We start from the raw sequence: 53243 nt of genomic DNA on the forward strand, positions 1-53243 counted from the left end.
GCCTCGCCGAATATGCCCAGCCGAACACACTCCCGCCCAGTGGCTCAGCGTCGCAAGCTCTGGATATCCTCGCAAGCTTGGTCGATCTTCTGAACACAACTGCTGGTGGACGCCCCGTCGCATCGGGCGCGTCGACCGCGAATACCCCGCTATCCGCCGAGGCCCTTCTCGCCACGGCGAAGGCGACGATTGCTGCCGCGCCGGATTTCGACACTGGTATCGCGCAAACCTTCGCAACAGGCGGGCCATTCGAGCAGACCTTTGCAGAGGCTGCTCCTCTGACAAATACTGATCTTGCTGGCGAGCCCTTTGCAGCAGGCCTTCAAACCGACGCAATTCGGGACAGTCTCAAAACCGCAATAAGCCTTGCCCTGGCTTTTGATGATACGATTTCGCCTCAACAACGCACCGCGGCGGCGATCAGCGCGGGAACGAGTGCGCCTGACGCTGCAACACAGATGCGAGAGCTGCAAGCCGACATCGGCCGTGCTCAACAGCGCTTGGAAACGGATCAGACCCGGTTAACATCCGAACGGCTTGGATTGGATCTGGAGCGGGAAGCGTTGATCGGCGTTGATCCTGCGGAGGCTGCAACGAAAGTTCAGGCATACGAGGCGCAGCTGGAAACGCTCTATATCCTGATCCGGCGCACCAACGATCTCAGCCTGGCGCGTATGCTATGATCTTGCGTCTTGTTCTGACCCTCATCCTGCTCGCTTCGCCTGCCGTCGCCGATACCGCCCGGATCAAGGATCTTGTCGAGTTTGAAGGGGTTCGCGGAAATGATCTGGTTGGATACGGCCTGGTCGTGGGGCTTGACGGCACGGGCGATACCCTGCGCAACACGCCCTTCACGGAAGAGGCTATGGCCAATCTGCTGGAACGGCTCGGCATCAATGTGGCTGGCGAGCAGTTCCGCCCCAGGAACGTTGCGGCAGTGCTCGTGACCGGCCAGCTGCCACCTTTTGCCCGTAGTGGAGGGTTAATGGATGTGACCGTGTCGACCATCGGCGATGCGCGAAGTCTGATGGGGGGCACTCTGATCATGACACCGCTGAATGCAGCCGATGGTGAAATTTACGCCGTCGCCCAGGGCTCGGTCATTGCGGGCGGTGTCCGGGCCGAAGGGGACGCGGCGAGCATCACTCAGGGTGTACCAACGGCGGGGCTGATCCCGGCTGGCGCGCGGATCGAGCGGGAATTGCCGTTCTCATTCGATTTGATGCAGACCCTCAATCTTGCGTTACGCGATCCGGATTTCACGACTGCGGCCCGGATTGAGGCTGCGATCAATCGACAGGTCGGTGGTGGCACCGCGCGCATGCTTGATGCCGGCACAGTTGAGATAAGCGTGCTGTCTTCCGGGTTGACGCCAGCCCGTCTGATCAGCGCGCTTGAAAATATCGAGATTGCCCCCGATCAGCGCGCACGGGTCGTGATTGATCAGCGCTCTGGTACGATCGTTCTCGGGTCTGATGTACGCATTTCCAGCGTCGCGATCAGTCAGGGAAATCTGACATTGCGCGTGCAGGAGGCCCCGGTCGTCTCACAGCCCAACCCCTTCGCGCCGGGTGAAACTGTCGTCGTGCCCCGCAGCACTGTCGGTATCGAGGAGGAGCCCGGGATTGGGCTCGCAGTGCTGCCGGACGCTGTCACCCTGCCGGATGTGGTGGCCGGCCTTAATGCACTGGGGGTGTCGCCGCAGGACATGATCGACATATTGAGCGCAATCAAAGCTGCCGGTGCCCTGCATGCAGAGTTCATCGTACAATGACCGTTGGTTGTCCCGCGTGGGCCAAACGCTTGCCCTTCGACCAGCTCCGCTCAGCGACTCGCGCCGGTCAGTTCCTCAGGATGATGCGGTCGCTGCGGATGGCTGCCTCATCCAGCTGCTCGATGAAGGACATGCCCAAAAGGGAGGTATGCAACTGCCCCTCCTGCGCCACAGCGCCCTGCACGTCGCGCACAATGATTCCACCGATCCTGATCTCTTCAAAATAGAACGGAGCAACGAAAGAGCGTCCATTCGCTGTCGTCACTGCCATGGTATAATCGAGCTGATGTTCACGGATGCCAATGCGCATGGCGTCATCATGGCGGAGCAGAACCAGCGAGGCCCCTGTGTCGATAAGCAGACCGACCGGGGTCGAGTTCACATCGGCAACGGCACGGAAATGGCCATCCCATGCGCGCATCAACATCACTTCCGTGGCAAGCGTCGCGGGGCGGGTCGATTCGGTCAACGGTTGTTCCAGCATGGACAACGCAAACAACCTGCCATGTTCGCGATAGGCATATCCTGTGGACAGCGCCAGCGCTGTGACCGACCAGATCACAGGGCCAATCTGAAACCGACCGGAGCGAGCATATCCGCGCGCGACAGAGATTGAGGCCGCCAACACACATATGCAGAAAGCAAGGGTGAATTGTGCTTCTGGCGACACGCGATCAGCTGCGCCGGATACAACCAGCGCACTCAAAACGATCGCCAACACAAGTGTCACCGGCCAGAACATCAAACCACAGTCCCCCTTAAGCATCAGTTTAGGGTCATAACCCTAGCGCTTGTCCAGATCATTCGAACGCGCTGCGCGTCCGCCCTTTCGCTTTGGCTTGAAGGCCTTGGCCCGTGCAGGAAGCTCTTCAAGGATGCGTGCACGCTCTTCAGCGGGGCGCGATCCCCATCCAGCAATCTCGGAGATATGGCGAAAGCAACCGATGCAAAGCCGGCTGTCACGGTCCACGACGCAGATGTTCACGCACGGGCTCTGCGGCTCTTCACGGGACCACACATCATTCGTCATCTGATTGCTTTCCAATGAAATTTATACGATCCAAAGCGCCTTGAAGGATATAGGACGCGGCAATGTTGTCGATCACCTGAGATCGTTTCGCCCGGCTGGTATCGGCTTCCAGCAAGGCCCGCTCAGCCGCGACACTCGACAAGCGTTCGTCCTGAAACAAGATCGGCAATGGGGCGCGCTGGGCCAGGTTGCGGGCAAAGGCGCGCACGGACTGCGCGCGCGGCCCTTCTGAACCGTCCATATTGAGTGGTAGCCCGATCACCACGCCGCAAATCGACCGATTCGCGATGATTTCGTCCAAGCGCAAGGCATCCTGACTGAACTTCTTGCGCCGTATCGTTTCAAGCGGGCTGGCAACCTGACGCAGTGGGTCGCTGATGGCGACCCCGATCGTCTTCGTACCTGGGTCGAGCCCCATGAGAGCCCCGACGCCCGGCAGCTCTGTCAGAAAGGCCTCAGCCGTTTCATGCGGCGTCACAGCCCCACCTCGGCGGCAAACTGTTCCACTGCGTCAAGGGCTGCGGGTGCGTCGACCAAAGCCGCGCGCGCACGCGCCAACGCGGCTTGCGCTTGCGTGGCCTCGCCCAATTGCAATCGCGCGCGGATCAATCTGATCCACCCTTCTGCATCTCCGCCCTCTTCGGCAAGGCGGGCATCCAGCCCATCGACCATGCTTGCAATCATTGCGGCACGATCCTCCGCGCTCATCGCTTCGGCTGCCGCGATATCATCGGCGGTGGGGCCAAAACCGGGGCGAAGCGTGGCGAGATCTTCGCGCACCGCAGCTGCGAGCGCGGGCGGCGTTGAGGCATCTGCCGCAAGACCGTTCAGCAGTTCGACGGCGACATCGGTCTGACCGTTCTGCACAAACGCACGCGATTTGTAGTAGCGGGCAAACCAATCGGCTGGATCGCGCTGGAGCACACGGTCAAGCACATCTTCCGCATCAGGCGACACATATCCACCCGCCGCGACGACCATATATTCGGCCAGGGCAGACAAGTCTGCGGCCGTCACCTCTGGGCCAAGTTGACCCACCAGCCGCTGCTGGATCTGACGCCCCTCGATATGGCGACCCACCTGCATATAGCTGCGCGCGAGCAAACGTTGCCCCTGAACATCGTCCGGGCGGCTGGCCAGAACCGACTCGAGCTGGCCGAGCAATGCCGCGTCCTGCGGATCAATTTCCGGCGCGGGCATGCGGGTGGCGGTCATCGCTTCTGCGAAATCCTGCGTTGGCCGATTGGCTTCGGCCATGGCGCGCGCCTCTTCGAGCCGCGGCGCCAACGGCGCATCCTCAAGATCGGGGGAGCCGAGGTAGAAATAGAGGCCCAATGACGCGAGGATTGCACCAAAAGCACCGGCCAGCGCGAAACTCGTCGCCGCCCGGGGCGCCATCCCCGATTGCTCGCTGCTCGCAAGGGCAGCATCTGCGGCCAGAACGCGGCGCGACAATTCGATGCGGGTTTGGTCGGCTTCCTCAGCGGTGATCACGCCGCGTTCCAGATCGCTGTCGAGTGCCGCAAGCTGATCTTTATAGACATCAAGGTCATAGGCAGCGCGTGCGCGCAAATCCTGACTGCGTCGCAGCATCGGCACCAACATAGCCGCCAACGTTACGATAGAGATTGCAAGAGCGAGCGCCCAGAACGCCATTGACGAGCCCCTTCTCCAGCAGTCAACTCACGCCAACCTCCATATCCCGCTGCCCCAGAGGGGGCAATGCGCGATTATGGACGCGCCGGTCACGGATGCGTTGGCGGCGTGTCGGGATTGAGACACGAGGCGGCGCTAATCGAAAGCCGTACTGGGGGGCTTCTTGGCATCAGGGAAGCAACCGGAATAAGGGGCATGGCCATGGGCATGAGACGCTATTCAGCATTTGCAATCGCGCGAGAAGCGGCCCGCTATCATACCGGGTGGGAGCGGGCGTGGCGTTCGCCTCAGCCAAAGGCGGAATATGACGCAATCATCGTCGGCGCGGGCGGTCATGGTTTGGCGACGGCCTACTATCTGGCGAAAAACCACGGCATCACCAATGTCGCTGTGGTCGAGAAGGGCTGGCTGGGTGGCGGCAATACCGGGCGCAACACCACAATCATTCGCTCTAACTACCTCCAGCCTTCGTCCATGGCCGTGTTCGAGAAATCGCGCAGCCTCTACGAGGACCTGTCGCAGCAACTCAACTACAACATCATGTTCAGCCCACGCGGCGTGCTGATGCTCGCCCAGACAGAGCATGAGAAGCGCGCGTGGGAGCGGACCTGGCACGCCAACCGCATCGCGGGGATCGAAAGCGAACTCGTCACGCCCGAGCGCATCAAAGAGATCGTGCCGATCATCGAAACCGGTGGCCCGCGTTACCCCGTGCTCGGCGGGCTGTGGCAGCCGCGCGGCGGTACGGCGCGACACGATGCGGTTGCCTGGGGCTATGCCCGCGCGGCAAGTGCGATGGGCGTCGATATCATCCAGCAATGTGAGGTCACAGGCGTGGACCGGGATGCGGATGGTGTTACCGGAATTCAAACCACGAAGGGTGCGATCCGCACGAAAAAGCTCTGCATCGTTGTGGCGGGCAATTCTGGTGTCTTGGCTGACATGGCGGGCTTCCGCCTTCCGGTAGAGTCGGTTGCCCTGCAGGCGCTCGTCTCTGAACCGATCAAGCCCTGCATGGATTGCGTGGTGATGGCCAATACCGTTCACGGGTATATGAGCCAGTCCGACAAGGGCGAGATGGTGATCGGCGGCGGCGCGGATGGGTTCAACAATTATACCCAGCGCGGCTCGTTCCAGCATATCGAAGAAACGGTGCGCGCTCTGATCGAGACTTTCCCGATGATTTCACGGCTGAAGATGCTGCGGCAGTGGGGCGGGATCGTGGATATGACCGGCGATCGCTCTCCGATCATCGGCACGACCCCGGTTCCGGGTGTGTTCATCAACTGCGGTTGGGGTACGGGCGGGTTCAAGGCCATTCCCGGGTCCGGCTGGGCGACAGCGGAAATGGTGGCGGATGGTGCCCCGCGTGCGCTGGCAGCACCGTTTTCGCTCGACCGGTTTACCGAAGGACGCATGATCGACGAGAGCGTCGCCGCAGCGGTGGCGCACTGATGATCCGAGGTCTCAATCATGTAACGCTTGCTGTCCGCGACCTTGATCGCGCGCTGGCCTTCTATCGGGATGCGATGGGTCTTGAGGTTGCGCGCGTCTTCGAGGGCGGGGCGTATCTGAGCGCGGGCGACCTGTGGCTCTGCCTGTCCAAGGACACGGCGACCACGCCGACCGCCGACTACACCCATGTCGCGTTCGACGTGGCCGAGGCTGACTTGCCAGCCTTGACCGCACGCCTGATGGCGCATGGTGCACGCCAGTGGAAAGAGAACCGGTCAGAGGGCGGAAGTTTCTATTTTCTCGACCCGGACGGGCACCGGTTGGAGCTTCACGCGGGATCACTGGCGTCCCGTCTGGCTCACATGGATCGCGTGCGCAGGCAGGAGTGTGGGGCATGATCTTGCTGGATCAGAGAATTCGAACAGCTGAGCGTTTCGTCGCAGAGGGTGTGCTGAAACTGAACGGTTTCTTCAAACGATGCGTTGTTCAGGCAACGACACTGTTTGAAGGAGATTTGTCATGTCCGCATTCGAAGACTACGGCACGAAGGAAGCAGGCCGGAATGCAAAAGCTGATGCAACGCCCGACAAATCGGGCCGGATGCTCGCTATTTTTGCCGCGGGCGTCGCATGCCTCATTGGCATTGCAGTCATTATCGGCGTCTCGACCGGTGTTGAACCAGATCCGAACGACGTCGGCGTCGTCACCACAGATTGATCCAGCGGGGCCCCTCGCCCCACGCGCGGGAGGGGCCCATGCTTAAACTCACCTGTCCAAATTGCGGCGTGACCGGGGAAGAGACAGAGTTTCACCCCGGCGGTGAAGCGCATCTGAAGCGGTTCGGCCCTGGCTCCTCCGATGACGAGTTTCGCGACTACCTTTTCCAACGAGTGAACCCGCGCGGTGTGCATTTTGAGCGCTGGCGCCACCAGTACGGTTGTGGAAAGTGGTTCCACGCCGCGCGCTGTACCCAAACTCTGGAAGTCTTCGGCACCTACACGGCGCAGACGTCCGAAATTCCTCAAAATATCATCGACGCGATCAAATCCCGTCGCCCCGACTGGGAGCCAGAGGCATGAGCACCCGTTTGAAATCCGGCGGTCGCCTGATCGACCGTTCGCGCAAGATCGGCTTCACGTTCAACGGAAAGCGCCTGCAGGGTTATGAGGGCGACAGCCTCGCCGCCGCTTTGCTCGCCAATGACCAGGTCTTGATGGGGCGGTCGTTCAAGTACCACCGGCCGCGCGGCGTTGTCGCCAGCGGTGTGGAAGAGCCCAACGCGTTGATGGGCATCGGCAAAGATCACCGGTTCGAGCCGAACCAGCGCGCCACATTGCAGGAACTCTATGACGGCTTGGTCAGCGAGTCCCAAAACCACTGGCCGACGCTTGATGCGGATATCGGCGCGGTGAACATGTTGATGAGCCGTTTTTTCCCGGCCGGCTTCTACTACAAGACCTTCATGGCTCCGCGAGCGGCCTGGAAGCATCTGTTTGAGCCTGTGATCCGGAAGGCCGCTGGCCTCGGCAAGGCACCAGAAGTCGCGGATGCCGACCGCTACGAATATTTCTACGCCTACACGGATGTGCTCGTGATTGGCGCAGGCATGGCGGGGCTCAAGGCCGCGCGCGAAGCGGCAGAGGCCGGAGCACGCGTATTGCTGATCGAACAGACCGCCCATATTGGTGGTCGCCTGCTGACCGATCCGGTCGAGATCGATGGTCAATCTTCTGATGCATGGCTTGAGGCGGAGCGTGCAGCCCTCGCTGCGATGGACAACGTCACCATCCGCACGCGGATGATGGGGGCAGGGGTCTATGACCACGGATACATCACCGCTTATGAGCGTGTGGCCGACCACGTGGCTGCGCCTGATGCACCGCGTCATCGCCTTTGGCGCATCCGCGCGGACCGGGTCATCACCGCGACCGGAGCAATTGAGCGCCCTCTCTCCTTCGCGGGCAATGACGTGCCGGGCGTGATGCTGGCCGCCGCCGTGCGCGACTATGTGGCGTTGTGGGGCGTCAGCCCCGGCGACCGCACGGTCATCGTGACCAACAATGACGACGCTTACCGCACGGCCATCGCGCTCAAACAGGCGGGTCTTGAGGTGCCCGTCATCTTGGACGCACGCCCGGCAGCGATAGGCGCGCTTCCGCGCCAGGCTCGTGAGCTTGGCATCCGGGTCGAGGTCGGCAAAGGGATCGCGTCCGTCAAAGGCGGAAAACGTGTGAAGGCGGTTGAGATCTGCGCACAGGCAGGCGAGGGCTCTACCCTCGAAACCGTGGAGTGTGACGCGGTCGCCATGTCCGGTGGCTGGTCTCCGGTCGTGCACCTCTGGTCTCATTGCGGCGGCAAGCTGCGTTGGGACGACGCCATGGCCCATTTCGCCCCAGACGCGGACCGCCCGCCGACCGGGCACGACGGGCAGGGCTTCGTCATCGCAGCAGGCTCTGCCATGGGCCATTTGAACGCAGCAGCCGCGATGGAGGATGCGCAGGCCGCAGGTCGGCGCGCTGCGGCCGAGGCCGGGTTCACCCCGTCCGAGGGCGCGGCCCCTTCGGTGAACGTTGAGGATGAAGAGCCGCTCGAAGCGGTCTGGATGATGCCCGCAGGCGCTGGGCCGAAACTGCGCGCCAAGGCGTTCCTCGACTACCAGAACGACGTGAAAGTCGCGGATGTGCACCTCGCCGCGCAGGAAGGCTTTGAAAGCGTTGAGCATACCAAGCGTTACACCACGCTGGGCATGGCGACGGATCAGGGCAAGCTGTCCAACATCAACGGCCTCGCCGTGCTCGCCGACAGCCTCGGCGCGCCAATCCCCGCCGTGGGCACAACCACTTTCCGCCCGCCATATGTCCCGATTTCCATGGGGTCCATAGCGGGGGAGGCGCGCGGCGCGATCTTCAAGCCATTGCGCAAAACGCCGATGGACGCCTGGCATGACGCCAACGGCGCGCATTGGGAGCCGGTCAGCGACTGGCGTCGCCCCTACACTTTCCTGCGCAGTGGCGAGAGTGTGGAGCAGGCGGTCACGCGAGAAATCAAGAACACCCGCACCAATGTCGGCCTGCTCGACGCCTCAACCCTCGGCAAGATCCTCGTCAAAGGACCGGATGCGGGCAAATTCCTCGACCTCATTTACACCAACATGATGAGCACGCTGAAGGTCGGGCGCTGTCGCTATGGACTGATGTGTACCGAGAACGGCTTCCTCTTTGACGATGGCGTGGTGGTGCGCACGGGGGAGGATGAGTTCCTCTGCCACACCACCTCCGGCGGCTCGGACGGGGTTCATGCGTGGATGGAGGAATGGCTCCAGACCGAGTGGTGGGACATGCAGGTCTACACCGCCAACGTGACCGAGCAATTCGCGCAGGTCGCCGTGGTCGGCCCCAAGGCGCGCCACGTGCTCGAAGCGCTAGGCGGCACCGATGTCAGCAAAGAGGCGCTCAGCTTCATGGGCTTCATAGATGGGGAGCTTGGCGGCATCCCGGCCCGCATCCACCGCATCTCCTTCTCAGGCGAGTTGAGCTACGAGATCGCGGTGCCCGCCTCCTACGGTCAGGCATTCTGGGATGCGCTGATGAAAGCGGGCGAGCCGCACGGCATCATGCCCTACGGCACCGAGGCGTTGCACGTCATGCGCGCCGAAAAAGGCTTCATCATGATCGGGGATGAAACCGACGGCACCGTAACACCGCACGACCTCGCGCTCAGCTGGGCGGTGTCGAAGAAAAAAGAGGACTTCATCGGCAAGCGCGCGATGGAGCGGGCGGACCTGACCCGCGACAACCGCAAACAGCTGGTCGGCCTTGCGACCGAAGACCCCGCGACCGTGCTGCCCGATGGCGCGCATGCAGTGGAGGGCAAGAACGTCTACGGCGATCCGCACACGATCGGCCATGTCACCTCCACCTATTTCAGCCCGACGCTGGAGCGCTCCATCGCGATGGCGCTGATCGAGGGTGGATCGCAGCGGATGGGACAGACCCTGTCCTTCCCGGTGAGTGCCGACAAAACCATCAAGGCCACGGTCGTCGACCCGGTCTTCTTCGACAAGGACGGGGAGCGTCAGAATGTCTGATCCAGTCACGGGCCTGAAGGGCGCGCATTTCACCGGCGACATCTCCGTCACCGATGCGGGCCTGATCGGCATGATCTCGATCCGGGGTGATTTCAACGCCCCCGCCTTCCGCAACGCGGTAGCTGCGGTAACGGGCCACGCCGTGCCCGAGACGCGTGCGATTTCCGGCGATGCTACAGGTGGTCTGGCATGGATGAGCCCGGACGAGCTTCTCTATTTTTGCAGTTATGCCGAAGCACCGTCCAAAGCGGACGCGCTCAGCGATCAGCTCACCGGCACCCACCACATGGTCGCCGTCATCTCTGACGCCCGCGCGGTGTTCCGCCTGTCCGGTGCAGGTGTGCGGGACGTGCTGGCCAAGGGCGCGCCCGTTGACCTCGACCCCGCCCGGATGGGTGCAGGCGAGATCCGCCGCACAAGGCTAGGTCAGGTCGCCGTTGCCTTCTGGTTCGCCGAACGCGACGTAGTGGAACTGGTCTGCTTCCGGTCAGTTGCCGGGTTCGTGATGGACTGGTTTGAGGTCACAGCGCATGCGGGCAGTGAGGTCGGGTTTCACGGGTAGCAGCGTCGCCAATCAAACCCAGTCCCAATCGTGAAGACCGCTTCAACAGTGCACCCCAACGCAACAGGGGGCAGCGCCCGACCCTGGGTGGGTGCGAAGCGCCCTCTCGTTGGGAGGGGCAGGCGCTGCCCGGCCATGCCGGGCGAAGGTCTGGTTTGAGCCCAATCTACTAAATGCTGCGACCGTGATGGATGACCGCTCTATCGTTGGGCTCTTTCCAACAGAGAGACGTTGACCATAGTGTTGAGTTCTAAATTGGTGGAACGGTTCGTGCGTCTTTTTCTTTCGCTTATGCTGATTGTAATTGGTGGGCTTCTGTTTGCCCCAACGGGCGTTCCGCTGCGTGTCTTTTCGGATGCCGATACAGCCAAAGTACCTCCTGACTTGCTTGTGGCAGCGAGGTTTGAACGGCTGGAGAACTATGCGGTACGATTGGCAATCTCAGATCACGTGGAAGCCAGAGGCCCCGGCATGCCGGAGCCGGAGGCGCTTCTGACTCATCTTCGTGGGAGGCTGCTGTCTGGAAGAGACAAAATGGCGACGTTCGCTCTTGAGCACGGTTATGTTGGGCGCGGGATTTTCGGTTGGGTAGACGCAGCATCTCTTTGCTTTGCAAAATTACCTGAGGAATTGACGCTCTCGGACGCAGCAACTTTGCTAATTCATATGCGGTCACCTTCAAGGGCGTGGAACAATCAAGCAGGCGATCTTTTAGAGCGACGAAACGCGCTTCTGTTGGAAATGGCTGAGAACGGCGATGTGAGCACCGAGGCAGCAGCGGCGGCGGCGACGCATCCGCTTGTTCACTGCGGCAACTGATGACACATTTTCTTGTTTCCTGACTCGCCCAATCGGATGTTGGATGGAAGTTAACAACGGCAGCTCCGTCCCGCAGCTGCTATTGACGCTCTACGAAATAGAATGCACCCGGCTACAGAGGATGTTGCAACCATCCTGAAATGTCACAGTCCTACCAAAGCAGAAACGTCACTCGCAGGCCTTGCGGGGGGGGAGGGTACGGAGGTCTGGTTAGAGCCCAAACGTGCGCTGACCATCCTATCAGCGAAGGTCAATTGTGAGCGGGATCGACAGGCTGAAAAGGGTTGGGAGGAGGGGCACGCCTTGCTTATGATGGTGTATCGTTAATATAAGTCAAAAATACATTGTTTACAAACCATCAAACTCCCGCTCAGGAGTAAGACAATCTTCATAATAATTTTTCATTGCGATCCAATTTACTGCCCTAAAAGTTGACATGTATCTTAGTTTTTCATTGTGTTCATCAATTCGAAATTCATTTTCGCCGTCAAAATAGTACCAATTCCGACTTCCAGTCGATGCGTTGATAGGCCCCATCATTCTAAGTTTTTGATGATAAGGCGAAAAAAAGGGAATTTTGCCGATCTCGCTAGCAAAACCTTCCGATATATCGATCCTAATATTATAATATGTAAGCATAAATTCAGGCGTTAGCAGTGCACTATCTAAGCAAATATCTTTATTTTTCTCAAACCATTTTACCAGAAGGCCACCTCTTTGTGAGCGGCATATGCAAGCTGCGTAGGCAAAGAAATCTTCGAAAGAAACTCTATAAAGCCAACCGACTGGCTTTCTCCATCCACTATTCATTTAAATTAACCGTTTCCCTCAAAATGGTGAGCGCCGCGCCGTACACCTAGCACAGCACAGCCTAGCAACGAAAACACCAACCGGCTTCTACGCCAGTACTTCCCGCGGGGCCTCGATATGTCGACCTACAGCCAGGCCAAACTCAGCGCAGTTGCACGTCAGCTCAACGAACGACCTCGAAAAACCTTGCAATACGAAACCCCGGCAGAGAGGTTCGCCAAGTGTGTTGCAGCGATCAATTGAATCCACACCCGCATAGCTGACTCTCATCGTCTGGCATTCTGGCTTACCCTGCGTCACCCGAGCCCCAAACCGGTTCGGCTTGACGACTCTCTGCCCCTGTTGGACTGTGTGGTCAGTTTTTGAACCAACAGGGACCCACATAACATGAAAAAGCTGATGCTTGCCGCCGTTGCCTCGCTGACTGCGACGGCTGCCGTTGCCCAGGACCTCGAGATCTGTGTGGAAGGGGCGTATCCTCCGTTCTCCGAAACCACTGCTGCGGGAGAAGTCGTCGGCTTCGACATCGACATCGCAAATGCGCTCTGCAACGAGATGGGCATGTCCTGCGAGATGGTGAAGACAGATTGGGACGGGATCATCCCAGCGCTGCTGGAAGACAAGTGCGATGCGATCATCGCGTCCATGTCCATCACCGAAGAGCGTCGTCAGGTCATCGACTTCTCCGAGAAGTACTACCAGACCCCGGCCGTGTTCGTGGCAGCGGATGGCGCATATGCAGACTCCGCAGCTGAGACGCTCTCCGGTGCTGTCGTCGGCGTGCAGCGTGGCACCATCCACCAAGACTTCATGGAAGGTGAGTACCCGGACGTCGAACTGCGCCTCTACGGCACGCAGGACGAGGCCTATCTCGACCTGACCGCTGGCCGTGTGGACGTGCTGATGGCAGATAGCGAGGCGATGGCCTCCGGCTTCCTCGCCACCGAGGCGGGTGAGGGCTATTCCATGTTCGGCGAAGCCTTCGCGATCCCCGAGTATCATGGTGACGGTGCGGGTATTGGCGTGCGTCAGGAAGACACGGAACTGCGCGACGACTTCTCTGCCGCGATCACTGCGATCCGTGCGTCGGGCGAGTATGACGCGATTGCCGCGAACTACTTCGACTACAACATCTACGGCTCCGACTGATCGGCGCATGATGTAAGCTTTGGCCGGCGGGGAACCCTGCCGGCCTTCGCATATGGAAAATGTCATTGAATATCTGCCCCTTCTTATGAAGGGGACGGGCGTGACCATCGCGATGGCGGTGCTCGCACTCGCGTTGGCGACCGCTATGGGTACACTCGGTGCATGGGGGCGGCTGACCGGTGGCCCAGTCGTGCGCACCGTCGTATTGGGCTACACGTCGCTGGTACGCGGGGTGCCCGACCTTGTGATGCTGCTCCTGTTCTTTTTCGGTGGGCAACGGCTGATCAACCTGTTTACCAATTCCATGGGGCTTGAGCGCATTGATGTCTCGCCCTTTGTGTCTGGTGTGATCACCATCGGGTTCATCTATGGCGCCTACCTGACGGAGACGTTTCGCGGTGCCTATCTGACGGTCGACACCGGCCAGCGTGAGGCTGCTTATGCGCTTGGTATGAAACGGTTTCAAACCCTGCGCCTTGTCAGCCTGCCGCAAATCATCCGCTTCGCGCTACCGGGCTACACGAACGTGTGGATGGTGCTTGCGAAATCGACCGCTGTGGTCAGTGTGATCGGCCTCAGCGACCTTGTCGGGATCGCCTCCGATGCTGGACGCTCGACGAGAGAGCCGTTCTGGTTCTACCTCGCGGCCTTCTTCATCTACCTCGCCATCACTTTCGTGAGCGAGCGCATTCTTGATTTGGTTGAGCGTCGATACGAGCGGGGCTTTGCCAATGCGCGTTGATCTCGTCTGGGAAAATATCGACCTGTTCGTCGAGGGCGTCTGGCTGACAGTCCAATTGACGGGCCTTGCCCTGATCATTGGCTTCTGCATTGCCTTGCCGTTCGGTATCGCACGGGCCCGCAATGTTCGCTATCTGTCACCGGCGATCCGCACCTATGTCTATGCCTTTCGTGGCACGCCGCTGCTGATCCAGCTCTTCCTGATCTACTATGGTCTGGGGCAATTCGAGGCGGTGCGGGACTCGATCTTCTGGGCTTATCTGCGCAGCCCGTGGTGGTGTGCCTTGCTCGCCTTCAGCCTGAACTCCGGCGCCTATGCCACCGAAATCATTCGCGGGGCGGTTGCCACGACCCCAAAGGGACAGATCGAGGCGGCCATGGCACTGGGTCTGCGGAAATGGCAGGTCTATGCGTTGGTGGTAATCCCCAGCGCGTTGCGGCGGGCCTTGCCGCAATACGGCAATGAGGTGGTGTTCATGCTGCATGGCTCCTCCATCGCGTCCATCATTACGATCCAGGATATCCTTGGCGCGGGCCGGACGTTGAATGCCCGTTACTACCTTGCCTATGAAGGGTTTTTGACGGCGGCGATCCTGTATATGGCAATCACACTTGCCTGCGTGTTGGCCTTCCGCGGGTTGGAGCGTCACTATTTGCGCCATCTCGCGCCCCGCTAGGGCCGCATAAGTTCCATTTCAGGCTATGCGTTTTCTGCATATCGGGATGCTTCATTTGTGCGATGCAGCATGCCGCCCCCACTCCTATCTTTGTGTCACCCAAGCAAGGCAGGGGCCTTGCAGACACGACTGAACGAGGAGTGAGCCATGCTTGACCTGAACCACGGCCAGACCGACCAGACCCGCGAAATCATCGAGCGTGCGCACATGCTGCGCGCCGAGGCGACCCGCGACTTCTTCCGCGCGATGCGCGACGGTGTACGTAACCTTTTCGCAGGTTCCGCGCGTCACGCCTGATCGGCAATCTGACCTCCCCCGATGAGCCGCCCTTTGAGGCGGCTCTTTCGTTTTGGGGCCATCACCTGTAAGCCCGCGCCATGAGCACAGAACGCCCCATCATCCGCCTTCGCCCGGGCCGCGCCCGCCTTGTCCGCTATGGGTTTCCGTGGGTTTATGCGGATGAGCTTGTGCTCGACCGCCGCACGAAGAACATCCCAAAGGGCGCGATCGCAACGCTTCAGGACGACAAGCGCGAACCGATTGGCACGGTCACCGTGAACACGGACAGCAAGATCGCGGTGCGCCTTCTGGATCGTGACCCGGCCGCGGTGATTGATCAACCTTGGATGGAGAAGCGTCTGCGACAGGCCCTCACCCTGCGGGAAGCGCTTTTCGATGCGCCGTTTTACCGGCTCGTCCATGCAGAGGCTGACGGCATGCCCGGCGTCATCATTGACCGGTTTGGCGATGCGCTCGTCGTGCAGCCCAATGCGTGTTGGGCAGATGTGATGTGGGATGTGTTGGAGCGCGCATTGGTGAGGGTTACCGGTGCAAGTGTCATCGTCAAAAACATGTCCGGGCGTGCCCGTGTTCTGGAGGGGCTGCCCGAAGGGCTTGAAGTCACGACCGGGGCGATCTCGGCGCCGGTGCCCGTGCCGATGAATGGCGCGACATACATGGCCGACTTGATCGGTGGACAGAAAACCGGGCTCTTCTTCGATCAGCGGCCCAACCATGCCTTTGCGGCTGGTCTGGCAAAGGGCGGCGATGTGCTCGACGTGTTTTCGCATGTGGGTGGCTTCGGGCTTGCGGCTTTGGCTCAAGGCGCGACATCGGCGCTCGCGGTTGACGGATCAGCGGCGGCGCTGGAGCTTGCGCAGGCGGGTGCCGAGGCTGCAGGTGTTCTGGATCGGTTCGATACGCGTAAGGGCGATGCATTCGAGGTTATGGCTCAGCTGACGAAAGAGCGGGCCCAGTTCGACGTCGTCATCTGCGATCCGCCTGCCTTTGCGCCCAACAAGGGTGTACTGGACAAGGGCTTGCGCGCTTACGAGCGTGTGGCGCGGATGGCCAGCGCCCTTGTCAATCCGGGCGGCTATCTGGTGCTGTGTTCCTGCTCCCATGCTGCTGATATTGCGAAGTTTCGTGAGGTTTCGCTGCGCGGCGTATCGCGCGCCGGGCGGGATGCTCAGCTGATCTATACCGGCTTTGCCGGGCCTGATCATCCGGTTCATCCGATGTTGGCGGAAAGCGCCTATCTCAAGTCGATTGCGGTGCGACTGGCGTAATGCGCGCGGTACTGGATGCCTGCGTTCTCTATCCCACGATTCAACGTGAGATCCTTCTCAGTGCTGCTGCACGCGGAGATTTTGAGCCAATCTGGTCAGCACGTCTGTTGGAGGAATGGCGCCGTGCAGCAGCCCGTGCAGGAGCGGCTGTCGAGGCGCAGGCGCGTGTGGAAATCGCGCTCGTTGAGGCGCGCTTTCCGGCCGCAAACCAGTTGACGCCGCCGCGTGATGACCTTTGGTTGCCCGATCTTGACGACATTCATGTTTTGGCCACGGCGTTGGAATCCAAGGCAAATCTGATCGTAACCCGCAACCTTAAGGACTTTCCGCCGCGCGTCCTCGCCGGTCATCAACTCACGGCGCAATCGGCGGATTCGTTTCTGCTCGAACTGCATTTGGAACGCTCACTTGCCGTTGAAGTAGAGGCTGTTCGGGCAGAAGCCGAGCGGCTTTCGGGAGAGGATCAACCGTTGCGCCCTTTGCTCAAACGTGCGGGATTGCCCAGATTGGCCAAGGCTTTAGCGGGGTAGCGGCTTCCGGTTCCAGTTGCGTGCCAGGTGCTCGATCGAGGCTATCCGCTGTTCTGCTTTCGGGTGGCTCATGAACCATGCAGGTGTGTTCGCGGGCCCGCCTGCGAGCCGCTCCAGCTTTTGAAACAGGCTGCGTTGCGGGCTGATCCCGATCCCTATTTTTGTAAGTAAAGCAGCGGCATAGGCGTCAGCTTCGTATTCGTCATCACGGCTCAATCTGGCCGCCAGCATTTGCACCGCCATGCTCGCCAGCCATGGTCCGATAAAGGGGATGAAACGTCCGATCACCATGGTCAGCACGACCCGGATCGCGTTCTGGCCGGAGAAGTCGAGCATGCGGCGTTGAGAGTGGCCAAGGGCCACGTGACCGAGTTCGTGGGCGATGACAGAGGCGATCTCTTCTGCAGTGACCTCGCCGAGGCGATACTTGTCCATGAAGCCGCGCGTGATGAAGACGCGGCCATCGGGGGCCGCCAACCCATTGATAACAGGTGTATCCTGTACGTAGACCTTCAATGGTGGCAGATCGAGCGCACGGGCCATCCGATCCACAATCGCCATGATCTGAGCATCGCGCAGAGGCGTTGAGGTCGCATCAAGCCGTCGGGCCATTGTGCGGCTGGAGAACTGCCACATGACCAGGCCAGAGATTACGGCGATCAGAATTGGAACTAGCATTGCCATGGCTGATAAGGTGGGGCTTGTGGCTGCGTTTCACAATCCCATGTGCTGCGGCAAGTCGACCTGAAAAAGCTGTGCACAAAGCGTGCACAGGACGTACACAACCCGTGCACCGATATTATGGCACATAGCCTGGTGGCATTTGTGGGACACCATAGAGATCGAGCAGCGCATGGACAGGTGGGCTGATGCGTGATCCGCCATCTGCGGCGAGCGCCTCCAATCCAAGATTGGCTGCATAGAGCAGCCTTGCATGTGGCTCTGTCGGCAGCTGTGCCTCTGTCAGGCATTTGGCGACATAGGCGATGCGCTGTTCATCCACAGCTGCCACGCGCGCTGCGACGACCGGATCGAAGCGCCCCCAGTCGCGCAATGCGGGTTCGCCGCGCGCGCCGCCATGCGGTTCGGCAAGCGCGAGGTCGAGAAGATCGGCCAGTTTGCGCAGTCTTGCAGCGCCGGGGGGCAGGGGGTCGAGCTGGTCGATGATCCTCGTGAGAGCGGACGCTTCCCAATAGGAGAGCATCGCATCGCGCAGCGCCGTTGGCCCTTCGAAATGCCAATAGAACGATCCTTTGGTGCTGCCGATGGACCGGGCAATCGGTTCGACCTTCAGCGCGGCTGGTCCCCCCGTCGCGAGGGCACGGAAGGCGGCAAGGATCCAGTCGGTTTTGGTGAGGCGTTGTTTGGGCATATTGAAACCATACGGAAGCGTATGGACAGCGACAAGGGATTGTGCAAACCATACGCTACCGTATGGAATCAGGAGACCTGCCATGTCCGTTGCGATGATTGTGGCCAGCGCGCTGTCTGCGCTGACTTTTGGAATACATGTCTGGATGGGCGGGCCGGAGATCCATCGGCCTATTCAGGGCAGCGCGCTGTCCACAGGGTTGCGCGCGATGTCGGCGGTGCTGTGGCACGCGGTCACCGTTGTTCTTGCCGTGATGGCCGGGGCCACGGCCTGGCTGGTCGTCGCGGATGAGCCGGGATTGGCTTGGACGCTGATCGCAATCTGCGTCGGATGGGCTGGGTTGTTCCTTTGGTATGGGTGGAGCCGCCTTGGCTCCCTCAAACCGATGCCGCAATGGGTGATTTTTCTGGCACTGGCCGGATTGATCGGCGTGGGTATGTAGCGGGGTCAGTCGCGGGCAAGTTCCGGATGCGCATAGGCCTCCGGGTAGGGCATGGGCGCGTGGGGGCCCAGCGGGATCACACCATTCCACGAGCGTCCGAAATAGCCCTGTCTGCAATGGATCAGCGATCCCGCCTCCGCGACACCATCGAGCCCATGGACCCGGCACAACCAACGCCAGAGGTGGGGATAGTCGAGGATCTTGGCCCCGTTCAGCTTCATGCGCAGGTAATAGACCGGGTCGTGGCGATAGAGCGTTGGAAAGAGGCGCAAGTCCGCTTCGGTGAACGCATCGCCCGTCAGGAAGGAACGGCCGTCAGACAGCAGGTTGTTGAGGAAGGCAAGTGTCTCGAAATAGGCGGTGTAGGCGGCTTGGTAGACCTGTTGGTCTGACGAAAAGCCCGCCTTGTAGGCCCCGTTGTTGATCGTGACATAGATGCGGTCGTTGAGCTCTTCGATCTGTTGGCGTGTCGCCTGGTCTTCGGGCAAGAGTCGCGGTCGATTTGCCGGGGCGCCGAGCGCTGCTGCATGAGCATCGAGCATGCGCAGGATCTCTGCGCTTTCGTTGTTCACGATGCGGCCCGCGATCTTGTCGTAGAGGATCGGGACGGATTGTTCGTCTGATCCCTCGCGCTGGTAGATTTGCTTGGCCAGCCGCAGGCCCTCACCCGTGCCCGTCTCCGCCGTACATTCGGGGAGCGTCGTGCCGGTCAGGCTGGCGGTGCGGGCAGGGGAGAACTCCCACAGATTGGGGCCAACTGGGTCGTCCTCGGTTGTGCGGTTGGGGAAGGCCACGTCCATCGTGATGCTGTCTTGCAGGCCCAGCACGGCGCGCGCGAGGGTGACGCGGTGGCACCACGGGCAGTTGAGCGCAACGAAGAGATGATAGCGCCCCGGTTCCGCCGGAAAGCCCGGGTCGCCGACGGCATGGCGAAAGCCGCTGACGCCACGCACGAACTCTCCCTTAGCCCGGCGCTTGGCGGCGTTGTGCTGGCTCTCTTCGGTGGAGGTGTCTTTGGTCATGGGGTGAGAGTGGTCCGCAGCGGCGGAAGGATGCAAGCGTCATGGCGCAATTGGGGCAAATCAAGCCTCCAATTGCAGACTGCGAGGATGCTTCGATGGTTGTTCGACAGCTAAAGAATGGTCGTTTGGCTTGGGGCACGCCAGCGGCACAATCACGAGGTGTGTTCTTAGCGTTCAATCTGGTGCAGCCTACGGAACCTCTGTCCGTCAAGACGCAGGCCCGATCATCGGGCCTGCGCTCCTAGAATTGCGATTAAGGCGATGTGATCGTGAAAACTGCCGCCGGATTGACATTGTCGGGGTCGTAATCAAACAGCTGAAAGGTATTCGGGCCGCCTTGTTTTACGATGACGCACTGGCCCGGCTTATCTGATGATTTGTTCCAAACAACGGGCAGCAACACGACATCGCCTTCATCCCCGTCAGCGACGGGTTCAATCCTGAATGCTTCCCAACTGTCTACAGTGGGAACGTCGTCGTCGTACTGGCAATTGAACGTACCCTGATTGGGTTCAGCACGGAGGTAAATCTTCTGATTATTCTGCTCTTGGAAAACGAAATACACGTCGTTCTTGTCCGGGTCAGGGCCGGGCATGCACACGAGATTTACCGGGTCGATGCCAGAACCATCCGTTCGCAAAATAGCTACGCCGACGCCATAGGGGCTGGGCTTGCCGGCGGAGTCACCGGAGATATACAAACTGTATTCGGGGAAGTGTTTACACTTGACGACTGCGGATAGTGAAAAAAGGGCCATTCTGACCTCCCTCTGTTGCTTTTCGAGTGAGGGCATCGTTGTTCAGGACGTTGTTTTCGGAAACGATTTGCGCGACTAAATTTTACGTAAGCGCCGCAATTTGATCGTTAGTTTTCAACGTTTTGCCACGAATTGACCATTTTCGGCTTTGCGCTCAATCAGGGCAACTTGTCAGATTCGCGCCGACAACTCTCAGATGAGCTGGGTGTAGTTTAAGTTACAGATAAACCTCAAAATTTATCTAGTTTTCGGTGAATTGTGTCAGCGCGCCAGCGCCTTCATGCCGCGCTCTAAGCCCTCAAGCGTCATGGGGACCATCTGGTCGGCGAAGATTTCGCGGATCATGCGGATGGAGTGGGTGTATTGCCAGTGCTGTTCGGGCACAGGGTTGATCCAGAGGTTGGAGGTCCACTGGTCGCGGGCGCGGTTTAGCCAGACCTGCCCGGCTTCTGGGTTCCAATGCTCATTTGCGCCGCCTGCGTAGGCGATCTCGTAGGGGCTCATGGAGGCATCGCCCACGAAGATGCACCGGTAGTCAGGGCCATAGGTGCGCAGGATCTCGTGGGTCGGGATCTGCTCGGTCCAGCGGCGCGCGTTGTTTTTCCACACGCCCTCGTAGAGGCAGTTGTGGAAGTAGAAATGTTCGAAATGCTTGAACTCTGACTTGGCGGCGGAGAAGAGCTCCTCCACCAACTTCACGTGCGGGTCCATCGAGCCGCCGACGTCGAGGAACAGCAGCACTTTCACGGCATTGCGCCGTTCGGGCCGGGTTTGGACGTCGATATAGCCGTGCTCTGCGGTCGAGCGGATGGTGGAGGGCAGGTCCAGTTCCTCTGCCGCGCCATCGCGGGCCCAGCGGCGCAGGCGCTTGAGCGCGACCTTGATGTTGCGGGTGCCCAGCTCGCGTGTGGCGTCGAAATCCTTGAACTCGCGCTTGTCCCAGACCTTGACCGCGCGTTGGTGGCGGGATTCTTTCTGTCCGATCCGCACGCCCTCGGGGTTGTAGCCGTAAGCGCCAAAGGGCGAGGTGCCGCCGGTGCCGATCCATTTGTTGCCGCCCTGATGACGCTTTTCCTGCTCGGCCAGACGTTCGCGCAGCGTCTCCATCAGCTTTTCGAATCCGCCGAGGGCCTCAATCTCCGCCATTTCTTCACGCGTGAGATGCTTTTCCATCTGCTTGCGCAGCCATTCCTCGGGCAGGTCGACCTGTTCAAGCATCTGCTCTGTACTGATCTCCTCCATCCCCTTGAAGGTATGGGCGAAGACCTGATCGAAGCGGTCGATATTGCGCTCATCCTTCACGAGGGCTGCCCGCGCGAGGTAGTAGAACCCCTCGACATCATACATGACCACGCCCCGCTCCATCGCCTCCAACAGCGTCAGATACTCGCGCAGGGAGACGGGGAGCTTTGCGGTCCGCAGATTGTCAAAGAAGCGCAGGAACATGGATCAGAAGAACCAGTTGTTGCCGAAGTCGAACCACATGAGAATGAAGAACGCGACGACGGTGAAGGCAAAGCCATGGGCCAAACCCCATGTTGCCATATCCGCCGCTTTGCCACCCCGTTTGCGCGCACGCCATGCGCCGATGACCAACCCGATGATGCCGATGATGAGTGCGTTCATGGGGCTGTCCTTCATGCGCTGCCTGTCACCCTTCGTTTTTGGGGATCATCGCGCGGAAGGGCAAGGGGGGCGTTGCGTCGCGGGGGAAAGTTGAGACCGAACAGAGGATGCGCCCTCCAAGCCGCACCCTCTGTTCCTGTCGACCTGACGGCAAGTAAACGATGCCGATCAGGATTTGAGTTGGGCGCCCCCTGAGGGAGGCGCCCGCCCATGGCGCATCGGAATGGAGATTACATGCCCATGGAAACGGCGAAGCCGGTAAAACCGCCCATGCCGAGATCGGCCAGCAATGTCGCCTCGGCTGTTTCGAGGTTGATGGCGTAGAGACCTGCGGTCGACGCGCCTTCGGTCTGAAGGATCGCATAGGCCGCGTCCTGGCCCTCGGCTGCGGAAACGATGTCAAACCCACCCATGCCAGAGAAGTCGACGGCAGCCCCATCCACTGTGATCGAACCGACGGTCATCAGCTCACCGGCATTGTTTGCAAGGCTGACCAGGCTGTCGGTTTCAGCGTCGATGGCGTATTGGAACGTTGAGGACGCGGTGCTGCCAGCAATCGCATTCGTATACGCATTCGCAAAGATCATCGGTGTGGTGCCCACGTTCAGGTCGCCTTCGGCATAAAACGGGTCCGTGAAACGCAGCACGCTGTTCGCGCGGTCATCGTCATCCCCAAAGCCGACGGGGAAGTAGACGAGATTTGCCCCGGCAGAGGTGACGGCACGCACCGCGTCGATCGCGTTGTTAAAGTCAAAGGCCGTCATGGCGCCGGATGCGATGGTCGCCTCATCCGCGAAGGTCGCGCCGAGATCAGTCAACTCACCCGTCATCGCATTCACTGTATAGACCGCGCCGTCTGCGATGCCCACCAGCGCCCCCGTGACCGGGCGATAGGCGATGCCGGCGAGCGGTGTCGAAAGCTCGAACGTGTTGATCGCGCCGGGCTCTGCAATGCTGTCCATGGTCACGAGCGTCGTGCCGTTATTGGCAAGCGCATAGCCCATGGTTCCGGCGTGGCCGTCGGCAAAGCTGGGTGCCGCAGCCGTGGTCAACAATACAGAGGTGATGGAAGCGAAGCGGGTCATAAAATATCCTTTCAAGGCAGTGGCGTTTCGGTTTTTCCGATCCGTCATGCCCCTAACCACGGCGTTCGCCGGGAGAAGTTTCAAATAGATGTCAGTTTTTTGCGGGCGGTGTTTTGGCTAGGGTGCGGAAAGACGAAAGGGGGTGCACGCATGTTTCGACGGCTTGGGTTGATCGCTGTTTTCCTGGCGCCCCTGAGGGCACAGGCAGAGCCGTGCCCCGACTTCTATCGCTTCGTCGACTTTGGCCTGCCCGACGCCGAGGGCGCGTTGCATCGGGGCGGGCCGGTGGTGCGGGCGGAGGGCTTTGCTGGCGAGACATTGTTAGAGGCTGCTGCAACTGAGTGCGTCACAGTTTCACCGTTGTCGCGCGATGGCCATGGCAATCCGATGCCGGTTGTGAGCCGCATCGGTTTCAGGGTTGCGCGTCTCGACAGTGTGTTTGACTCTCTGTCCGTCTTTGTTGCCCAAGACAGTTTGCGATTTGCACAGGAGGCCGCGATGCCTCATCGCGCAGCGGTTGCGGGACATGATGCGGCGATCTTCCGTGGGGCGGATATTCTGTGCGTGGATCAGACGAATGGACTGAGCTGTCAGATTGCATCGCCTTTCGACGCGGCAGGCCCCGTGGTGGCCTATTGCGAGGCTTCCGCCTGTCATCTGCCTGCGATGGCGCTCAATGACAGGATCCTGGTTGAGGCTCGGTGGCCAGCCACCGACGAGGGGGTAGAGGCGCTGGCTGAAATGATCCGCGCGCAGGATCAGGCGATAGACGCCTTTTTGACGCCGATCTCGTCCGGTCTGTGAGCGTGCGGCGCCCCTAGCGCTGGTACTTGATGAAGTCGCTTTTCGTGGCGATCCGATCATAAAGCTGGCGGGCCGTGGCGTTGCCATCTTGCGTCAACCAATAGACGGAGGGTGCGCCGTGGGCGTCGGCCGCCGCATAGACAACCTCAATCAGCTTACGGCCTGCGCCCGTGCCGCGGGCGGCGGGCGAGACGTAGAGGTCCTGAAGGTAGCAAACCTCCTCAATCTTCCAGCCGTGGCGATGGAAAAGATAGTGGACGAGGCCCACAGCCTCCCCCTCCTTCAAAGCAATCATGCCGGAGAAATCGCGCGGATCATCGCCCAGCATCCGCTCGAAAGAGCTGTCATAGACTTCTTGCGGGACGCTCGATTTGTAGAACGTCAGGTAGTCGCGCCAAAGAGCTGACCACGCATCTCTATCTTCGGGTGCGAGGGGGCGAATGGTCAGGGTCATGCTGTCATCCATGCGAGTGTGAAGAGGGTCAGGACAGAGGTCATCAGGATGGCGCGGGCCAGGGTGCGCGTCTCGACCCCGTATTGCAGGGCAATGACGAAGGCCATGGCCCCGCATGGCCCGGCTGAGACGAGCAGCGCGATTTGCGACTTGTCCGCATCGACCTCGATAAAGAAGAACAAAAGGGCCAGCAGCAGCGGGTGGGCAAAGACCTTGATCCCGATGATGGCGGAGGTCAGCCGGTCGGGCCACGCGATTGCGCCTGCCATGATGATCCCCAGCGCAAAGAGAGAGGCGGGCGGCGCGGCGCGGCCCACGAACTCAGCGTAGGTAAAGAGGCCTTGCGGCGCCAACGGCTCTGTCGCCCAGACGATCAGGCCTGCGGTGATGGCGATCAGGGCCGGATTGCGCAAAAGCATGCCCGCGACTTTGACCGGGCGCGCTGTGCCAGCAGCGAGGATGTCCATGATCAGGATCGTCCCACAGTAGAGCACGGCAAGGTCGATCACGATGATGCCCGCAATGGCGAAGGCGGCTTCCTCGCCATAGAGCTGCTCGGCGATTGGCAGGATGTAGAAGACGTGATTGACGAAGGCGCAGGTCATGCCGAGCAACAGCGCTTCTCTCACCTCCCGGCCGAAAACCCGGTACGCCAGAAGTGCTGTGCCGCCATAGACCAGCATTTGCGCGATGAAGTAGAGCGACAGGACGCGGTAATCGAACCCTTCGAACGGCGCGCGTGCCACGATGAAGAAGATCAGGGCCGGTTGCGCGATATAGAAGACGAAGCGATTGATCGTGCGGGCAAAGTCCGCGTCAAACCAGCCGCGCCAGCCACACAAAACGCCGATACCAAGGATCGCGAAGATCGGCAGGATCGGATTGGCCAGAACGGTGAGCATGGGGCGAGGTCCAGGATAGCGTCACGCCCTTATGCACGCCCGGCGGGCCTTTGCCCATGCGCACAATTGGGGATTTGTATCGCTTCACGCAGGGCCTGGCCGGTCGAGCACTCTGTCTGAAACGAAACAGGCCCGGCGGCGGGCCGGGCCTGCGTCACAAAGAGGGTGAGTGCTCAGCTCTTATCCGGCTCGTCCGTCACGGGGCCGGTAGGCTTTGGTCCTTTGGTGCCGCTGCCGGGCATGGATTGCTGGCCGGTGGACCCGGGCTTTTGACCTTTGTTCGACATTGCATGTCTCCTCTGTTGGGAGGGGTAGCGTGCATGGTCGCGAGGCGTTGAGTCAATATTTGCTACTGTCCGGGGCGCGAAAGCCCCATGCCGGTGCGCATTGCGGTCTGGCGGATTGGTGCGAGACCCGAAATGGCGGCTAGGCCCCGGCGCCGCAGGTCGCGCAGCGCCTGAACGTCGGTCATGGCCGCCCGGTTGAGCCATTCGACACCCCGTTCACGCAAGCTGATGTCCCGGCTGCGCGCGCTGGCATAGTCGGCCAGCATTTCGGGTGTGCCAAGGCCATGACGGGTAGAGGCATCGCGCAGTGCTGCGATGTCTGCAAAGGACGTGTTCAGGCCCTGTGCACCGATAGGCGGCATGACATGGGCCGCTTCGGCGATCAGGGCAATGCGCCGTGCGGTGAGGGCTTGCGCCTCTTGCGAGATGATGGGCCAGATGCGCCGCGGGCTTTCGAGCGTGAGTGGCCCGAGCACATGGCAGGAGCGTTCGGTGGCGGCAGCGGTAAAGGCCGCTTCATCCAGTTCCATCAATGCGCTGGCCTTGGGGCCAGTTTCCATCCACACGATGGCAGAGCGGTGCGTGCCAGTTGGCGCATCAGGCAGTGGGACAAGGGTGAACGGGCCACCGGTGCGGTGAATTTCGGTCGAGATGCCATCATGGGGCTGGGCGTGGCTGACCGCAAAGACGATTGCTTTTTGCCCATAGCGCGTCGTGCGCACCGAAATTCCGGCACTTTCACGGACTGGGGAACTGCGCCCATCGGCGCCAATGACAAGCTCGGCCTCAACCTGCGTTCCATCTGTCAGGGTAACCAAGGCGTGCGATGTCCGGGTTAGCACGTTGCGCACGCCGGTGCCAAAGCGGAGGTCGAGCCGGTCAGCCGATTGTGCAAAGCCTGCCATTTCCCGCCGGAGGGCAAGGTTGGGCAGATTGTATCCGAACCGAGGCTGGCCGATCTCCTCCGGGACAAAATCGGCCGTTTCGCGGATCACGTTCTCCACCCCTCCGGCATCGCAGAGGCGCATTGTGTTCAACTCTGCCGCGTGTGGGGCGAGGTGGGACCAGAGACCAATCTGGTCAAACATCTCGACCGCGGGCAGCAGGAAGGCCGTGGAGCGCAGATCAGACCCGGCATCGGCTTGATCCGTGATGGGGGGCGCGGGATCTGCACAGATCACGTCATATCCGCGATGGGCGAATGTCATCGCGGCCATCAGCCCGGCAATTCCGCCCCCGGCGACAAGGATGTCAGTCTTCTGTATCATGGTTTGAATCTATGACCTTTCGCGGGGATTGGAAGCGGTGTGGTGCCGCAGGCCATCACTCCCCGGCCAGTCCCGCATTGACCCGCATCAAAAAGCCGGTGAGATCATTGGTGGCGAAGTCCACGAAATCCGGTTCGTCCTCAGCCGTGGGGCCGATCCAGACCGTGCGCATTCCCAGCGCGTGGGGCACCTCCAGATTTTCGAGGCTGTCCTCGAACATTGCGCCATGGGCGGTGTCCACGTCGCCGATGTGAAAGACGCGCCCAAATGCATCCTTGGACGGCTTTGACAGATAGTCGGCATCCTCGATCCCGTAGACCGCATCGAAGAGCCCCTGCAGCCCGCGGGCCGCGATCACGCGGTGGGCATGTTTGCGGGTTCCATTGGTGTAGACGATCTTTCGGCCCGGCAGCGCGGCGATTGCCGCATGCAGATCTGGTGCGGGGACAAGTGCGCTGAGGTCCAGTTCGTGGGCGTGGTCGAGAAAGGGATCAGGCTCGATCCCGTGGTGATGCAGCAATCCCGCCAGTGTTGTGCCGTAGTCGCGCAGATAACCGTCGCGCATGTCGTGGGCGTCATGCCGCTCGACACCGATATTCTGAACGATCCAGTCCGTCATCAGCACCTCCATCTGGTCAAAGAGGCGGGCAGAGGGTGGATAGAGCGTGTTGTCGAGGTCAAAGACCCAGTCGCGCACATGGTCGAAATGCTGTTTCATACAAGGCAGATAGACCACAGTAGCCAACATGGCGAGGGCAAGATGAGCGGTTTGGACGACTGGAAGGGCCGGGTCGGTCAGGAATGGGCGGCGCGCGCTGATGCGATGGAGGGCCTGTTGGGTCCTGTTGGTGAGGGCGCGTTGCAGGCCCTTGGCGATTTGAGCGGTCAAAGGGTGCTGGATCTGGGCTGTGGGGCCGGGGATACGGCTGTCGCGTTGAAAGCGGCAGGCGGTTTGGTGACCGGTGTTGATGTGAGCGCGGATCTGATCGCGCTGGCCAAGCAGCGGGATCCAGAGATCAGCTGGAGATTGGCCGACGCGGCCACAGCCGCCTTCGACGAACCCTTCGATGTGCTCTATTCGCGATGCGGTGCGATGTTTTTTGACGATCCGGTGTCGGCCTACGCGCATCTGCGCGGCCAGATGGTGCCGCATGCGCGGCTCGCCATCGCGGTGTGGCGGGGTGCTGCGGAGAATGGCTGGGCGCGTATTCCGCTTGATGCGGCAGAGCCAATTCTGGGGGCCGAGGCTGTGCGACTGCCACCGGCGGGCGGGGCCGGGCCGTTTGGGTGGGCCGACCCGGAGCCGGTACTGGCGATGTTGGAGAAGGCCGGTTGGCGCAACGTGCGGGTTGCGCCCATCGACCGGACATCAATCATCAGCACCGGCGACGATCCTGATCCGATCACGCGGGCCACGGCCTTTACCATGCGCATCGGCATTCTGGCCGCGCGCCTGCGGGGAACGGACAAGGCGGTGCGGGATGCGGTTCGAGACGCGCTGGCAGACCGGTTTTCCCAGCATCTTACCCCGGCTGGCGTCGCCCTGCCTGCTGCGGGCTGGGTCTATCAGGCGGAAAACGCTGGCTGATCGTTGACAGCGGGGCGTGCAAGCCGTCACTAATGTCCACAGCTGCATACCTATGAGAACCCAGATGCCAGACACTGTCCCGAGCGACGCCTATGGCCGTATCCTTACGGCGATCGATGTGGGGGAATACCGCCCCGGAAACCGTCTGGTCGAAAGCGAATTGGCCGAGCGGTTGGGAATGTCCCGCACGCCCATTCGCGAAGCCTTGCAGCGTCTTGAGACGCAAGGGGTTCTGGCGCGGGACGGACGCAGTCTGATCGTCGCGTCCCTCGACCATGATCAGCTTGGTGAGCTTTACGTGGTGCGTGCCGAGCTGGAAGGCTTGGCTGCGCGGCTGGCTGCTCAGCACGCGGCGCCCGAAGAGGTCGCGGTCCTCGAAGATATGCTGGCCGAGGATGAGGGATATCGTGATGATCCCGACGCGTTGAGCCGTGCGAACAAGCGCTTCCACCGCCAGATCCACCTCGCCTCGCATAATCGCTTTCTGATCCGGCAGCTGGAGGGCGTGCGCCGGTCGATGGCGCTGTTGACCTCCACCTCGTTTGCTGCCGAGGGGCGGACGCCCGAAGCGCTCGCCGAGCATCGCCAGATCGTTGACGCGATCCGGGCGCGGGATGGCGATGCGGCGGATGATGCGACGCGGGCGCATATCTCTGCGGCCTATCGCACCCGGTTGCGCGTGGATGCGGAGGACGCATGAGTTTCGATGCCATGGCGCGGGCGATGGAAATCGCCGCTGATCGCGGGTCAGGTGCCCCCTTCGTCATCTACAACGATCTTCCCGATCTGGAAGCGGCCTACCGTGTGCAGAGCGCTCTTTCACGGGTCGAAGGCGGGGTCGGCGGCTATAAGATCGCATGGAACAGCCCGGCTTTGATGGCGGCGCATGGCGTCAGTGCGCCTGCGGCGGCACGGGTGCGCAGGGCGCTGATCCGGCCGGACGGTGCGCAGGTCAGCGCAGATGAGTTTGTCACGCCGATGCTGGAGCCCGAGATCGCCATCGTCTTGGGCGAGGATATGCCCGAGGGCCCTCACGATGCGGACAGTGTTGTGCGCTATGTGCGGCGGATGGTGCCAGCCTTCGAGTTGCTCGACCGGCGCGAGGCGAAAGAGCGGCATGCGCCCTCGATCATCGCCTCTGGTGTTTTCAATGCCGGTCTGGTGCTGGGCACCGGCACCGGATCCGAGATTGGTGGCTCATCGGTCAAAGTCGGCTCTGCCCGCTATCTGAGCGGAGAGGGCAAACCGCCGCAGCATCCCTATGAGGCGCTTGCCCATGTGGCGAACACTTTGCAGCCTCATGGGGCAGAGTTTCGCGCGGGTATGATCGTGCTGTGCGGCTCCCATACGCCACTGTTGCCAGTATCAGTGGGTGAAACGGCGGAGATGGTGGTCGAAGGGTTGGGGTCGGTGCGCTTCGACTTCGTCTGAGCCGTGTTGTGCGGCTGATCCTGCATATCGGCATGCACAAGACCGGATCGAGTGCGATCCAGCATGTGTTCTCACGCAATCGCAGAGTTTTGGCGCTGACCGGTCTTCATTATGCGACCGGCGGGCGCTGGCCCAAACATACGCCGCTTTTTGAGGCGTCGAGCCATCAGAATGATCATGGGATCCCCCATCCCGTGCACGGGCCGGTCTCTGACCTCTTACGGGCCTTACCCGACCGGGGAACGGTGCTGGTCAGTGCGGAGGGGTTGAGTGGCCCGCATCCCGGTCATGCGGCGCATTTCGCCGGATGCAGGCCAGAGATTGTTGTGGTGCTGCGCAATCCGGTGGACTGGGCGCCAGCGATGCATGCGCAAATGGTCCGCTCTCGCACTGTGCGGGAGGCGCGGACGTTGGCTGATTGGGTGAATGATCCGATGACAAAGGTGCATCTGGATTATGCCGCGCTGATTGAGCGATGGCAGCAGGTCGGTCCGGTGCGGGTGGTGCCCTATGAAGCGGCGATCCTGCCTGCCTTCCTTACCACTGCGGGACTTCCCAAATGGATCGCGGCGCTGCCGGGGGGGCGCGTCCGGCGCAATATCACGCCTAAGGCTGAGGTCATTGAGGATTTGCGCAGGCAGAATGGCGGGGATGCAGGGTCAGGACCCGTACCTGACCTGCGCGCCCTTGCTGATATACAACGGGCGCGGGTGATGGCCCTTGGCCACCCCGCGCCCTGGCCTTCTGATTAGAAGGCGAGCTGATAGGTTTCTGGCGTATATTCAAAGCCGTCGCCCGCCGCCTCGAGATAGCCGATCGCCGGGAAGGGCATGTGATAGCCAACAAACGGGATGCCGTCTGCGGCGATCATGCCAAGCAGATCCTTGCGGGTCTGGGCGGCGGCGGCCTTATCCTGATCGAAGCGCACTTCCCAATCGGGGCGCTCCATCGACAACACGAAGTGGTTGGCCGCATCCGCGATCAGCATCAGGCGCTGGCCCGCACTCTCGATATGATAGGCCATGTGACCGGGGGTGTGGCCGAAGGCGGCCACCGCTTCGACGCCGGAGGCGACGCTGTCACCCGGTTCGATCATGCGCATCTGTTCGGCAAAGGGCGCAACTTTGGCGTTGAACAGGTCGTTCCCGGCCTGTGACCACATGTTGTATTCGGTCGCGCCGGTGACGTAGGCGGCGTTCGAGAAGGTCGCCGCCCCAGCGGCATCGGTCATGCCGCCAATGTGGTCGGGATGCATATGGGTGAGCACGACCGTATCGACCTGATCGGCCGAATAGCCCGCCGCCTCCATTTGCGTGACAAGGCCGCTGGTGCCGCCCTCCTGCGGGCCATTGCCGGTATCGAACAGGATCAGTTCAGAGCCGGTGTTGACCAATGTGGGGGAGAAAGTGAATTCGGCCTGTCCGGTGGGTAGGTTATTGGCCTCAAGCAGAGCCGCGACATCCGCGGGATCCTGATCGGTGCCGAAGATATTGTGCGGATCGGGCACGGCGCGCACGGCGTCGAGCAGGGTCGTGACTTCGAAGTCACCGATTTTCACCCGGCGATACATCTGGCGCGTTGTTCCCATCATTGGAACTTGAGCAAGTGCCGGAGATGCAATCGCGGCGCCGCCGAGGGCCAGTGCGCCGCGTCGCGTCAATTTCGTATCGATCATCATAGTGCTCCCTGTCTGCGTTCTGCCCTCAAAATGGAGCGACACACGCATGAGGCGAGCCGTTTCACGCGATCTTGAGCATCTCCACCTTGATGCGCGCTGCCAGTGCCGCGATCCCGCGTCGGATGTCGGCAAGCGGGGGCAGGCTGAAGCTGAGGCGCAGGGTGTTGCGGCCCGTCCCATCGGCAAAGAAGGCGTGACCGGGGACAAAGGCGACGTCGTCCTTCTCGACACATTCCGAGAGCAGGGCGGCGCAATCCATGCCGTCGGGCAAGGTGACCCAGACGAACAACCCGCCCTCAGGCTCTGTCCAGGTGACACCATCGGGCATGTGGGTGCGCAAAGCGTCGAGCATCGCATCCCGCTTTGGCCGATAATGTGCAATTGCTTCAGTCACTTGTTGGTTGTAGCGGGTCCGCGCGAGGTGGAGCATCACCTTTTGGTTCATGGCTGAGGAGCTGAGGTCGCTGGCCTGTTTGATCAGCGTAAGCTTCTCGATCACCGGTCGCGCGGCGCAGACCCAACCGACGCGCAGACCGGGTGTGAAGACCTTTGAGAAGCTGCCGCAATGGATGACGCGGCTTTGGTTGATGTCGTCACCGTCGAGCGATTGCAGGGCGGACTGATGGGCGCCGTCATAGCGAAGCGTGACATAGGGTGAATCCTCGATCACCGGGACGTCGAGTTCGGTGGCCAGAGCCAGTAGGGCGCGACGTTCGGCCACATCCATCGTCTCCCCGCTGGGATTCGCAAAGTCGGGCACGACATAGGCGAATTTGGCCGTGCCGCCCGCTGCCGTGGCCGCTGCCGCGTAAGATGCGGCCGTGCGGTTCGTACCGGGACCCCCCAATAGATCGTAGGTGGGCTGGTTGGCAGAAAAAGCCTGAAGCGCGCCCAGATAGGTCGGTGCCGCGACAAGGGCGGTGTCGGCGGGCGAAAGAAGGTATTTGCCCAAGAATTCCAGCCCCTGTTGCGAGCCAGAGGTGATCAGGATGTTGTCCCTTGTGCAGGTGACACCACGTTCGGCCATGTATCCGCAGATCCAATCGCGCAGCTCTGGATCACCTTCGCTGACCGAATATTGCAGCGCTGCGGCGGCCTGTGCCGAGTCTGAGAGGACTGCATCATATGCGCGGCGGACCTCGTCTTGCGGGAACAGGACCGGATCGGGGATGCCACCGGCAAAGGCGATGATTCCCGGACGGTCCAGCAATTTGAGAAGTTCGCGGATTTCGGAGGCTTTCATCCCCTCCATCCGGTCGGCAAGGCGCGGGCTGTAGCCCGTCTTGGATGCGATGTTCATTATGTCATTCTCCCTGACCTAACTAGGTCAATGAATTTGACCTTAAGTCAAGAGCCTTGCATCGCACGCATGGGGGTGCGGCGTGCGGTGAGATGACATTGCGTCCGCAAAGCGTTAGGTAGGGGCAAATGGAGCAGAGGAAGGGGAGTTCCCATGGCACCGCGCGATCTGAAATTGCCCGAGCAACGCCATCCTGAAAAGGCCCATCGCCCTGACAATGCGCAGCCGCGCAAGCCCGATTGGATCCGTGTGAAGGCCCCGACGTCGAAGGGGTATCACGAGACGGCCAAGATCATGCGTGAAAACAAGCTCGTCACCGTGTGTGAGGAGGCAGGCTGCCCCAATGTGGGCGAGTGTTGGAGCCAGGGCCATGCGACCATGATGATCATGGGCGAGGTGTGCACACGCGCCTGCACGTTCTGCAACATCGCGACCGGCAAGCCGCCAGAGGCGCTCGACGTGTTCGAGCCGGGCCGGGTTGCGGCTGCTGTGAAAAAGCTGGGTCTGAACCACGTCGTCATCACCTCCGTCGACCGTGATGATGTTGAGGATGGCGGGGCAGAGCATTTCGCCCAGACCATCCGCGCGGTGCGCAAGCAGGCGCCCGGCACCACGATCGAGATCCTGACGCCCGATTTCATCAAGTCAAAGCCCGGATCGCTGGAAGTGGTGGTTGAGGCGAAGCCGGATGTGTTCAACCACAACCTTGAAACGGTGCCCGGCCTTTATCCGGAAGTGCGCCCCGGCGCGCGGTATTTCCACTCCCTGCGTCTGTTGCAGCGGGTGAAAGAGCTTGATCCGTCGATGTTCACCAAGTCGGGGATCATGGTCGGATTGGGCGAGGACAAGCAGGCCGTGCATCAGGTCATGGACGACATGCGTGCCGCCGATATCGATTTCCTGACCATCGGTCAGTACCTTCAGCCGACGCCGAAGCACCATCGCGTTGACCGCTTTGTGACCCCGGACGAGTTCGCAAGCTATGAGAAGGCCGCCTATGGCAAGGGCTTTCTGATGGTGTCCGCAACGCCGCTGACCCGCTCAAGCTATCACGCCGGCGACGATTTCGCCCGTCTGCGTGCGGCACGGTTGAAAAAGCTGGGACAGGCGTGAGCCGCGCACGGATCGTAAAGCTGGTCCTGCAAGTGCTCGCCTGCGGGGCGGCACTGATGGCATTTCTTGCGATTGACGGTTTGGTCCTGCCATTTGTTGGCTTTTTCGGGGCGTGGATCGTGGGCAGTGGCATAGCCAACTGGGCATTTCGCCGCCTTGCCACACCAGAAGACCTTCAGGCGGATTTGCGGGATCGCGCCGACAGTATCGACTGAGCGTGACGGCGGCTTATCATTCTCGGACATCGCAGCAGCGTATGGGGAGGTGTGATGGCGTTTGAGTTGTTCGTGATCGGTGCGGCCTTCCTGTTCGGAATGGCCATGCGGCCGCTGGGCCTTCCGCCGCTGATCGGCTTTTTGATCGCGGGCTTCACGATCAACATGTTTGGACCCGATCTTGGCATGTCGCCTGAGACGGGGCCGATCCTCGACTATGTTGCAGATCTGGGCGTTGTGCTGCTGCTGTTCACCGTCGGGCTGAAGCTGAAGCTGCGTCAGATTGGCAATCCCCCGGTTGTGGGCGGTGCGCTTTTGCATTTTGCCCTGTCCGTCGCGCTGTTTTCCCCGGTTGCCTATTGGTTTTTCTCAGAAAATTGGCTGACCGCCTTGTTAGTCGGGATCGCGCTTGCCTTTTCGTCGACCGTGCTGTCCGCCAAGCTGTTGGAGGCCAAGCGGGAGATGCGCGTCTATCATGGGCGCGTCGCCATCGGTATCCTGATCGTGCAGGACATTATTGCGCTGGTGGTTCTGGCAGTCTTTGCGGGTGACTTGCCGGGGCCCTGGGCGCTGTTGATCTTTGCCGCCCCGCTGCTGCGCCCGGTGATCTATCGCATTCTCGACATGGCCGGGCGCGATGAAATGCTGCTTGTTACGAGCGTGATGCTCGCCCTTGTGGTCGGCGGCGTCGGCTTTGAAGCGATTGGCCTGAAAGGTGAAATCGGGGCGTTGGTCATGGGATTGATCGTCTCGGGCCACGCCCGTGCGGAGGAAGTCGGCAAGGCGCTTTGGGCGGTGAAAGAGCTGTTTCTTGTCGGTTTCTTCCTGTCGATCGGGATGAGTGGTTTGCCCGATATGGAAGCCCTGATCTTTGCTGCGGTCATGGCCCTGCTGCTGCCGTTGAAAGGGGTGTTGTTCTTTGCCTTGCTGGTTGCCTTTGGCCTGCGGGTGCGTTCGGCCTTTCTCGCGGCATTGTCCCTGACGGCCTATAGCGAGTTTGGACTGATCGTGGCGGCGGGCATCCCCGACGCGGAGCCATTCTTGGTGCCGCTGGCCATTGCATTATCGCTGTCTTTCATCATCGCTGCGCCGCTGAACCGGAACGCTCACCGGATGATTGATGTGCTGGAGCCGAGACTGGCCCGGTTCGAAAGAAAGACGCGCCGACCAGATGAAAAGCCTGCAGATCTTGGGACGGCGGATATTCTGATTTTGGGGATGGGGCGCACTGGGCACGCGGCTTACGACGCCATGGTTGAGGCTGGCCGCACGCCAATTGGCCTGGACGGAGATACTTACCGGGTGGAGGAGCTGAAGGAAGCGGACGTGAACGTCATCTTTGCAGATGCAGAAGACGCCTCGCTGTGGTCGCATGTCGACATATCGGGCATACATGCGGCCGTTCTGGCGATGAATGATATTGAGGCAAAGCTGATTGCCGCACGGGCGCTGCGCAAGAAGGGTTTTGACGGACCGATTGTCGCCCATGCCTTTCATGCGGACGAGTTGCAGAGTCTTGGGGACGCTGGGGCGGACCGCACCCATCTGACCTTGCAGGAGACCGGGCGCAGCCTGACGGCGACGACCCTTGGCTGTCTTTCAGATCACAGTGCCTAGTCCATCGAGCTGAAGACGAGTGCCATCAGGATTGTATAGACGGCAATGCCGCCACCAATCAGCAGGATCGGGAAGTTGGAGGCGATCTGGGCCCGCGCATATTGCTGGGCCTGATATACGAGATCGGGCCACGTATAGCTGACAAAATCGCCCTGGGTGAACACCGCCTTAATGCGCCCATCCGCATCGACAACCGGCAAACGGCGAAACCGTTCATTCGACATGATGCGCAACCAGTCGAGCAAATCGTCATCTTCTGTCGCGACGCGCGGGTTTGCGGTCATCACTGTGCTGATCGGCGTGGTGTCGGTATCGACCCCTTTGCTGACGACGCGTTTGATAATGTCGCGCTCGGTCAAGACGCCGATGACCTTATTCTCATCATCCACGATGAAGACGGAGCCATAGTCGCGCTCTGCCATCATATCGACTGCGGCGCGAATGCTGACATCGGCCGTCGTGGTCAATGGCGCCGGTTTGGTGGCGAATTCCGGGCGATCTGCGAGCCGCATCGCGCGCTTTTCTTTGGCCATGCTCTTCTCCTTCTCGTGTTGAGAAGAGAGTAGAGCCATCGTCCAGTGGGTCGCTGCGACCCGTGCGCGCAGGGCTAGCCGAGCGCGAAGATCGCCGCGATGATGAGGGAATAGAGCAGGACACCACCGCCGATCATGGCCACAAGGCGCAGGTCGAGCGTCGCGCCCGCAGCCTTAGCCGGACGGTCATAGATCAGGTCGGGCCAGGTGTAGGCCACGAAATCGCCCATAGTGAAAATGGCCATGAGGCGGCCGTCGTCATCCACGACGGGCACCCGCCGGAACCGTTCGTTCGACATGACGCGCAGCCAGTCGAGGACAAGATCGCTGTTGCGTGCGCAGCGTGGATTGCTGGTCATCACATCGGCCACGCGTGTCGTTTCTGGGTCGAGGCCCGTATGAACGACCCGGCGCATCACGTCACGCTCGGACAGGATGCCCTCAACCCGCTGTGCATCATCCACAACCACGACACAGCCGAAATTCTGCGCATTCATCGCCGCCACGGCCTGCCGCACGGTTGCGGTGGCCGAGCAGGTCAACGGCGCGGGCTTGTGACGAAGCTCCGGGCGATCACCGATCTGTTCAGTCTGCTTCAATCGCGCAATCCACTTTTCTACCCCTCAGCGACGGTAGGGCGCGGGGCAGGGTGCGGCAAGCTGTCAGCGGCATTTATTCGAAACGAACCTTGCCGATATGGGGCAGGTTGCGGTTGCGCTGGCCGTAATCGATGCCGTAGCCGACGACGAATTCATCGGGGATCTCGAACCCGGTCCAGGTCGCGCGGATATCCACTTCCCGCCGCGCGGGCTTGTCGAGCAGGGCGCAGACCTCAAGCCGTGCAGGGTCGCGTGCCGAGAGCAGGCCGATCACGTGGTGCAGGGTGAAGCCGGTATCGACGATATCCTCCACCACCAGAACGTCGCGCCCCTCAATGCCAGAGCGTAGATCCTTGAGGATGCGGACCTCTCGGCTCGACACGGTGCTGTCGCCATAGGAGGACGCCTCAATGAAATCGACCTCCACGGGCAGATCCAGTTCCCGCACCAGATCGGCGATGAAGACGAAGGAGCCGCGCAAGAGCCCCACCACGACCAGCTTGTCGGTATCGGCAAAATGGTCGGAGATGTCTCGGGCAAGCGCCTCCACCCGTGCGGCGATGGACTTGGCAGAGATCATCTCATCTATCACATAAGGGGGGTGGGCGGTCATGGAACTCTCCGTTGTCAGCGGAGCTTGTTTAAGACAGAACGCCCAGAAGGACTAGAGAGGACGCACGCGATGACGACACATTCGGAAGTGAAGCCGATGCCCTACACGGCCGATCAGATGTTCGAACTGGTGTCAGACGTGAAGCGCTATCCCGAGTTCATCCCCTGGGTCGCGGCCATGCGGATCCGGCAGGAGCGTGAGATCGAGGGCGGCAGCGTCGTGGACGCCGACACCATCGTCAGCTTCAAAGTGTTCCGCGAAAGCTTCCTGAGCCGGGTGACGCTGAAGCCCGAGGCGCGCACGATTGACGTCGAGTACCTCGACGGGCCGTTCAAATACCTGATCAACAACTGGCGGTTTGAAGAGACGGAAACGGGCTGCAACGTCCACTTCCACGTCGATTTCGAGTTCAAGAGCCGTATCTTGCAGGCCGCGATTGGCGCGGTGTTTAATGAGGCGATGCGGCGGATTGTTGGCGCTTTTGAAGCGAGGGCGCGGGCGTTGTATGGGTGAGGGGTGTGGTTGTGCACTTGTTCTGACGCGCGCGATCCTTACGCTGTGCGGAAAGCTGTGGAGCGGCGTGAATGACACCCGATGAACTCGAAGACTGGTTGCAAGACAAACCCCAGGAATTCGCCATTGCGATGGCATTTCGATCTGCGGCGCGCGTCCTGCCCGAATTGGTCCATGATAAACACGCTTGGTCAAAAAGACTGACATTACAGTCCTTTCGATGCCTCTTAATATCATCGGTCGCGGCTCTTGGATCGACCGATGATATCATACGTCACTGTGCCGACTCCGCCGCCCACTCCGTCCACTCCGCCGCCCTCTCCGCCCGCTCCGCCGCCTTCTCCGCCCACTCCGCCCGCTCCGCCGCCCTCTCCGCCGCCCACTCCGCCGCCTCCGCCTCCGCCTTCTCTGCCGACTCCGCCGACTCCGCCGACTCCGCCGACTCCGCCGACTCCGCCGACTCCGCCGCCGCCCTCTCCGCCGCCTCCGCCGCCCTCTCCGCCCGCTCCGCCGCCCTCTCCGCCGACTGCGCTGCACTTTCCTCCACAAGCGCGGAAGAAGCTGTGGCATGGCTTCTGGCGATGCCAATCTGGCCCCGGGATAGGAAGGACGTGATGGGCTGGCCGGAGGCCCGTAAAACCTTAGAAGACTGGCCTGGCTTTACCTTTTGGCTCACCTGGTATGACGTGCTGATCACCGGCACCGAGCAGGACTGGGACCTTTTGCGTCAAATCGCCCTGATCGACCCTTACATCTGGGATGCGAAGGACGGACCAGAGCAAGTCGCGCGGGAGATTGAGCGGTTGCAGCTGGAACGCTTTGAAAGCGCTATTGCTGACATTCCAGAGGTCGTTGCGGCAAAAGCTACAAGCGCGCTGAGGCCAAAGGTTCAGCAAGTTACAAAGACTGGCGTTCTGGTGAATGCGATAGAAACCGTCGAAAGGACGGCGGCGCGGTTGGCGGCAACAACCTGCAACAGCATCAACGATTTCGAAGACATTGATGAGGCCCGCAAGACTGCACTCAGCCGCACCGACAGCGCGACTGTGTGTCCGCTGCGCATCTATTCTGATTTCGAGGCGGCTGTATCACTGTGTGATCGGTTCGTGGAGGATCATTCAATTCGTCTTGCCGAGGAAGACGCCAAGAAACTCCTGCGCGCGGTTGATGATTTCAAAGCTGCCTTGGCACGAGGTATGGAAGATATCTCGGCTGATTTTCCCGAAGTTAAAAAACGAAGAGACATCCGCAACGGCTTTCGCTTGAGCGAACTCACCTCATCTGCCGTTGCGGCCTTTGCCCAGAACTGGGCCGCTATTCGGTCGAAGTTTGCGCAGGAAGCGGCTGAAGAAGGGGATCGCGCGCTTGCCCACATTCAGGATGGGTCGAAGGCGACAGAAGTTCAGAAGCGGCAAGGGATACAAGTTCTTGCTGAAAGGCTTTTTGCGTTCGGCAAGCGTGCGCATTCCGGGGCCGTATCGGGCTTTTCGACTTATGGTCTGTGGCAAGCCATTTGGCTTATTTTCGGCTAGGAAAGCGCGGCCCCAGATCGCGTCTAGGGCGTGGTTTGCGTGTTGCGCCCGGAGCGCGCCGAAGGCGCAGGGCGCGCGGCGGCCCGTCCGGGCGGGCTGGCACTTTTGCGGGCTGGGTGCCTCGATCCGAGGGAATTCGGGTTTGCGCCATAAATTGCATTGCTTGGATGGTGTGGCGGCAGCCCACGGGCCGCCGCGGGCCAGTGCTGGGGTTTGGGATATCGTGATCGCGAGGCCCCGGATCAGGTCCGGGGCGTGTTGCTCCCTAGATCAGCCAACCACCCCTTTGACCTCCCTTGCGATCCCCCTTATCTAAGGCGCTCGAACACGTACCTAGGGGTCAGGCCATGCGCGCTGAGATTGCAAATATTGTCAGTGACATCGAAAAGAGCCTCGACCTGCTCGACCAGCGGTTGGGGGAGACGGCGGCCTATCGGCTCGAAGAGCTCAACGCCATGTCCGAGGACCCGGACCTCTGGAATGATCCGGCCAAGGCGCAAAAGTTGATGCGCGAGCGGCAGACGCTGTCGGATGCGATCGACACACACAAGTCGCTCAAGCAGGAACTGGCCGACAATATCGAGCTCATCGAATTGGGGGAGATGGAGGAAGATGCGGAGGTCGTCGCCGACGCCGAAGCTTCGATCCGCGCGCTGAAAGAGACGGCTGCTGCGAAGGAGCTTGAGGCTCTGCTGGATGGCGAGGCGGACGGCAACGACACGTTCCTTGAGATCAATTCCGGTGCGGGCGGTACGGAAAGCTGTGACTGGGCCTCGATGCTCGCGCGCATGTATATCCGCTGGGCGGAAAAGCGCGGGTTCAAGGTTGAGCTGCAGTCCGAAAGCCCGGGGGAAGAGGCGGGGATCAAGTCCGCTTCCTACAAGATCAGCGGTGAGAACGCCTATGGCTGGCTGAAGTCGGAAAGCGGCGTGCACCGGCTCGTGCGCATCTCCCCCTATGACAGCGCGGCGCGACGGCACACGTCCTTCAGCTCCGTCTGGGTCTATCCGGTTGTGGATGACGATATCGAGATCGAGGTGAACCCGGCGGATATTCGCATTGACACCTATCGCTCCTCCGGCGCGGGCGGTCAGCACGTCAACACCACGGACTCCGCCGTGCGGATCACGCACAATCCGACGGGCATCGTAGTGACATCTTCCGAGAAATCTCAGCACCAGAACCGCGACATCGCGATGAAGGCGCTGAAATCGCGGCTCTACCAGATGGAGCTCGACAAACGGAACGCCGCCATCAACGAGGCGCATGAGGCCAAGGGCGATGCGGGGTGGGGCAACCAGATCCGCTCTTACGTTTTGCAGCCCTACCAGATGGTGAAGGACTTGCGCACGGGGGTTGAGACCTCTGACAGTCAAGGCGTGCTCGACGGTGATCTGGATGCGTTCATGGCCGCCACTTTGGCGCAGGGCGCTGCGGGCAAGAGCCGCGCGGAAGCAAACGCCGAAGAGTGATCCGCAAGGTCTGTTCATTTCGTTAACCCGCATTACGTAGCGGGTGAACGATAAGGGAGACCGACCATGGATCTGGGACTGCGCGGCAAGACCGCAATCGTATGTGCAAGCTCGAAAGGGCTGGGACGTGGCTGTGCAGAGGCACTGGCCGAGGCGGGTGTTGACCTTGTGCTGAACGCCCGCACCGAGGGGCCGCTTGCGGAGACTGCCGGGCAAATTGCCGAGACCTATGGCGTGAATGTCCAGCATGTTGCCTGTGACATCACGACTGAAGAGGGACGGGCAGAGGTTCTGGCCAAGCTGCCCAACCCCGACATTCTCGTCACGAATGCGGGTGGTCCACCTCCGGGCATGTGGTCGGACTGGGAGATCGCGGATTTCGAGGCGGCGCTGCACGCCAACATGCTGACCCCCATCATGCTGATGAAGGCGGTTCTGCCAGGTATGATCGACCGGGGTTGGGGCCGCGTCGTCAACATCACGTCGCAATCGGTGAAGGCGCCTATTCCGGTGCTGGGCCTCTCCAACTCTGCGCGCGCGGGTTTGACGGGCTATGTCGCGGGCACGGCGCGGCAGGTGGCGCAGCATGGCGTGAACATCAACAACCTGCTGCCAGGCATCCACGCGACAGACCGGGCGATCGCGCTCGACAGTGGCGTCGTGAAGGCGGAGGGCATCACGATGGAAGAGGCCAAGACCCGCCGCGAGGCGACGATCCCCGCACGGCGCTACGGCACCTCAGAAGAGTTCGGGGCGACCTGCGCCTTCCTGTGTTCGCAGCAGGCCGCATTCATCGTGGGTCAGAACATTTTGCATGATGGCGGCGGGGTGAACGCCACCATCTGATCGTACCTTCTCGAAAGCGCGCCGTTCTTTACACGCGGAACAGGGGGCCGGGTCATCACCCATCCGGTTCCTGTTCATGGGCAGAGACGGCGCGCAATGCTTGCGTCAGCGGGCGCGGCAGACTAGGTGAGTGTAAACCCGATTGAATTGGTAGGTTACACGTCGATGACGCCGCGCCTTGAATTGAAATCTGTCACTCGCCGTTTTGATGGCCAGCCAGTTGTGGACGGTATCGACCTGACATTGCGTGCCGGGGAGGTTGCCTGCCTGCTCGGCCCGTCAGGCTGCGGCAAGTCGACGACGTTGCGACTGGCAGCCGGCGTCGACTCCCCGGATGGGGGGGAGGTTTTGATCGACGGAGAGGTCGTGGCGGATGGCCGTCGCAATCTGCCGCCGGAACACCGCTCAATCGGCCTGATGTTTCAGGATTTTGCGCTGTTCCCGCATCTGGATGTGGCCCGAAACGTCGCCTTTGGCCTGAGCGGTGGAAAGGCCGAACAGATGGCGCGGGTGACCGAACTGCTCGGAAAAGTCGGTTTGGCCGGATACGAGGGCAAGTTCCCGCACCAGCTGTCCGGTGGTGAGCAGCAGCGGGTCGCACTTGCCCGTGCGCTGGCACCGCGCCCTGCGATCATGCTGATGGATGAGCCGTTCTCGGGCCTCGACAAGCGCCTGCGCGACGGGATCCGTGACGAGACGCTGGATATTCTGCGTGAGGAGGGGACAGCGGTTCTGCTGGTAACCCATGAGCCGGATGAAGCGATGCGCATGGCCGACAAGATTGCCCTGATGCGCAATGGCCGGATCGTACAGGTGGGCAACCCCTATAGTGTCTATACCAAGCCCGTTGACAAGGAGGCCGCGGCCTTCTTCTCCGATATCAACGTCGTGCATGGGGTTGTCGCATCAGGCTCTGCCGAAACGCCGTTCGGGCAGTTTTTGACACCGGGTCTGGTCGATGGTGCGGATGTCGAGATCATCTTCCGGCCCCAGCATCTTCGGCTTGATTTTCCCCGGAAAGGGGCGCCTGTCCGACCAACTGTCGAACATGGGGTTCCCGCCATGGGCACGGTGGCGCGGGTTCGGTTTGTCGGCAATCAGAGCATTGTCGAACTGGAGATGGAGGCGGACCAGTCCATAGTGCGGGCGATTATTCCAGGCGTGTTCATGCCGCCAGAAGGGACGCCGCTGGTTCTGTCGCTGCGCCGCGACATCTGCCATGTCTTCCCCTGTGCGGTTCAAACCCGTGTCGACGACCCTTGGCTGCATCAAGCGGCGGAATAGCGCCTTCGGCGAGGATATTTTTGCCAAGAAGAAGGGTGCGACGTCCTGAGTTCGGGCCTCAAGACGCCGACTTCTCCTTGGGCGGTCATCGGCGTCCCCGCCTGTACCGCAGCGCATGCATCGCATGCCACTGATTTCTTCTTGGTTAAAATATCCCCGCCGGAGGCAGCTTCGTTCAATCCAGCGCGACGCCCCGGCGTCCGGCGAGGTCCGTGACATATTGCCAGGCTACGCGCCCCGAACGGGCGCCCCGCGTGGCCTGCCATTCCACCGCTTCGGCGCGCAATGTCTCGTCATCAATCGAGATGCCATAGCGGTCGCAATAGCCGCGGATCATCGCGAGATAGTCGTCTTGGTCGCAGGGGTGGAAGCCAAGCCACAGGCCAAAGCGGTCGGACAGGCTGACCTTTTCTTCTACGGCTTCACCGGGATTGATGGCGGCCGAACGCTCATTTTCGATCATGTCGCGTGGCATTAAGTGCCGGCGGTTCGAGGTGGCGTAGAAGATGACGTTTTCCGGACGCCCTTCGATGCCGCCATCCAGCACGGCCTTGAGCGATTTGTAATGTGCGTCGTCATGGCTGAAGCTGAGATCGTCGCAAAAGAGGATGAAGCGACGATCAGAGCCGCGCAGCTGGTTCAGCAGTCGTGCGATGGAGGGCAGATCTTCGCGGTGGATCTCCACAAGGACCGTTCCGCTTCCGGCCTCGGCATGGGCTGCTTTGACGAGGCTGGATTTCCCCATCCCGCGCGCGCCCCATAGCAGCACGTTGTTGGCGGGATGTCCTGCTGCGAATTGAGCGGTGTTGGCGACCAATGTGTCACGGGCACGCCCAACGCCGATTAAAAGCTCCAGCGGCACACGATCAACTTTTTCCACGGGGGCGAGATGATCCGGCTCCGTGTGCCAGACATAGGCGTCCACGCTCCAATCCGGGGCAGGGGCAGGTGGCGGGCTGAGCCGTTCCAATGCTGCGGCAATGCGCTCTAGCGGGTCGCTCAATAGCCTGCCTCGGCTTCCTCGCGCGCCCGCTTGCGCTCCACACCCATCACGAGCCAGATCGAAATCTCGTAGAGCATGTAAACGACCGTAAAGAGAATGAGCTGCGTGATCACGTCTGGAGGGGTCACGAGGGCCGCAACGACGAGAATACCGACAACGGCATATTTGCGAACGGAGCGGAGACCTTCGGAGCTGACCAGACCTGCGATCCCCATAAGGGTCAAGAGCACTGGCAGCTGGAAACAGATGCCAAAGGCGAAGATGAACTTGAGGCTAAGGTCGAGCGTTTCGCGGACCGAGCCCAGGAACACGGTCGTAATCTCACTTTCTGCCGGTGCGCCCGGCAGCAGGCCTTCACCTGAAACGCCGGTCAGTGGCGCATCGAGGGCGACCTGTGGCGCGATGCCGATCAGCGTACCGATCATCGGAATGATGTCGGAGAAACTGATGAAGAAGGCCATGGCCAGCGGGGTGACGACGAAATGTGCGAAGGCAGCGCCGGCAATGAAGAGCAGAGGAGACGCTATGATGAACGGCAGGAAGGCGCCGCGCTCGTTCTTGTAAAGGCCCGGTGCAATGAAGCGCCACATTTGATGCGCAATCACCGGGAACGCCACGGCAAGACCTGTGAGCAGCGAGATCCGGAAGAGCATGAAGAACTTTTCCTGCGGAGCGGTGAAGATCAGCCGCGGCTCCTCCCCCCGTGCACGCAGAACGTCCGCGATCGGCGCGAACAGAAATTCGAGCACCGCTTCGGCAAAATAGAACGTCACGACGATGCCAATCACCAGTGCAAGCACGGATCGGATCAGGCGCGTGCGCAGTTCCTTGAGATGCTCGATGAGCGGCATCGCGCTGTCTTCGGGGGTGCTCATGGTCTGCGTCAGTCTTTTCTGTCAGGGGACGCCTCGGCCGCGGCAGGCTCTGCGCTATCCTCGAAATGAGGAACTTCTGCCTGAGCGGCGGCGCGCTGTGCCGCGGCGGCCTGTTCGGCCTGTACGGTCTCGGCCCGTTTCTGCGATGCCTCCTCAGACATCGGATCGAAATCCTCCATCACCGTCTTGGCATAGTTCCGGGCGGATTTCGTGGCCTGACCCAGCGGGTCAGTAGCCGTTTTGAGGCCGGTTTTGACGCCGTCCAGCGAAGCCTTCACTTCGGACAGTTCACTGTCGCGCGCGGCCTGGTTCATGGCGTTCTGGAACTGCCGGGCCATGCCCTTGGCCTGCCCGACATATTTTCCGACAGCGCGGAACATTTTGGGCAGGTCATTTGGGCCGACCACGATCAGCGCGACGATTCCGACGATCGCCATCTCCCAGAAGCCAATGTCGAACATGGGCTTAGCCGTTCGAGCGGTTTTCGGCGGTCTCGTTCACATCCGCGCGCACCTCATCTGCGGCGTGCGGCAGGTTTTCCTGCTTGGATTCCTCAGCACCTTCGGCCATGCCGCGCTTGAAGGACGTGATGCCTTTGCCGACATCGCCCATCAGCTGCGAGATCTTGCCGCGGCCAAAGAGTACGAGCACCACAACGGCGATGACCAGAAAGCCCATAGGGCCGATATTGTTGAGCATTTTGCCCTCCTGAAAACGCTAAGCCTGCCGGGTTGGGCCCCGATCCTATCCGTTGAGACCATATGTATTAAGTTTGGGGGGCACGTTCAAACCCCAATCGCCCGGATGTGGCGATTGGGTAGATGTTTCTGACCCCGAACAGATAGGGAAATCTGCCTTACAAGAATTGCTCGGGGTCGGTGTGCTGCATTCCGCGGCGGACCTGGAAGTGTACGGACGGGGTCGAGCAGCTGGCCGAGTCAGGCGAGGTGCAGCTGGCCACGGTGCCAAGGGATTGACCGCGCGTGACGCGATCCCCACGCGAGACCGACACATTCTCGATCCGCCCATAGATCGTGACGAGGTTGTCCGGGTGGCGCACCATGACAATCGTTCCCAACTCTCCGATAGAGCGGGAGACCGTCACGACCTCACCATCACCCGCCGCGCTGACAGGCGTTCCGACGGAGGCGCCGATGTCGATGCCCTCGTTGCGGTTCGGACCGTTGGCAGGCGTATAACCGCGTACGATGGGGCCGTTCACCGGGCGGGAAAAACGCGCGTCGCTTACCACCGTGTTGGAACCGAATTGGTCGAGTGCCGGGCTGGCCGGTGTTTCTTCAACCACTGCGATATCCTCTGGCAGCGGCTCGGCTGCCGAAGGCGGCGGTGTAATGGCTTGTGTCTGACCCGGGACGGCCGGGATTTCTGCCGCCGGGGGCGTGACATCGACGACAGTCGGGCGCGCGACCAGCGCCGCTGTCGTGGCCTGAACGCCGACAGGGATTTGCAGGGTCTGACCGGGTACGACCGTGAAGTCGGCCCCGATATTGTTCCACTCCGCGATCACCGTCACGGGCGTATTATAAAGGCGCGCAATCGAGAAGAGCGTCTCGCCGGATGTCACGGTATGGCGGATCGGTGCGGCGGCGCTGGACGTGGCGGCTGGCGGTGTCGCCGGAAGAGGTGTCGCGGTCGCGCTTGGGGCCAGCGTTCCGGTTTCGACCGGTGCCGCGCGGTCAATCGCTGCGGCGGCCAGTTCCAGACTGAACCCGGTTTCAGATGCTGCGGGCTGGCTGGTGCCGACATTGGCATAGCGGTCCGCGCGCGGCGGCAGCACGATTTCAGTGCCCGGCGCAGGCTCGAACCCGAAGGTGAACCCGTTATAGCTGGCAAGCTCTGCCGTCGGCACGCCCACACGCGCCGCAACGGTGTCGAGCGTGTCACCCTCGCGCACGATGGCTGCGCGATATCCGCCCCGATCCACAATGCCCGCCGCGTTGACAGCTGGCGTTGCTACGGCGACCGCCGGTTGCGGTGCCGCGGTCACGCCATCCGGGTTGGAGCCGCGAAACACCACGGGGGCGGAGGTGTCGCTGGTTGTCACGCAACCGCTCAGCAGGGCGGCGCTGCCCAGCAGAAGGATGCGGGATAGGGGGGAAACGGTCATCTTGAAGCACTCACCTTGCGTCTGCTCAATTGCGTATGGCCTGCCAGTCTTGTGGGTCTATCCGTCCGGTAGATCCTCTGCGATCCCTTCGAGGAGGGGCACAAAGCGGACGTCGCCCAACTCAGTATACTCCAGACCCTCCGGTGTTTTCACCACCTTTATCATTTGTTGCACCGTATCGCTTTGTCCTACGGGGATGACCATGATCCCACCGTCCCGCAATTGGTCGAGCAGGAAGGCGGGCACATCCTCGGCTGCGGCTGTGACAATGATGCGGTCGAACGGCGCCTGTTCGGGCAGCCCGGCAGTGCCGTCGCCGCTGATCACCGTCACATTGGATGCGCCGAGGTCGGCCAGGGCGGCGCGCGCCTGCCGCGCCAACGGACGATGGCGTTCAATTGTATAGACCCTGCGGGCAAGGTGGCTGAGCACACCCGCCTGATAGCCGGAGCCCGCGCCGATTTCGAGCACTTTGCACCGGTTGGTGACTTCGAGGGCCTGGGTCATCAACCCTACGACGGAGGGCTGGCTGATCGTCTGTCCGCACGAGATTGGCAGGGCGATATCCTCAAGCGCGCGCGCGCGAAACAGCCCATCCACAAAGCGGTCCCGCGGGGTCGCTTCCAGCGCGTCAAGCACTGCTTTTTCCCGCACACCTGCCTGCTGAAGCGTGAAGATGAAGGCCCAGCGCGCCTCCTCCTGTGGGATCGCAGCCTCGCTCATTTCGCGAGCACTTCGCCCAGGCCAGAGATCAGGTCGCGTGCTGTCAGATCGGCGCGCAACGGTGTTACGGTTATCTGACCTTCCGACGCTTCGCGGGCGTCTGTGCCAGGGGCACAGGTCGCGTTGCCCATCCCATGTTTGATCCAGAGGTAGCGTCGTCCGTTCGGCGCGACATGGGGTTCGAGGCCAAAGGGCGAGCCACCGCGCTCACCCTGGGCAGTTGCCTTCACGCCCTTCACGTCTGCTGCGGGCACGGGGGGGAAGTTAACGTTGTAAAAGACGCCATAGCGCCCGTCTTCCTCCCACGTTGCGCCATTGATCAGTTTTCGCAGGATATCGGGGCCGTGGACGCGGGCGGCTTCGAACGGATCAGCCTCCGCGTTGTTGCCGGGGCCGTAGTATTGCGACATTGCAACCGTACGGAACTTGTGCAGTGCCGCCTCCATCGAGCCACCAATTGTGCCGGAATAGAGCGTGTCTTCGGCCACGTTGTGGCCGCGGTTCACGCCGGACAGGACCAGATCGGGGGGTGTCTCTTTCATGATGTCGAGCAGACCGGCCATCGCGCAATCCGCAGGGGAGCCTTCGACCGCGAAGCGTCTGGGCCCCATCTGCTCCACGCGCATGGGCCGGACATAGCTGATGCAGTGACCGACGCCGGATTGCTCAAAGGCAGGCGCCACGACCCAGACCTCCCCATCGGGTCCAGCAACCTGGGCTGCGATCTCCTCAGCCACTTCCAGCCCGGGGGCGGTAATGCCATCGTCATTGGTGATGAGAATGCGCATGGGACCCCTCCTGAACCGCGTTGCAGAAGGGATAGGCGTGGTGGCTTGTAGCGTCCAGCCGCTTTGCGATTTTCAGCGCGTGGCGTGGCCTGAACGCCTCAGACGCGTCGCGAAAGCCAGAGTTGCGCCAGGAGGATCACGACGCCGATACCGCCCAGAGCCACCATGCCCCAACTCGTGCCCCAGTTTGCGACCATGATGCCGATCGTGGCCCAGATGGCGGCTGCGCCATAGCCGGGCGACCAGCCGAGCGCACGCAGCTGGGCGACAATGAAGGCGAGGGCAAGGGCGAGGATGATATAGCCCCATACGACCTCACCAAACCCGATGCCGTAGCCCGCACCCAAAAGGCCCAGCGACACCCAGCTTGCGGCACTCAGCCAGCCCGCATAGAGGCCCAGCGGCACGGATCCGATCCAGCCGGGAAGGGCGGCTGATCCACGATAAAGCGCGGCGAGGGCCGAGATCAGCATCGCCCAGATCAGGATCGTCGCCCAGATCGGAGAGGTCTCTGCCACCATCAGCCAGAACGTCCCGATCCCCAGCGACAGGATCAGCGGCCAGCGCGCGCGATCCCAGCCCTCATCATCGCGCCGGGCAATCACCCCAAACCCGGCATGGGCTATCAGCGCCAGATAGATCAAACCCCAGATCGCGAAAGCATATCCGGCGGGTTGGATGGGCGGGTTTTGCTGCGGATTGGGATAGAGCGAGGGATCAAACCCATTGAAGTCGCTCCAGAACGGCGCAGCCGCGAAGGTGATGGACGTCACAAGGACAAGAAGGGCTTTTAGCGTCTGCATTTTGTCGGTCCTCTCCCCCGGCCAACGGTGCCGGGGCGCTGTGCGAACAATGCCTCATACCGGCGAGGGTTCCCGCACGATCCGCGTGTGAAAGCAATTATTCGATGCGGAGCGAACGTCAACGAATGCAATTTCCTTGTCCTTGAAGATCTCCTGCGCAGCGGTCGGGATGGTCGGGGTCGGGACGATCCTGCCTGTCCCGTACCGGATCCGCTCGTCCGCCGTGTAGCCCTTGATCAGATAGGTTTCGGAGTTCAGGGAGGCTGGGATCGCCGTCTTTGTTCTCGGGGCCTCACAGACTTCTGCGCACAGGAAAATCGGCCCGACCTCCGCAAATGGCTGATCAGAGGTGAAGGGGCGGTAACTGATGGTCAGATAGTCCTGTCCCTGTGGGACCGGGGACAGGCAGTGGCGGCAAGGTTGGCTGATCCCGTCTGCGACCCGCCGCTCTGGTGCGTTGCCCCAGAAGTCGGGGCCACCAGCCTGAAGCGCGCGGACGGTTTCTGTCGGAAGGGAGGTGAAATGGATCGGCATCGTCGGTCTCCTTTGGTTGTGATGCCGTAATTCTGCCGGTGCGTCGGCGGGCGCGCGACCCGGATCCTGCGCTCTGCAAGTATGTCGCGCGGCAGACCGACGCGAGGGCGGTTTTCCTGTCGCAAAGGCAGTCCATCTAGCGGGCAACAACCACAACGCGCCGGTTTTCGGCGCGAGACGCGAGAGAGGAGAAGCTTATGTCTTTGAACATGAACCGCCGCACCCTGATCGGCTCCGCAACGGCACTGATGCTGGCGCGCCCGACATTTGCAGATGGACATTCAGCAGTCCACGAAGTCGCGATGCTCAACCGCGATCCCGATGATCCACGCCGTCGCATGGTATTCGGCCCGACGATCCTGGAAGTGAAGCCGGGAGATACAATTAAGTGGCTGGCAACTGACCGTGGGCACAATGCGGCCTCAACGGACGGGATGATCCCCGAAGGTGCGGAGGCCTGGAATGGCCGCATCAACGAGGAGATTGAGGTCACATTGAACGTGCCCGGTGTCTATGGCTATCACTGCACCCCGCACCAGACGCAGGGCATGGTCGGTCTGATCGTCTGCCGTGCCGAAGTTGGCGATGTGCCGGAAAATCTGGAGGCGGCGAAGGAGGTGCGCCAGCGCGGACGCGCGGCGCAGGCCTGGGAGCAGATTTGGGAAGATGCGGAGGCTATGGGCCTGCTGAGCTAGTCACGCGGACGCTGATCGTGCCTGCCTCCGGCGGGGATATTTTTCGGAAGTGAAACGGGGCGCGCCAAAGGATCGGCGCGCCCTTTGCTCGTTTCAGATCAGGTCGCCGTCAGCGCTGATCCGGGTTTTTCCGCGCAGCCACGGATGGATCGCCTCTGGCAGCAGCACGGATCCGTCGGCCTGTTGTCCGTTTTCAAGAACGGCGATCAGGCAGCGTCCGACTGCAAGGCCGGAGCCGTTGAGCGTGTGCACAAACTCTGGCTTTCCGCCGCCTTCGGGGCGGAAACGGGCATTCATGCGACGCGCCTGAAAGTCGCCGCAGACCGAGCAGGACGAAATTTCGCGATAGGTGTCCTGGCCGGGCAACCAGACCTCGATATCGTGCGTGCGCCGTGCGCCAAAGCCCATATCGCCGGTGCACAGCACCATCGTACGGTAGGCAAGGCCAAGCCGGTCGAGGATGCCTTCCGCACAAGCCGTCATCCGATCAAGCTCTGCCCGGCTGTCCTCTGGCTTTGTGACAGAGACCATCTCCACCTTTTCGAATTGGTGCTGGCGCAGCATGCCGGCGGTGTCGCGGCCTGCACTACCCGCTTCGGATCGGAAGCAGAGCGTGTGCGCAGCATAGCGGCGGGGCAGGTAGCTTTCGTCGATGATCGTGTCAGACACGATATTGGTCAGCGTCACCTCGGCTGTCGGGATCAGCCACCATCCATTGGTGGTCTGATAGCTGTCCTCGGCAAATTTTGGCAATTGGCCGGTGCCCAACATTGCCTCATCGCGCACCAAAACAGGTGTGTTCGTCTCGGCCAGCCCGTTTTGTTCGACATGCGTGTCGAGCATGAACTGGGCCAGGGCACGGTGGACGCGGGCAACGGCGCCGGACATGACGACGAACCGGCTGCCCGACAGCTTCGCAGCCGTCTCGAAATCCAGGCCGGGTTTCACGGCGGGGATGTCATAATGCTCCAACGGCTTGAAGTCGAAGCTTGGCGGGGTGCCGCGGCGATGCAGTTCGACATTGTCGGCTTCGTCCGCGCCTTCGGGCACATCCTCGTACGGGACGTTCGGGATGCCCATCAACTGTCCGTTCAGCTCTTCTTCAAGTTGCTTGGCATCGGCTTCCAACTGCGCGATTTCAGCCTTTTTCTCGGCCACGAGGGCGCGAAGGCGTTCGAACTCCGCCTCGTCGCCGCGACCCTTGGCCGCGCCAACCTCTTTCGAGGCGCGATTGCGCTCTGCCAAAGCAGCCTCGGCCTGCGTGATTGCGGCCCGGCGCTTTTCATCAATGGCCAGGAGGCCTTCGGACATGGAGGACACCCCGCGCGTCGCAAGTGCGGCGTCGAACCCGGCGGGGTTCTGGCGGATCAGCTTGATGTCATGCATGGCTATGGCCTCCATCTGAGGGATTAAGTGAGGCGGGTTATGATGGATCGACACGCGAAGGGCAATGCGAGTTGCCGGGATGCGTGCGGTCCGGCGCTTGCATCACCTTGCGCCGCCCCACACCACGCTATAGGTATCCCCGGACTTCGCAATCCTCGTGCTCTCGGAGAGACTTCATGTTCGTGACCCCAGCTTATGCTCAGGCAGCCGGAGGCGGTGCCGCAGGTGGCCTCGCATCCTTCATTCCGATCATCTTGATCTTTGCGATCATGTATTTCCTGATGATCCGTCCGCAGCAGAAGAAAATGAAAGAGCATCGCATGATGGTCGAGGCGCTGCGACGCGGTGATGAGGTTGTGACCGCCGGTGGCCTGATCGGCAAAGTGACCAAGGTCAAAGAAGATAACGAGATCGAGGTTGATCTGGGCGATGGGCAGAAAGTGCGTGTCGTGCAATCCACGATTTCCCACGTCCGTTCGAAGACCGAACCCGTCAAGGACTGATCCAACATGCGCGATTTTCCCGCCTGGAAGAAGATCCTTGTCGCCCTGGTGGCGGTTCTGGCGATCTTCTTTTCTGCCCCGAATCTCTTTTACGGACAGGTTGAGCGGGCGAATGACGCGCGGATAGCGGGGGAGGAGACGACGGAGTGGCCCGCATGGGCGCCATCCTCCCTCGTTAATCTCGGCCTTGACCTGCGCGGTGGTGCGCATCTGCTGGTCGAGGTGCAGCTGTCCGATGTTTATGCCGATCGCATGGAGAGCGTGTTTGTAGAATCGCTCACCCTGTTGCGGGAGGTGCGTGATGAGGTCGGCACCGTGCGTCAGATTGACGGCGCGGTGGGCGAGCTGGATTTGCGGATCGGCAATCCCGCTGGGATCGAGACGGCCGTGGCACAGCTGCGGACACTCGCCCAGCCGGTCCAGACGCTTACCGGTGTTGGGGCCACAGATATTGAGGTGACGGCGTCAGGTGCTGATACGATCAATGTCCGCCTCTCTGATCCTGAAAAGACAACGATCAACAATCGCATCATGGCTCAGTCGGTGGAGATTGTGCGCCGCCGGATTGATGAAAGTGGCACGCGTGAGCCGACG

General features: G+C 61.1%; 63 protein-coding genes and 1 pseudogene (2 of these 64 only partly in view). 33 read left to right on the forward strand and 31 right to left on the reverse strand.

Annotated features, from left to right (window positions below; translation table 11 throughout):
- A protein-coding gene (locus tag POI8812_RS05850; protein ID WP_162844926.1) for a flagellin crosses the window boundary here: on the forward strand, window positions 1-683 show its 3' portion. Its footprint begins 283 nt before the window's first position; only the last 683 of its 966 coding nucleotides appear in the window; its start codon lies off the left edge, out of view; the stop codon is at window positions 681-683.
- A complete protein-coding gene (locus POI8812_RS05855) occupies window positions 680-1774 on the forward strand; it encodes a flagellar basal body P-ring protein FlgI (RefSeq protein WP_108781639.1) in 1095 nt (364 codons plus the stop codon). Before POI8812_RS05850 ends, POI8812_RS05855 begins: the two co-directional genes overlap by 4 nt.
- Window positions 1775-1841: 67 nt before the next feature.
- On the opposite strand, the gene POI8812_RS05860 is transcribed toward POI8812_RS05855, so the two are convergent.
- The 4 genes from POI8812_RS05860 to ccmI are packed head-to-tail and all read right to left on the reverse strand — an operon-like array spanning window position 1842 to window position 4460.
- Window positions 1842-2540: a retropepsin-like aspartic protease family protein gene (locus tag POI8812_RS05860; protein ID WP_108781640.1), complete on the reverse strand. Its 699-nt coding sequence runs from the start codon at window positions 2538-2540 to the stop codon at window positions 1842-1844.
- Between the two features lie 18 nt (window positions 2541-2558).
- Window positions 2559-2804: a DUF1289 domain-containing protein gene (locus POI8812_RS05865; RefSeq protein ID WP_108781641.1), complete on the reverse strand. Its 246-nt coding sequence runs from the start codon at window positions 2802-2804 to the stop codon at window positions 2559-2561.
- The gene (gene ruvX / locus POI8812_RS05870; protein ID WP_108782483.1) at window positions 2794-3222 is read right to left on the reverse strand and encodes a Holliday junction resolvase RuvX; all 429 of its coding nucleotides are present in this window, start codon (window positions 3220-3222) and stop codon (window positions 2794-2796) included. Before ruvX ends, POI8812_RS05865 begins: the two co-directional genes overlap by 11 nt.
- A 56-nt stretch (window positions 3223-3278) precedes the next feature.
- Entirely contained in the window at window positions 3279-4460 is a 1182-nt protein-coding gene (gene ccmI, locus POI8812_RS05875) for a c-type cytochrome biogenesis protein CcmI (protein WP_108781642.1), read from the reverse strand.
- Window positions 4461-4667: 207 nt separating this feature from the next.
- Between ccmI and POI8812_RS05880 the strand changes: the two genes are divergently transcribed.
- The 7 genes from POI8812_RS05880 (at window position 4668) to POI8812_RS05910 (ending at window position 11383) form a co-directional block, all read left to right on the forward strand.
- Window positions 4668-5915, forward strand: coding sequence for a sarcosine oxidase subunit beta family protein (locus POI8812_RS05880; protein WP_108782484.1), 1248 nt, complete (start codon window positions 4668-4670; stop codon window positions 5913-5915).
- The gene (locus tag POI8812_RS05885) at window positions 5915-6313 is read left to right on the forward strand and encodes a VOC family protein (RefSeq protein WP_108781643.1); all 399 of its coding nucleotides are present in this window, start codon (window positions 5915-5917) and stop codon (window positions 6311-6313) included. The genes POI8812_RS05880 and POI8812_RS05885 overlap by 1 nt, the downstream gene beginning before the upstream one ends.
- Window positions 6314-6434: 121 nt before the next feature.
- Window positions 6435-6632 (forward strand): hypothetical protein, encoded by a 198-nt coding sequence (locus POI8812_RS05890; RefSeq protein WP_108781644.1) that lies wholly within the window; start codon window positions 6435-6437, stop codon window positions 6630-6632.
- Window positions 6633-6670: 38 nt separating this feature from the next.
- Complete coding sequence (locus POI8812_RS05895) at window positions 6671-6994, forward strand: sarcosine oxidase subunit delta (protein ID WP_108781645.1); 324 nt, start codon at window positions 6671-6673, stop codon at window positions 6992-6994.
- A complete protein-coding gene (locus POI8812_RS05900) occupies window positions 6991-10002 on the forward strand; it encodes a sarcosine oxidase subunit alpha family protein (protein WP_108781646.1) in 3012 nt (1003 codons plus the stop codon). Before POI8812_RS05895 ends, POI8812_RS05900 begins: the two co-directional genes overlap by 4 nt.
- The gene (locus POI8812_RS05905; RefSeq protein ID WP_108781647.1) at window positions 9995-10564 is read left to right on the forward strand and encodes a sarcosine oxidase subunit gamma; all 570 of its coding nucleotides are present in this window, start codon (window positions 9995-9997) and stop codon (window positions 10562-10564) included. Before POI8812_RS05900 ends, POI8812_RS05905 begins: the two co-directional genes overlap by 8 nt.
- A 240-nt stretch (window positions 10565-10804) precedes the next feature.
- On the forward strand, window positions 10805-11383 hold the full coding sequence (locus tag POI8812_RS05910; RefSeq protein ID WP_245895346.1) for a transglycosylase domain-containing protein: 579 nt from the start codon (window positions 10805-10807) through the stop codon (window positions 11381-11383).
- Window positions 11384-11731: 348 nt separating this feature from the next.
- Here the strand turns inward: POI8812_RS05910 and POI8812_RS17540 are convergent, their stop codons facing one another.
- Window positions 11732-12193 (reverse strand): hypothetical protein, encoded by a 462-nt coding sequence (locus POI8812_RS17540; RefSeq protein WP_146186126.1) that lies wholly within the window; start codon window positions 12191-12193, stop codon window positions 11732-11734.
- A gap of 63 nt (window positions 12194-12256) precedes the next feature.
- On the opposite strand from POI8812_RS17540, the pseudogene POI8812_RS05920 reads away from it, so the two are divergent.
- The 7 genes and pseudogenes from POI8812_RS05920 to POI8812_RS05945 all read left to right on the forward strand — a co-directional run.
- A pseudogene (locus POI8812_RS05920) lies at window positions 12257-12436 on the forward strand (transposase); the annotation flags it as partial.
- Window positions 12437-12580: 144 nt separating this feature from the next.
- The gene (locus tag POI8812_RS05925) at window positions 12581-13342 is read left to right on the forward strand and encodes a transporter substrate-binding domain-containing protein (RefSeq protein WP_108781650.1); all 762 of its coding nucleotides are present in this window, start codon (window positions 12581-12583) and stop codon (window positions 13340-13342) included.
- A gap of 52 nt (window positions 13343-13394) precedes the next feature.
- Window positions 13395-14084, forward strand: coding sequence for an ABC transporter permease (locus tag POI8812_RS05930; protein WP_108781651.1), 690 nt, complete (start codon window positions 13395-13397; stop codon window positions 14082-14084).
- Window positions 14074-14760, forward strand: a complete 687-nt coding sequence (locus POI8812_RS05935; RefSeq protein WP_108781652.1) for an ABC transporter permease — start codon at window positions 14074-14076, stop codon at window positions 14758-14760. The genes POI8812_RS05930 and POI8812_RS05935 overlap by 11 nt, the downstream gene beginning before the upstream one ends.
- A 147-nt stretch (window positions 14761-14907) precedes the next feature.
- A complete protein-coding gene (locus POI8812_RS17625) occupies window positions 14908-15057 on the forward strand; it encodes an RSP_7527 family protein (RefSeq protein WP_162844927.1) in 150 nt (49 codons plus the stop codon).
- Between the two features lie 80 nt (window positions 15058-15137).
- Complete coding sequence (locus POI8812_RS05940; RefSeq protein WP_108781653.1) at window positions 15138-16328, forward strand: RSP_2647 family RNA methyltransferase; 1191 nt, start codon at window positions 15138-15140, stop codon at window positions 16326-16328.
- Window positions 16328-16858, forward strand: a complete 531-nt coding sequence (locus POI8812_RS05945; RefSeq protein ID WP_108781654.1) for an RSP_2648 family PIN domain-containing protein — start codon at window positions 16328-16330, stop codon at window positions 16856-16858. Before POI8812_RS05940 ends, POI8812_RS05945 begins: the two co-directional genes overlap by 1 nt.
- On the opposite strand, the gene POI8812_RS05950 is transcribed toward POI8812_RS05945, so the two are convergent.
- Window positions 16847-17542: a M48 family metalloprotease gene (locus POI8812_RS05950; protein ID WP_108781655.1), complete on the reverse strand. Its 696-nt coding sequence runs from the start codon at window positions 17540-17542 to the stop codon at window positions 16847-16849. The genes POI8812_RS05945 and POI8812_RS05950 overlap by 12 nt on opposite strands.
- 115 nt (window positions 17543-17657) lie before the next feature.
- Window positions 17658-18230 carry a TetR/AcrR family transcriptional regulator gene (locus POI8812_RS05955; protein ID WP_108782485.1) on the reverse strand — a complete coding sequence of 191 codons (573 nt, stop codon included), beginning with the start codon at window positions 18228-18230 and terminating at the stop codon, window positions 17658-17660.
- 82 nt (window positions 18231-18312) lie between these two features.
- On the opposite strand from POI8812_RS05955, the gene POI8812_RS05960 reads away from it, so the two are divergent.
- Window positions 18313-18672: a hypothetical protein gene (locus tag POI8812_RS05960; RefSeq protein ID WP_108781656.1), complete on the forward strand. Its 360-nt coding sequence runs from the start codon at window positions 18313-18315 to the stop codon at window positions 18670-18672.
- A 5-nt stretch (window positions 18673-18677) separates the two neighbouring features.
- Here the strand turns inward: POI8812_RS05960 and POI8812_RS05965 are convergent, their stop codons facing one another.
- The 5 genes from POI8812_RS05965 to POI8812_RS05985 form a co-directional block, all read right to left on the reverse strand.
- Window positions 18678-19694, reverse strand: coding sequence for a glutathione S-transferase C-terminal domain-containing protein (locus POI8812_RS05965; protein ID WP_108781657.1), 1017 nt, complete (start codon window positions 19692-19694; stop codon window positions 18678-18680).
- 253 nt (window positions 19695-19947) lie between these two features.
- The gene (locus POI8812_RS05970) at window positions 19948-20451 is read right to left on the reverse strand and encodes a hypothetical protein (RefSeq protein ID WP_146186127.1); all 504 of its coding nucleotides are present in this window, start codon (window positions 20449-20451) and stop codon (window positions 19948-19950) included.
- A gap of 261 nt (window positions 20452-20712) precedes the next feature.
- Complete coding sequence (locus tag POI8812_RS05975) at window positions 20713-21897, reverse strand: vWA domain-containing protein (RefSeq protein WP_108781659.1); 1185 nt, start codon at window positions 21895-21897, stop codon at window positions 20713-20715.
- A 3-nt stretch (window positions 21898-21900) separates the two neighbouring features.
- A complete protein-coding gene (locus tag POI8812_RS05980) occupies window positions 21901-22077 on the reverse strand; it encodes a hypothetical protein (RefSeq protein ID WP_245895291.1) in 177 nt (58 codons plus the stop codon).
- A gap of 230 nt (window positions 22078-22307) precedes the next feature.
- Window positions 22308-23162: a DUF4394 domain-containing protein gene (locus POI8812_RS05985; RefSeq protein ID WP_108781661.1), complete on the reverse strand. Its 855-nt coding sequence runs from the start codon at window positions 23160-23162 to the stop codon at window positions 22308-22310.
- A 150-nt stretch (window positions 23163-23312) separates the two neighbouring features.
- On the opposite strand from POI8812_RS05985, the gene POI8812_RS05990 reads away from it, so the two are divergent.
- On the forward strand, window positions 23313-23966 hold the full coding sequence (locus POI8812_RS05990; RefSeq protein WP_108781662.1) for a hypothetical protein: 654 nt from the start codon (window positions 23313-23315) through the stop codon (window positions 23964-23966).
- A 13-nt stretch (window positions 23967-23979) separates the two neighbouring features.
- On the opposite strand, the gene POI8812_RS05995 is transcribed toward POI8812_RS05990, so the two are convergent.
- From POI8812_RS05995 to POI8812_RS06010, 4 genes are all read right to left on the reverse strand, one after another.
- The gene (locus POI8812_RS05995; RefSeq protein WP_108782486.1) at window positions 23980-24420 is read right to left on the reverse strand and encodes a GNAT family N-acetyltransferase; all 441 of its coding nucleotides are present in this window, start codon (window positions 24418-24420) and stop codon (window positions 23980-23982) included.
- Window positions 24417-25322 carry an AEC family transporter gene (locus POI8812_RS06000; protein ID WP_108781663.1) on the reverse strand — a complete coding sequence of 302 codons (906 nt, stop codon included), beginning with the start codon at window positions 25320-25322 and terminating at the stop codon, window positions 24417-24419. Before POI8812_RS06000 ends, POI8812_RS05995 begins: the two co-directional genes overlap by 4 nt.
- A 349-nt stretch (window positions 25323-25671) precedes the next feature.
- A complete protein-coding gene (locus POI8812_RS06005; protein ID WP_108781664.1) occupies window positions 25672-26877 on the reverse strand; it encodes an FAD-dependent monooxygenase in 1206 nt (401 codons plus the stop codon).
- A 55-nt stretch (window positions 26878-26932) separates the two neighbouring features.
- Window positions 26933-27595 carry a pyrimidine 5'-nucleotidase gene (locus POI8812_RS06010; protein WP_108782487.1) on the reverse strand — a complete coding sequence of 221 codons (663 nt, stop codon included), beginning with the start codon at window positions 27593-27595 and terminating at the stop codon, window positions 26933-26935.
- A 42-nt stretch (window positions 27596-27637) separates the two neighbouring features.
- On the opposite strand from POI8812_RS06010, the gene POI8812_RS06015 reads away from it, so the two are divergent.
- The 4 genes from POI8812_RS06015 (at window position 27638) to POI8812_RS06030 (ending at window position 30648) form a co-directional block, all read left to right on the forward strand.
- Window positions 27638-28465: a class I SAM-dependent methyltransferase gene (locus POI8812_RS06015; protein WP_162844928.1), complete on the forward strand. Its 828-nt coding sequence runs from the start codon at window positions 27638-27640 to the stop codon at window positions 28463-28465.
- A 64-nt stretch (window positions 28466-28529) separates the two neighbouring features.
- A complete protein-coding gene (locus tag POI8812_RS06020; RefSeq protein WP_108781665.1) occupies window positions 28530-29165 on the forward strand; it encodes a GntR family transcriptional regulator in 636 nt (211 codons plus the stop codon).
- On the forward strand, window positions 29162-29896 hold the full coding sequence (locus POI8812_RS06025) for a 2-keto-4-pentenoate hydratase (RefSeq protein ID WP_108781666.1): 735 nt from the start codon (window positions 29162-29164) through the stop codon (window positions 29894-29896). Before POI8812_RS06020 ends, POI8812_RS06025 begins: the two co-directional genes overlap by 4 nt.
- Before the next feature lie 8 nt (window positions 29897-29904).
- Window positions 29905-30648, forward strand: coding sequence for a hypothetical protein (locus POI8812_RS06030; protein ID WP_108781667.1), 744 nt, complete (start codon window positions 29905-29907; stop codon window positions 30646-30648).
- On the opposite strand, the gene POI8812_RS06035 is transcribed toward POI8812_RS06030, so the two are convergent.
- Both POI8812_RS06035 and POI8812_RS06040 read right to left on the reverse strand, forming a co-directional pair.
- The gene (locus POI8812_RS06035) at window positions 30645-31574 is read right to left on the reverse strand and encodes an MBL fold metallo-hydrolase (protein ID WP_108781668.1); all 930 of its coding nucleotides are present in this window, start codon (window positions 31572-31574) and stop codon (window positions 30645-30647) included. The genes POI8812_RS06030 and POI8812_RS06035 overlap by 4 nt on opposite strands.
- Before the next feature lie 61 nt (window positions 31575-31635).
- Window positions 31636-32874: an aminotransferase-like domain-containing protein gene (locus tag POI8812_RS06040; protein WP_245895293.1), complete on the reverse strand. Its 1239-nt coding sequence runs from the start codon at window positions 32872-32874 to the stop codon at window positions 31636-31638.
- 153 nt (window positions 32875-33027) lie between these two features.
- On the opposite strand from POI8812_RS06040, the gene lipA reads away from it, so the two are divergent.
- The 3 genes from lipA to POI8812_RS06055 are packed head-to-tail and all read left to right on the forward strand — an operon-like array spanning window position 33028 to window position 35819.
- The gene (gene lipA / locus POI8812_RS06045; protein ID WP_108781669.1) at window positions 33028-33987 is read left to right on the forward strand and encodes a lipoyl synthase; all 960 of its coding nucleotides are present in this window, start codon (window positions 33028-33030) and stop codon (window positions 33985-33987) included.
- Window positions 33984-34202, forward strand: coding sequence for a hypothetical protein (locus tag POI8812_RS06050; protein WP_108781670.1), 219 nt, complete (start codon window positions 33984-33986; stop codon window positions 34200-34202). Before lipA ends, POI8812_RS06050 begins: the two co-directional genes overlap by 4 nt.
- A 54-nt stretch (window positions 34203-34256) precedes the next feature.
- On the forward strand, window positions 34257-35819 hold the full coding sequence (locus tag POI8812_RS06055) for a cation:proton antiporter domain-containing protein (protein WP_108781671.1): 1563 nt from the start codon (window positions 34257-34259) through the stop codon (window positions 35817-35819).
- On the opposite strand, the gene POI8812_RS06060 is transcribed toward POI8812_RS06055, so the two are convergent.
- The 3 genes from POI8812_RS06060 to hpt all read right to left on the reverse strand — a co-directional run bounded on the left by POI8812_RS06060 (window position 35816) and on the right by hpt (window position 37564).
- Complete coding sequence (locus tag POI8812_RS06060) at window positions 35816-36352, reverse strand: CBS domain-containing protein (RefSeq protein WP_108781672.1); 537 nt, start codon at window positions 36350-36352, stop codon at window positions 35816-35818. The genes POI8812_RS06055 and POI8812_RS06060 overlap by 4 nt on opposite strands.
- Before the next feature lie 74 nt (window positions 36353-36426).
- The gene (locus POI8812_RS06065; RefSeq protein WP_245895295.1) at window positions 36427-36951 is read right to left on the reverse strand and encodes a CBS domain-containing protein; all 525 of its coding nucleotides are present in this window, start codon (window positions 36949-36951) and stop codon (window positions 36427-36429) included.
- Window positions 36952-37024: 73 nt separating this feature from the next.
- Entirely contained in the window at window positions 37025-37564 is a 540-nt protein-coding gene (gene hpt, locus POI8812_RS06070; RefSeq protein WP_108781674.1) for a hypoxanthine phosphoribosyltransferase, read from the reverse strand.
- Between the two features lie 69 nt (window positions 37565-37633).
- On the opposite strand from hpt, the gene POI8812_RS06075 reads away from it, so the two are divergent.
- From POI8812_RS06075 to POI8812_RS06100, 5 genes are all read left to right on the forward strand, one after another.
- Window positions 37634-38077 (forward strand): type II toxin-antitoxin system RatA family toxin, encoded by a 444-nt coding sequence (locus POI8812_RS06075; RefSeq protein ID WP_108781675.1) that lies wholly within the window; start codon window positions 37634-37636, stop codon window positions 38075-38077.
- A 71-nt stretch (window positions 38078-38148) separates the two neighbouring features.
- Entirely contained in the window at window positions 38149-39609 is a 1461-nt protein-coding gene (locus POI8812_RS17630) for a hypothetical protein (protein WP_181377190.1), read from the forward strand.
- A gap of 347 nt (window positions 39610-39956) precedes the next feature.
- The gene (prfB, locus tag POI8812_RS06090; RefSeq protein WP_108781677.1) at window positions 39957-41081 is read left to right on the forward strand and encodes a peptide chain release factor 2; all 1125 of its coding nucleotides are present in this window, start codon (window positions 39957-39959) and stop codon (window positions 41079-41081) included.
- A 66-nt stretch (window positions 41082-41147) separates the two neighbouring features.
- Window positions 41148-41927 (forward strand): SDR family oxidoreductase, encoded by a 780-nt coding sequence (locus POI8812_RS06095; protein WP_108781678.1) that lies wholly within the window; start codon window positions 41148-41150, stop codon window positions 41925-41927.
- 165 nt (window positions 41928-42092) lie between these two features.
- On the forward strand, window positions 42093-43211 hold the full coding sequence (locus POI8812_RS06100; protein ID WP_108781679.1) for an ABC transporter ATP-binding protein: 1119 nt from the start codon (window positions 42093-42095) through the stop codon (window positions 43209-43211).
- A gap of 175 nt (window positions 43212-43386) precedes the next feature.
- Here the strand turns inward: POI8812_RS06100 and POI8812_RS06105 are convergent, their stop codons facing one another.
- The 9 genes from POI8812_RS06105 to POI8812_RS06145 form a co-directional block, all read right to left on the reverse strand.
- Window positions 43387-44214: an ATP-binding protein gene (locus tag POI8812_RS06105; protein WP_108781680.1), complete on the reverse strand. Its 828-nt coding sequence runs from the start codon at window positions 44212-44214 to the stop codon at window positions 43387-43389.
- Window positions 44211-45089, reverse strand: a complete 879-nt coding sequence (gene tatC / locus POI8812_RS06110; RefSeq protein ID WP_108781681.1) for a twin-arginine translocase subunit TatC — start codon at window positions 45087-45089, stop codon at window positions 44211-44213. Before tatC ends, POI8812_RS06105 begins: the two co-directional genes overlap by 4 nt.
- A gap of 8 nt (window positions 45090-45097) precedes the next feature.
- A complete protein-coding gene (tatB, locus tag POI8812_RS06115; RefSeq protein ID WP_108781682.1) occupies window positions 45098-45550 on the reverse strand; it encodes a Sec-independent protein translocase protein TatB in 453 nt (150 codons plus the stop codon).
- Window positions 45551-45554: 4 nt separating this feature from the next.
- Window positions 45555-45788 (reverse strand): twin-arginine translocase TatA/TatE family subunit, encoded by a 234-nt coding sequence (tatA, locus tag POI8812_RS06120; protein WP_108781683.1) that lies wholly within the window; start codon window positions 45786-45788, stop codon window positions 45555-45557.
- Between the two features lie 157 nt (window positions 45789-45945).
- A complete protein-coding gene (locus POI8812_RS06125; RefSeq protein ID WP_108781684.1) occupies window positions 45946-47217 on the reverse strand; it encodes a LysM peptidoglycan-binding domain-containing M23 family metallopeptidase in 1272 nt (423 codons plus the stop codon).
- Between the two features lie 57 nt (window positions 47218-47274).
- Entirely contained in the window at window positions 47275-47940 is a 666-nt protein-coding gene (locus POI8812_RS06130) for a protein-L-isoaspartate(D-aspartate) O-methyltransferase (protein WP_108781685.1), read from the reverse strand.
- Window positions 47937-48728 carry a 5'/3'-nucleotidase SurE gene (gene surE, locus POI8812_RS06135; protein ID WP_108781686.1) on the reverse strand — a complete coding sequence of 264 codons (792 nt, stop codon included), beginning with the start codon at window positions 48726-48728 and terminating at the stop codon, window positions 47937-47939. The genes POI8812_RS06130 and surE overlap by 4 nt, the downstream gene beginning before the upstream one ends.
- A gap of 98 nt (window positions 48729-48826) precedes the next feature.
- Window positions 48827-49531 carry a TspO-related membrane protein gene (locus POI8812_RS06140; RefSeq protein ID WP_108781687.1) on the reverse strand — a complete coding sequence of 235 codons (705 nt, stop codon included), beginning with the start codon at window positions 49529-49531 and terminating at the stop codon, window positions 48827-48829.
- Between the two features lie 54 nt (window positions 49532-49585).
- Complete coding sequence (locus POI8812_RS06145) at window positions 49586-50065, reverse strand: DUF1203 domain-containing protein (protein WP_108781688.1); 480 nt, start codon at window positions 50063-50065, stop codon at window positions 49586-49588.
- Between the two features lie 197 nt (window positions 50066-50262).
- Here POI8812_RS06145 and POI8812_RS06150 point away from each other — a divergent pair, with 197 nt between their 5' ends.
- Window positions 50263-50760 carry a pseudoazurin gene (locus POI8812_RS06150; RefSeq protein WP_108781689.1) on the forward strand — a complete coding sequence of 166 codons (498 nt, stop codon included), beginning with the start codon at window positions 50263-50265 and terminating at the stop codon, window positions 50758-50760.
- 93 nt (window positions 50761-50853) lie between these two features.
- Here POI8812_RS06150 and serS read toward each other — a convergent pair whose 3' ends face one another.
- Window positions 50854-52146: a serine--tRNA ligase gene (gene serS / locus POI8812_RS06155; protein WP_108781690.1), complete on the reverse strand. Its 1293-nt coding sequence runs from the start codon at window positions 52144-52146 to the stop codon at window positions 50854-50856.
- A 176-nt stretch (window positions 52147-52322) separates the two neighbouring features.
- Here serS and yajC point away from each other — a divergent pair, with 176 nt between their 5' ends.
- Together yajC and secD are read left to right on the forward strand one after the other, a co-directional pair.
- Window positions 52323-52649 (forward strand): preprotein translocase subunit YajC, encoded by a 327-nt coding sequence (gene yajC / locus POI8812_RS06160; protein ID WP_108781691.1) that lies wholly within the window; start codon window positions 52323-52325, stop codon window positions 52647-52649.
- Window positions 52650-52655: 6 nt separating this feature from the next.
- On the forward strand, window positions 52656-53243 hold the beginning of the coding sequence (secD, locus tag POI8812_RS06165) for a protein translocase subunit SecD (protein ID WP_108781692.1). 1047 nt of this gene lie beyond the right edge of the window; 588 of the gene's 1635 nt are visible here — the first part of the coding sequence; it begins with the start codon at window positions 52656-52658; its stop codon lies beyond the right edge, outside the window.

It is taken from the genome of Pontivivens insulae, from assembly GCF_900302495.1.
GTDB lineage: Bacteria > Pseudomonadota > Alphaproteobacteria > Rhodobacterales > Rhodobacteraceae > Pontivivens > Pontivivens insulae.

Excerpts from the sequence above, each read along its gene's own strand:
- POI8812_RS17625 (WP_162844927.1), top strand. The coding sequence starts at position 14,908 with ATGCTTGACCTGAACCACGGCCAGACCGACCAGACCCGCGAAATCATC.
- POI8812_RS05960 (WP_108781656.1), top strand. The coding sequence starts at position 18,313 with ATGTCCGTTGCGATGATTGTGGCCAGCGCGCTGTCTGCGCTGACTTTT.
- POI8812_RS05950 (WP_108781655.1), bottom strand. The coding sequence starts at position 17,542 with ATGGCAATGCTAGTTCCAATTCTGATCGCCGTAATCTCTGGCCTGGTC.
- POI8812_RS06040 (WP_245895293.1), bottom strand. The coding sequence starts at position 32,874 with ATGAACATCGCATCCAAGACGGGCTACAGCCCGCGCCTTGCCGACCGG.
- POI8812_RS05925 (WP_108781650.1), top strand. The coding sequence starts at position 12,581 with ATGAAAAAGCTGATGCTTGCCGCCGTTGCCTCGCTGACTGCGACGGCT.
- yajC (WP_108781691.1), top strand. The coding sequence starts at position 52,323 with ATGTTCGTGACCCCAGCTTATGCTCAGGCAGCCGGAGGCGGTGCCGCA.
- POI8812_RS05930 (WP_108781651.1), top strand. The coding sequence starts at position 13,395 with ATGGAAAATGTCATTGAATATCTGCCCCTTCTTATGAAGGGGACGGGC.
- POI8812_RS17630 (WP_181377190.1), top strand. The coding sequence starts at position 38,149 with ATGACACCCGATGAACTCGAAGACTGGTTGCAAGACAAACCCCAGGAA.
- POI8812_RS06010 (WP_108782487.1), bottom strand. The coding sequence starts at position 27,595 with ATGAAACAGCATTTCGACCATGTGCGCGACTGGGTCTTTGACCTCGAC.
- POI8812_RS05935 (WP_108781652.1), top strand. The coding sequence starts at position 14,074 with ATGCGCGTTGATCTCGTCTGGGAAAATATCGACCTGTTCGTCGAGGGC.
- hpt (WP_108781674.1), bottom strand. The coding sequence starts at position 37,564 with ATGACCGCCCACCCCCCTTATGTGATAGATGAGATGATCTCTGCCAAG.
- ccmI (WP_108781642.1), bottom strand. The coding sequence starts at position 4,460 with ATGGCGTTCTGGGCGCTCGCTCTTGCAATCTCTATCGTAACGTTGGCG.
- POI8812_RS05860 (WP_108781640.1), bottom strand. The coding sequence starts at position 2,540 with ATGCTTAAGGGGGACTGTGGTTTGATGTTCTGGCCGGTGACACTTGTG.
- POI8812_RS06035 (WP_108781668.1), bottom strand. The coding sequence starts at position 31,574 with ATGATGATCGATACGAAATTGACGCGACGCGGCGCACTGGCCCTCGGC.
- POI8812_RS06150 (WP_108781689.1), top strand. The coding sequence starts at position 50,263 with ATGTCTTTGAACATGAACCGCCGCACCCTGATCGGCTCCGCAACGGCA.
- POI8812_RS05995 (WP_108782486.1), bottom strand. The coding sequence starts at position 24,420 with ATGACCCTGACCATTCGCCCCCTCGCACCCGAAGATAGAGATGCGTGG.
- tatC (WP_108781681.1), bottom strand. The coding sequence starts at position 45,089 with ATGAGCACCCCCGAAGACAGCGCGATGCCGCTCATCGAGCATCTCAAG.
- POI8812_RS05990 (WP_108781662.1), top strand. The coding sequence starts at position 23,313 with ATGTTTCGACGGCTTGGGTTGATCGCTGTTTTCCTGGCGCCCCTGAGG.
- POI8812_RS06140 (WP_108781687.1), bottom strand. The coding sequence starts at position 49,531 with ATGCAGACGCTAAAAGCCCTTCTTGTCCTTGTGACGTCCATCACCTTC.
- lipA (WP_108781669.1), top strand. The coding sequence starts at position 33,028 with ATGGCACCGCGCGATCTGAAATTGCCCGAGCAACGCCATCCTGAAAAG.
- tatA (WP_108781683.1), bottom strand. The coding sequence starts at position 45,788 with ATGCTCAACAATATCGGCCCTATGGGCTTTCTGGTCATCGCCGTTGTG.
- POI8812_RS06015 (WP_162844928.1), top strand. The coding sequence starts at position 27,638 with ATGAGCGGTTTGGACGACTGGAAGGGCCGGGTCGGTCAGGAATGGGCG.
- POI8812_RS06145 (WP_108781688.1), bottom strand. The coding sequence starts at position 50,065 with ATGCCGATCCATTTCACCTCCCTTCCGACAGAAACCGTCCGCGCGCTT.
- POI8812_RS05955 (WP_108782485.1), bottom strand. The coding sequence starts at position 18,230 with ATGCCCAAACAACGCCTCACCAAAACCGACTGGATCCTTGCCGCCTTC.
- POI8812_RS05885 (WP_108781643.1), top strand. The coding sequence starts at position 5,915 with ATGATCCGAGGTCTCAATCATGTAACGCTTGCTGTCCGCGACCTTGAT.
- POI8812_RS06020 (WP_108781665.1), top strand. The coding sequence starts at position 28,530 with ATGCCAGACACTGTCCCGAGCGACGCCTATGGCCGTATCCTTACGGCG.
- POI8812_RS06060 (WP_108781672.1), bottom strand. The coding sequence starts at position 36,352 with ATGGCCAAAGAAAAGCGCGCGATGCGGCTCGCAGATCGCCCGGAATTC.
- POI8812_RS05900 (WP_108781646.1), top strand. The coding sequence starts at position 6,991 with ATGAGCACCCGTTTGAAATCCGGCGGTCGCCTGATCGACCGTTCGCGC.
- POI8812_RS05965 (WP_108781657.1), bottom strand. The coding sequence starts at position 19,694 with ATGACCAAAGACACCTCCACCGAAGAGAGCCAGCACAACGCCGCCAAG.
- POI8812_RS06005 (WP_108781664.1), bottom strand. The coding sequence starts at position 26,877 with ATGATACAGAAGACTGACATCCTTGTCGCCGGGGGCGGAATTGCCGGG.
- POI8812_RS05855 (WP_108781639.1), top strand. The coding sequence starts at position 680 with ATGATCTTGCGTCTTGTTCTGACCCTCATCCTGCTCGCTTCGCCTGCC.
- POI8812_RS05975 (WP_108781659.1), bottom strand. The coding sequence starts at position 21,897 with ATGTTCCTGCGCTTCTTTGACAATCTGCGGACCGCAAAGCTCCCCGTC.
- serS (WP_108781690.1), bottom strand. The coding sequence starts at position 52,146 with ATGCATGACATCAAGCTGATCCGCCAGAACCCCGCCGGGTTCGACGCC.
- POI8812_RS06130 (WP_108781685.1), bottom strand. The coding sequence starts at position 47,940 with ATGAGCGAGGCTGCGATCCCACAGGAGGAGGCGCGCTGGGCCTTCATC.
- POI8812_RS06095 (WP_108781678.1), top strand. The coding sequence starts at position 41,148 with ATGGATCTGGGACTGCGCGGCAAGACCGCAATCGTATGTGCAAGCTCG.
- POI8812_RS05970 (WP_146186127.1), bottom strand. The coding sequence starts at position 20,451 with ATGGCCCTTTTTTCACTATCCGCAGTCGTCAAGTGTAAACACTTCCCC.
- POI8812_RS06125 (WP_108781684.1), bottom strand. The coding sequence starts at position 47,217 with ATGACCGTTTCCCCCCTATCCCGCATCCTTCTGCTGGGCAGCGCCGCC.
- POI8812_RS06000 (WP_108781663.1), bottom strand. The coding sequence starts at position 25,322 with ATGCTCACCGTTCTGGCCAATCCGATCCTGCCGATCTTCGCGATCCTT.
- POI8812_RS05945 (WP_108781654.1), top strand. The coding sequence starts at position 16,328 with ATGCGCGCGGTACTGGATGCCTGCGTTCTCTATCCCACGATTCAACGT.
- POI8812_RS05905 (WP_108781647.1), top strand. The coding sequence starts at position 9,995 with ATGTCTGATCCAGTCACGGGCCTGAAGGGCGCGCATTTCACCGGCGAC.
- POI8812_RS05890 (WP_108781644.1), top strand. The coding sequence starts at position 6,435 with ATGTCCGCATTCGAAGACTACGGCACGAAGGAAGCAGGCCGGAATGCA.
- tatB (WP_108781682.1), bottom strand. The coding sequence starts at position 45,550 with ATGTTCGACATTGGCTTCTGGGAGATGGCGATCGTCGGAATCGTCGCG.
- POI8812_RS05985 (WP_108781661.1), bottom strand. The coding sequence starts at position 23,162 with ATGACCCGCTTCGCTTCCATCACCTCTGTATTGTTGACCACGGCTGCG.
- POI8812_RS05940 (WP_108781653.1), top strand. The coding sequence starts at position 15,138 with ATGAGCACAGAACGCCCCATCATCCGCCTTCGCCCGGGCCGCGCCCGC.
- POI8812_RS06055 (WP_108781671.1), top strand. The coding sequence starts at position 34,257 with ATGGCGTTTGAGTTGTTCGTGATCGGTGCGGCCTTCCTGTTCGGAATG.
- POI8812_RS06100 (WP_108781679.1), top strand. The coding sequence starts at position 42,093 with ATGACGCCGCGCCTTGAATTGAAATCTGTCACTCGCCGTTTTGATGGC.
- prfB (WP_108781677.1), top strand. The coding sequence starts at position 39,957 with ATGCGCGCTGAGATTGCAAATATTGTCAGTGACATCGAAAAGAGCCTC.
- POI8812_RS06025 (WP_108781666.1), top strand. The coding sequence starts at position 29,162 with ATGAGTTTCGATGCCATGGCGCGGGCGATGGAAATCGCCGCTGATCGC.
- POI8812_RS05980 (WP_245895291.1), bottom strand. The coding sequence starts at position 22,077 with ATGAACGCACTCATCATCGGCATCATCGGGTTGGTCATCGGCGCATGG.
- ruvX (WP_108782483.1), bottom strand. The coding sequence starts at position 3,222 with ATGGGGCTCGACCCAGGTACGAAGACGATCGGGGTCGCCATCAGCGAC.
- POI8812_RS05865 (WP_108781641.1), bottom strand. The coding sequence starts at position 2,804 with ATGACGAATGATGTGTGGTCCCGTGAAGAGCCGCAGAGCCCGTGCGTG.
- POI8812_RS05880 (WP_108782484.1), top strand. The coding sequence starts at position 4,668 with ATGAGACGCTATTCAGCATTTGCAATCGCGCGAGAAGCGGCCCGCTAT.
- surE (WP_108781686.1), bottom strand. The coding sequence starts at position 48,728 with ATGCGCATTCTCATCACCAATGACGATGGCATTACCGCCCCCGGGCTG.
- POI8812_RS05895 (WP_108781645.1), top strand. The coding sequence starts at position 6,671 with ATGCTTAAACTCACCTGTCCAAATTGCGGCGTGACCGGGGAAGAGACA.
- POI8812_RS06075 (WP_108781675.1), top strand. The coding sequence starts at position 37,634 with ATGACGACACATTCGGAAGTGAAGCCGATGCCCTACACGGCCGATCAG.
- POI8812_RS17540 (WP_146186126.1), bottom strand. The coding sequence starts at position 12,193 with ATGAATAGTGGATGGAGAAAGCCAGTCGGTTGGCTTTATAGAGTTTCT.